The sequence below is a fragment of the Citrobacter sp. 506 genome (genome assembly GCF_050434985.1).
Taxonomy (GTDB): Bacteria; Pseudomonadota; Gammaproteobacteria; order Enterobacterales; family Enterobacteriaceae; genus Citrobacter; species Citrobacter braakii.
In genome coordinates, this window is record NZ_JBNDJN010000004.1 from 170778 (window position 1) to 228140 (window position 57363).

Genomic DNA, 57363 nt, shown 5'->3' on the forward strand with positions numbered 1-57363 from the left:
GCACGGAAGAAAATCGTGGTGTCTTTCTTCCCATCGGTCAGCGTATTTAATTCGCTAATCATGGTGTCATCCGTCACCTGATTGTTGCCAATAAACATACTCTTATCGGCTTTAACAGACAGGTAAACCGGTTTTTCCGGACGCGGCTGCGGCGTGCTGGTGGAAGCCGGGAGATTCACCTTCACATCCACCGTTGCCAACGGTGCGGCCACCATAAAGATGATCAATAAAACCAACATAACATCGATAAACGGCGTCACGTTGATTTCATGCATTTCACCGTTATCGTCCAGGTTTTCATTAAAGCTCATTGCCATGGAACATTATCCTACACGTAATTTCTGCGCAGCACGTACCGGATGGGCAGAAGCGCTAGCGTTCAGGTCCAGATCGCGACTTTGCAGCAACAGCACCTGTGCCGCGACATCGCCCAGCATCGCTTTATAGCTGCCAATCTGACGTGCGAAAATGTTGTAGATAACGACCGCAGGAATTGCCGCGACCAGACCGATCGCCGTCGCTAACAGTGCTTCTGCGATACCCGGCGCAACAACGGCCAGGTTGGTCGTTTGGGTTTGTGCAATCCCGATGAAGCTATTCATGATGCCCCATACAGTACCGAACAGACCCACAAATGGAGAGATAGCCCCGATGGTGGCCAGGTAGCCGTTACCACGTCCCATATGACGACCTACCGCCGCCACACGACGCTCCAGACGGAAGCCGGTACGCTCTTTAATACCTTCGTTGTCGTCGCTGCCTTCTGACAATTCCAGTTCGTTCTGCGCTTCGTAAATCAACTGTGCGCCCAGGCTTTTGCCATCAAATCCTGCAGCAATCTCATTTGCCTGGTCTAAAGAGCGGGCGTCCGCCAGCAGTTGCTGTTCACGCTTAAGGCGGCGTTTCTGAGTAAAGAACTCAAGGCTCTTACTAAAGAAGATAGCCCAGGTGACCACTGATGCCAAAATCAGCCCAATCATCACGCACTTAACCACGATATCGGCGTGCTGATACATACCCCAGACGGAAAGATCCGTCTGCATCAAATTATTACCCACTCTGTATCTCCAGGACGCAAATCACAAAATCTGAGCGTAATGATATCAAAACGACGTCGAATTGATAGTCGTTCTCATTACTATTTACATATTGCCGCACCTTTGGTTTCTTTTCCTTGCGCTTACGCAGTAAAAAAGTTACCAGAAGCATTTTGAGATTATTTTCTACTGTATGACCGTTCTGCAGGATGCGTCATCTTTGATTCATGGTAGTTTAGACATCCAGACGTATAAAAACAGGTAAGACGACATGGCAGATAAGCAACTTGAAACCAAACTCGTTCACGCAGGACGCAGTAAAAAGTACACGCTGGGCGCGGTAAATAGCGTGATCCAGCGCGCTTCTTCGCTAGTGTTTGACACCGTAGAGGCCAAAAAGCAGGCTACGCACAACCGTGCTAACGGTGCGCTTTTCTATGGACGTCGCGGAACCCTGACGCATTTTTCCCTGCAGGAGGCAATGTGTGAACTGGAAGGCGGCGCGGGTTGCGCGTTGTTCCCCTGCGGCGCGGCGGCCGTTGCCAACACTATCCTCGCCTTTGTGGAACAAGGGGATCATGTGCTGATGACCAACACCGCCTATGAACCCAGCCAGGATTTCTGCACCAAAATTCTCGGCAAACTCGGCGTGTCCACCGGATGGTTCGATCCGCTGGTTGGTGCCGATATTGTGAAGCACATACAGCCGAACACTAAAGTCGTATTTCTGGAATCTCCCGGCTCTGTCACCATGGAAGTACATGATGTTCCTGCTATTGTTGCCGCCGTCAGAAGCGTCGCGCCGGATGCGATCATCATAATTGATAACACCTGGGCTGCCGGGGTGTTGTTCAAAGCGCTGGATTTTGGCATCGATATTTCTATTCAGGCTGGCACCAAATATCTGATTGGCCATTCCGACGCCATGGTCGGCACTGCGGTGGCTAATGCCCGTTGCTGGGATCAACTGCGCGAAAATGCCTATCTGATGGGGCAAATGCTGGACGCCGATACCGCCTATATGACCAGCCGCGGACTGCGTACGCTAAGCGTTCGCCTGCGCCAACATCATGAAAGCAGCTTAAAGGTCGCAGAGTGGCTGGCCAGCCATCCGCAGGTCGCCCGCGTGAACCACCCCGCGCTGCCCGGCAGTAAAGGCCACGAATTCTGGAAGCGTGATTTCACCGGCAGCAGCGGTCTGTTCTCATTTGTATTGAATAAGAAACTAAATCATGAAGAGCTGGCCGCGTATCTGGACCACTTCAGCCTGTTCAGCATGGCCTACTCCTGGGGCGGTTTTGAGTCGCTGATTCTCGCTAATCAGCCGGAACACATTGCCGCAATCCGTCCGCAAGGCGAGGTGGACTTCAGTGGAACGCTCATCCGTTTGCATATCGGTTTAGAGAATGTTGACGATCTGATTGTCGATTTGGCCGCAGGATTTGCCCGAATCGAGTAAAATTGCCATAGATGGACATATATGCAGACACTTCTGGTGGAAAAGTCTGCAATTGTTGCGTCCGGGATCAAGGCATCCCGGACAATTCAGGAGTACAATCCACACATAAACGCTGTTCCACAGGAAAGTCCATGGTAGTCATTCAAGATATTGTCTCCGCGCTTTGGCAACACGATTTTGCCGCGTTGGCGGATCCGCACGTTGTGAGCGTGGTGTACTTCGTAATGTTCGCCACACTGTTTTTAGAAAATGGCCTGCTGCCTGCCTCCTTTTTACCCGGAGACAGCCTGTTATTGCTGGCAGGGGCGCTGATCGCTCAGGACGTGATGAGTTTTATACCTACCATAGCTATTCTGACTGCCGCAGCCAGTCTGGGTTGCTGGCTGAGCTACATTCAGGGACGCTGGCTGGGCAACACGCGGACGGTAAAAGGCTGGCTGGCGCAATTACCTGATAAATATCATCAGCGCGCTACCTGCATGTTTGACCAACACGGGCTGATGGCACTGCTGGCTGGGCGTTTCCTGGCATTCGTTCGTACCTTGCTGCCAACAATGGCGGGAATTTCGGGCCTGCCAAACCGTCGGTTCCAGTTTTTTAACTGGCTGAGCGGTCTGCTGTGGGTCACCGTCGTCACCGGCTTTGGCTATGCGCTGAGCATGATCCCGTTCGTCAAACGCCATGAAGATCAGGTGATGACCTTTTTAATGATCCTGCCGATTGCCCTGTTAACCGCGGGTCTGTTGGGTACCCTGTTTGTCGTGATTAAAAAAAAATACTGTAGCGCCTGAGTATTAACCGTAGGCCGGGGTTCCCCCGGCATTTTCGCCTGATGACGTTTCGCTTATCAGGCCAGCGCTGAGCAAGTTTAACTCCCCTGCATCATTCGAATTCTGGCCGCATCCTCCCCCGGCGTTACGCCAAAGAAACGTTTGAATTCCCGACTGAATTGCGATGCGCTCTCATAGCCGACGCGCATGGCAGCCGCACTGGCCTTCATCCCGTCGTGGATCATCATCATCCGTGCTTTATGCAGACGATAGCTCTTCAGGTATTGCAGCGGCGACGTGCTGGTCACCGCTTTAAAATTATGATGAAACGCCGACACGCTCATGTTCGCTTCTGCCGCCAGCTGTTCGACATTGAGATTTTCGGTGTATTTGGTTTCAATGCGCTTTAGCACACGGCTTATCAAACTGAAATGCGTCTGGCGGCTGACCAGCGCCAGTAATGCGCCGCCGCGCGGCCCGGTCAGCACATGGTAGAGGATCTCGCGAATAATCTGTTTCCCCAGAATACGCGCATCCAGCGGTCGCTCCATCACATCCAGCAGGCGCTCAGCGGCGCAAAGAATTTCGTCAGAGAGCGTCGCGGAGTTGATCCCGCTGGCCGCCATGGCGGGCTGGAACAGCTCATCTTCCCCAATGTCCATCAACAGCTCCTGCAATTGCAGAATATCGACATTCAGGTAGATACCGGCCAGGGGAACCTCCGGCGTTGCATACGTTTCACATTCAAAGGGTAACGGTACGGTTAGCAACAGGTATTCGTTGGCGTCATAACGAAATACACGTTCATTGATATAACCAATTTTATGTCCCGAAAAGAGAAATATGATTCCTGGCTGATACATTACCGGTGTACGCGCTGCCGGCTCAGTGCCGTGCAGCAGGCGGACATCTGGCAGCAGTTCGCTGAGTTTATTTTCATTGTTTTTCAGCTGCTTAATTTTTTCTGTCAGCAGAAGGCAGATCTCATCACGGTTCATAGAGCACCATTTCATCATCGGTTTGCAACCCTGACATAATGCGCAGATTTATCCGTTTTCTCCAGCAGTCTGTAGAAATGGGCAAGACATCGGCAGAAATGAGCATTGAGAGCAGCGCGGCTGACGCCCACAATGTTCATCATCCGGCGGACACTCTCCTGCCCTCTTTTTTTACCCACATAAGGGAACGAGCAATGAACAACTTTAATCTCCATACCCCAACCCGCATTCTGTTTGGTAAAGGTGCGATTGCTGAGCTGCGCGATCAAATCCCTCAGGATGCTCGCGTATTGGTTACCTATGGCGGCGGTAGCGTGAAAAAAACCGGTGTCCTGGCACAGGTTCAGGATGCGCTGAAAGGCCTGGACGTGCTGGAGTTTGGCGGTATTGAGCCGAACCCGTCTTATGAAACGCTGATGAACGCGGTAAAAATCGTGCGTGATGAGAAAGTGACGTTCCTGCTGGCGGTAGGCGGCGGTTCGGTGCTGGATGGCACCAAATTCATCGCGGCTGCGGCACAATACGCTGACGGCATCGATCCATGGCGTATTCTGGAAACCCACGGCAACGACGTAACAAGCGCTATCCCGATGGGCTCCGTATTAACCCTGCCAGCAACCGGCTCTGAATCTAACTCCGGCGCAGTCATTTCGCGTAAAACCACCGGCGATAAGCTGGCCTTTATGACCCCATTTGTGCAGCCGGTATTCGCCGTGCTGGATCCGGTTTACACCTATACCCTGCCGCCGCGTCAGGTTGCGAACGGCGTCGTAGATGCCTTCGTACATACCGTTGAGCAGTATGTGACTTATCCGGTAGACGGGAAAATTCAGGATCGCTTTGCTGAAGGTATTCTGCTTACGCTGGTAGAAGAAGGCCCGAAAGCATTGCAGGAGCCGGAAAATTACAACGTGCGTGCGAACGTTATGTGGGCGGCAACCCAGGCGCTGAACGGTCTGATTGGCGCAGGCGTACCACAAGACTGGGCAACGCATATGCTGGGCCACGAACTGACCGCAATGCACGGTCTGGATCATGCTCAAACATTGGCTATCGTTCTGCCAGCGCTGTGGAATGAAAAACGCGATACCAAACGTGCCAAACTGTTGCAATACGCAGAGCGTATCTGGAATATCACTGAAGGTTCCGATGACCAACGCATCGACGCCGCTATTGCCGCAACCCGCGCTTTCTTCGAACAAATGGGCGTACCGACTCGCCTGTCTGACTACGGTCTGGACGGTAGCTCCATCCCGGCGCTACTGGAAAAACTGCAAGCGCACGGCGGTACAAAACTGGGCGAACATCAGGACATTACGCTCGAGGTCAGCCGTCGGATTTACGAAGCTGCCCGCTAAGGTTTTTTCACCTCCGCCTTTCATTTTTGGGTATTTATATTCTAAATAATTCGAGTTGCATAAAGGCGGCAAAGGAGAGAATCCCCAGGAGCTTACATAAGTCAGTGACTGGGGGTGAAACGACAAACCTGCCGGGAGCAGATTTGAACGTTGCTTGCAGCGGACCTGAAAGGCCGAGGGTCATGGATGGGCCGCGTAATAAAGCCAACGCATATGCAGCTTGAAGTATGACGAGGATAGGCCAGACTTAAGTCACACCTAACTTACCGGGGCTTGCCTCGGTAAACTCAATTCAGGGGAGGAATTATGACCGGTCCAACCATTATTAAACTACAGGATGGTAACGTCATGCCGCAACTGGGCCTGGGGGTCTGGAAGGCAAGTAACGAAGAGGTCATCACTGCCATTCATAAAGCGCTGGAAGTGGGGTATCGCTCAATTGATACCGCTGCGGCGTACAAAAACGAAGAAGGTGTCGGCAAAGCAATACGCGATGCGGGCGTACCGCGGGAAGAGTTATTCATCACCACCAAGCTATGGAATGATGACCAGAAACGCCCTCGGGAAGCCTTGCTCGAAAGCATGGAGAAACTCCAGCTCGATTACCTCGATCTTTATCTGATGCACTGGCCAGTTCCGGCGATCGACCACTACGTTGAAGCGTGGGAAAGCATGATCGATCTGCAAAAAGAAGGGCTGATTAAGAGCATCGGCGTGTGTAACTTTCAGATCAATCATCTCCAGCGGCTGATGGATGAAACCGGCGTACCTCCGGTGATTAACCAGATAGAACTTCACCCGCTTATGCAACAGCGCCAACTGCACGCCTGGAACGCAACGCATAAAATCCAGACCGAATCCTGGAGCCCGCTGGCGCAGGGCGGCAAAGACGTTTTTGATCAAAAGATCATTCGCGATCTCGCAGAGAAATATGGCAAATCACCGGCGCAGATTGTCATCCGCTGGCATCTGGATAGCGGCCTGGTGGTTATTCCGAAATCAGTCACCCCTGCGCGTATCGCAGAAAACTTTAACGTCTGGGACTTCCGCCTGGATAAAGATGAATTAGGCGAAATCGCAAAGCTCGATCAGGGCAAACGTCTGGGACCAGACCCGGACCAGTTCGGCGGTTAACCCCTTCTCTCCTGCCCGACCTCTCGTCGGGCCTTTACTGATTTGAATTTCGGCGTAGACCACGTGCACAGCTAATTGAGTCCCATGCGATCTGCCCCACTGGAAGCCGATTGAATCGCAGCAGAACAAATTTTTCGAGCAGTATGAAGGATATCTGTCGTCACACTATCGTGAACGGGCGGATGATGCAAAACTGGCCGCATTAGCGGCCAGAATTCGTGAGGCATAAATGCTGAGCACTTCTGCCGGATGGCGGTACAAGCACCTTATCCGGCCGACGGTCTTTCAGGCCCGGTAAACATTTCACTCCCGGGCAAGACAGATTAGCGCCCTGCTACTTTCCCACGTTTTTTGTTCGCGGCGGTCGTCTGGCGCTGATGCGCCACAGGCGTGTGCTTGGTCAACGCCGGACGGGTATGACGGTTCTGGCGACGCGCTTCGCGCATCTCTTCCAGCGTAGGCGCCGGAACCAGACATTCGCGACGACCACCGATCAGATGCTTTTTACCCATATCTTCCAGCGCCTGGCGGATTAACGGCCAGTTGGCTGGGTCGTGGTAACGCAGCAGCGCTTTATGCAGACGACGCTGTTTATCACCTTTCGGCACCACCACGTCTTCACTCTTGTAACCAATTTTACCCAGCGGGTTTTTCCCGGTGTAATACATGGTTGTGGAGTTCGCCAATGGTGATGGATAGAAGTTCTGCACCTGATCCAGACGGAAACGACGTTGCTTCAGCCACAGCGCCAGATTCACCATATCCTCGTCACGCGTCCCAGGATGCGCAGAAATAAAGTACGGGATCAGGTACTGCTCTTTACCGGCCTGTTTAGAGTAAGTGTCAAACAATTCCTTAAAGCGATCGTAGCTGCCCATCCCCGGCTTCATCATCTTCGACAGCGGGCCTTCTTCAGTATGCTCTGGCGCAATCTTCAGATAGCCGCCCACGTGGTGGGTCGCCAGCTCTTTGATATAGCGCGGATCTTCGACCGCGATGTCATAGCGCACACCTGAAGCGATAAGGATCTTTTTAATGCCTTTCAAATCACGCGCACGGCGATAGAGGTTAATCGTCGGCTCGTGGTTGGTATCCATATGCGGACAGATATCCGGGTAGACGCATGACAAACGACGGCAGGTTTGCTCCGCACGTGGTGACTTACAGCGCAGCATATACATATTCGCCGTTGGGCCGCCGAGATCGGAAATCACGCCGGTAAAGCCCGGAACGGTGTCGCGAATAGCTTCGATTTCATTGATGATCGAGTCTTCAGAGCGGCTCTGGATGATGCGGCCTTCGTGCTCGGTGATCGAACAGAACGAGCAGCCGCCAAAACAGCCACGCATAATGTTGATCGAGAAACGGATCATCTCATAGGCCGGAATGCGGCTGTCGCCATACGCCGGATGCGGCACGCGCTTGTACGGCAGCGCAAAGACGCTGTCCATTTCTTCGGTAGAGAGCGGAATGGCTGGCGGGTTGATCCAGATGTAGCGATCGCCATGCTTTTGCATCAGCGCGCGCGCACAGCCTGGGTTGGTTTCGTGGTGCAGGATACGCGACGCATGTGCATACAGCACTTTATCGCCCTTCACTTTTTCGAAGGACGGCAGCAGCACGTAGGTTTTTTCCCACGGTTTCGGGCGCGGCGGCTGTACAGTTACCGCTTTCGCTTCCTGCTTTTTCGGTGCGACAGGTTTGTTGTCGGCACACGGCAAATCCTCGCCGTACGGATGCGGGATCGGGTCAATTTTGCCCGGCGTGTCGAGACGCGTGGAATCCACCCCACTCCAGCCCGGCAGCGCTTCTTTAACCATAATCGCGGTGTTACGCACGTCGCGGATCTGATCGATAGTTTCACCCATCGCCAGACGATGCGCCACTTCCACCAACGGACGTTCGCCGTTACCGAACATCAGCATGTCGGCTTTTGAATCCACCAGCACGGAGCGACGAACGGTATCAGACCAGTAGTCGTAGTGCGCGGTACGGCGCAGGCTGGCCTCAATACCGCCGAGAATAACCGGCACATCTTTCCATGCTTCCTTACAGCGCTGGGTATAGACCAGCGTCGCGCGGTCCGGGCGTTTGCCCGCCACGTTGTCTGGCGTATAAGCATCGTCATGGCGCAGTCGGCGATCGGCGGTATAACGGTTGATCATCGAATCCATGTTGCCCGCGGTTACACCAAAGAACAGGTTCGGTTTACCCAAACGCATAAAATCGTCTTTGTTGTTCCACTCCGGCTGGGCGATAATCCCAACACGAAAGCCCTGCGCTTCCAGCATACGGCCGCAAATTGCCATGCCAAAGCTGGGATGATCGACGTATGCATCGCCGGTAACCAGAATGATGTCGCAGCTATCCCAGCCAAGTTGGTCCATTTCGTCACGTGACATCGGCAAAAATGGTGCCGGGCCAAAACAGGCAGCCCAGTACTGCGGCCAGGAGAAAAGGTCTCTGTCCGGCTGGATCAGGGATATTGCGCTCATAGTGCTTCCAAAAATGGTAAAAAAATAATCAAAGGCCGGGGATTATACGCTGTATGTCGGCAAGAAATGAAGTGGAGTCTGAGTCAGACAAGTAGAAAGTGATTTAAATTGTTAAATTTTACGACGCCCATTTTTATCATTCATAATTAACACCATGCCGGCCAGCTGAGATAACTCTTTTTCGGCGGGGGATTTTTCATTGCGACTCAACGATTCACTGCATATTTCCCAGTTACGGGTAGTTGTTCACCTGTGCGGATTTCTGGTTCTTCTCTACAGCTTCTCCATGCTGCCGCCGATGACCATTGCTCTGTTAAATAAAGAGCGGAGCTTTTTCGCTTTTTTCAGCACATTTATGACGTTCTTTACCCTCGGCGGTGGAGCGTGGCTGGCAACCAAACATGCAGGAATTCAACTACGAACCCGGGATGGCTTCGTCATTATCGTCCTGTTCTGGCTGCTGTTTTCGTTTATCAGCGCCATGCCGATGTGGATGGACGATGGCTTAAATCTCTCCTTTGCCGATGCCCTGTTCGAAGGGGTTTCCGGGATAACCACCACTGGCGCTACGGTAATTGACGACGTCAGCGCCTTGCCGAAATCGTATCTGTACTATCGGGCTCAGCTCAATTTTATTGGCGGCCTGGGGGTTATTGTCCTTGCCGTAGCGGTATTACCCCTGCTGGGTATTGGTGGTATGAAGCTGTATCAGTCTGAAATGCCAGGTCCCTTTAAAGAAGAACGCCTCACGCCAAGGCTTGCTGATACCGCACGTACGCTGTGGCTGACCTACGTCATTCTCGGCCTTATTTGTACTCTGGCCTACTGGATTGCCGGGATGTCGTTTTTCGATGCCTTATGCCACGGGCTGTCGACGGTCTCTCTCGGCGGATTTTCCACCCGTAGCGAGAGCATCGGCTTTTATAACAGCCACGCTATTGAGTTAGTCGCCGGACTGTTTTCACTGCTGTCTGCGTTTAACTTCACCCTCTGGTACGTAGCTATTGTGAAACGTACCTTTAAGCCCTTTCGTCGTAATGCCGAGCTGCGTTTCTTTCTGCTTATTGCGCTGGTTGTCACCTTGATCGCCACCTGGCAGGTCTGGCGGGCGGGTATGTACGGGATAACGGACAGCCTGGTGCATGCCTTTTTTCTGGCCAGCTCCATGCTGACAGATAATGGCCTGTCGACGGCGGATTATGCGCAGTGGCCTTCGCACACGATATTCATGCTGCTCAGCGCCAGTTTCTTCGGCGGTTGTGTCGGCTCGACCTGCGGGGGGATTAAGGTGCTGCGTTTTTTGATTATGTTCAAGCAATGCCGTCAGGAGTTACATCAGCTCGCGCATCCTCGCGCCCTGCTGAATATCAAAGTGGGCAATAACGTGGTAAGCGACCGAGTAGTGCGTTCGGTATGGAGCTTTTTCTTTCTCTACGTTTTATTTACCAGCTTTTTTATCTGGGCGCTCAATCTGACGGGCTACGATCTCTTCTCCTCTTTCGCCACCGTTGCCGCCTGCATCAATAACATGGGGCTGGGATTTGGCATCACCGCAACGACGTTTGGCACCTTAAACGAGGAGGCAAAACTTCTGATGTGCGCGGCCATGATCATGGGGCGTCTGGAGATTTACCCCATTCTGATCCTGTTCTCGCGCATGTTCTGGCGGGCGTAACGGAAACTCCGGCGCATTACGGCGCCGGGTTCACCAACATCTGTCCGATCGAACCACGATCCGCCATTTCCAGCGTCTGACTGTTAAAGTAGAACGGGAAATGAGCCCAGGAAGGTTGTCCGTAGTAGACCAGTAATTCAACCTGGCCGTCGACCCAGACGGTATCTTTCCAGCCCCGGTCTTCCGGGAACGGCATTGCGCCATTCACATTACGGATCAGGAACGAGACGCCTTCGATATGGAAAGACTGAGGCATATCCGCTCGTACCGTCCAGCGCTCCCAGGAGCCCTGCTGAGCGGTAATATCCATGCGGTTGACGTCCCACAGCTGACCGTTGATGCCGGGATCGTCATCCAGACTGATATCACGGCTGCGAATCGGTGAACCACTGAGGATTTCCGTTGGCAGCAGGCGCATTGGCAGACTGTCGGTCACCAGCGGCAGGAGACCCGTCGGGCGCAGCGTCAATACCAGCGTGGAGATGAGAATACTGGAAGGCTCAAAGAATCCGCGGATCCTGTCGACAATGCTGGCCGCCTCACCACAGGTGATAGAGACCTCATTTCCGTTAGTCATATCCACCAGGATCTCACGGCGCTCGCCAGGCGCCAGCGAGAGCTGCTTCACCGAAACGGGCGCAGGTAAAAAGCCCTGATCGCTGGAAATCACATGCAGCGCGCGGCCATCGCTCATTTGCAACTGGTAACGACGCGAGTTTGAAGCGTTCAGCAAACGCAAACGCACCCAGCCGCGAGAGACTTCGACATACGGGCTTTGCGCCCCGTTGACCAGCAGGGTATCACCGACAAAACCACCGCTGCCGGGTTCGCTGTACTCCGGCGTACCAAAGTTGTCCAGACGCTTGTCCTGGATAATGATCGGAAAATCATCCACGCCGTAGTGGTTGGGAATAGACAGTGATTTACTCACTTCATCTTCAATCAGCCACATCCCGGCAAGACCGTTATAAACCTGCTGGGCAGTACGATTTGGCGTATTGGCGTGATACCACAGCGTAGCGGCATTCTGACGAATCGGCAGCACTGGTGCCCAGTCTGCATTAGGGGACATCATGCGCGCCGGGCCGCCCATCAGCGGGCCTGGCACCTGTAATCCAGCGACAGTCATCGACACATTTTCAGTCAGACGGTTGCTGTAGATAAGCTTGACGTCATCCCCTTTCCAGACGCGGATCGTCGGTCCCAGGTAGCGACCGTTAATCCCCCAGACAGGTGCGCGCGTGCCTTGCGTGAAGGACCAGTGGGCGCGTTGCAGCGTCATAAATAACGGCTGCCCCCGACGGGACTCCAGCAGCGGAGGTACGGGTAACGGTTGTTGCTGACCGGCAGCATTAGCCTTCAGCGGAACAGCACCTGCACACAGTGCGATCCCCGATGCCTGAATGAACTGACGCCGACTGAATGACATATAAACTCCATGAAAAACTGGCGATTAACACGCAGGAAATCTTTTCCTGTAACAAACCCGAATTGCGCGGATTAAACCTTACCGGCAGCTTCCCGCTCAGCAACTTCTTTATCGAGTTCTGCGATTTTTTGTTCCATCAGCGTACGGCAATGCGCTGCCAGTTCACGAACCTGATCTTTCCCAAAATGGCTAATATCTACCGGTGGCAACATCTCTACAATCGCCAGACCATTATTGAGTCGGTTGAGTTTTATCTTGTTCGAGGTAGTTGAAACGCACACCGGAATAACCGGGACACCCGCCGCAATCGCCGCATGAAACGCGCCGGTTTTAAACGGCAGCAGACCGCGACCACGGCTGCGCGTTCCTTCCGGGAACATCCAGATAGAAATACGACGTTTTTTGAAATGATTCACCACCGCCGCAATGGTGCTGTGCGCTTTGGTACGGTTGTTTCTGTCAATCAGCAGGTTGCCGGTTAACCAGTACAGCAGCCCGAAGAATGGGATCCACAACAGGCTTTTTTTACCTACCGTCACCGTCGGCGGCTGAACAATATTCGCAGCGGTAACCATGTCATAGTTGTTCTGATGATTACAAATATAGATAGCATTACCATAGTTCTGCGCGTCTGCCGGCATACGGCACTCAACCTTCAGGCCATAAAGGGGAGCCAGGCGGCCAAACATATGACCGAATGTTGCGACGTGTTTTGGATTTCGTGGGCTGAACAGACAGTATATGCAACCGAAAATACAGACCAGAACGCAGTAAATAACAGTAATGATTAAACGAAAAATATATAGCATAACAACCTCTGAGGCCTAAGAGCCTGGCATTTTACGTCACCTGATTCATCACGCAGTATCAGGTTAGGGCTTTGTTAAGGGCGGCTCTCTGGAAAAGCGTATTGTTAATCGCAACGCACGAATAAACAACGGTTTCACGGGAATTTTTAACGTTGGCTCTCCCCGGGCTAAAACAGGGAGAGCCGGACGGTAGCGTTATTCTTCGCTGTCGCCGTGACTGGCGCGTCGAGGCGAGTCAATGTCAATGCGATCGATACGCTGCAGACCACGCATTAGCGTACCGCGACGGCCACGCTCGCCGGTCACTTTCTGCAACTCTTCAGGACGCAGTTTAATTTTGCGCTTACCGACGTGGATAGTCAGCGTGCTTTGTGGCGGCAGCACGTAGAGCTGCGCCAGGCCATCTTCGCCTTTTGCCGCTTCCGCTGAAGGGATATTGATAATCTTGTTCCCTTTGCCTTTTGACAATTGCGGCAAATCGCTTACCGGGAACATCAACATGCGACCGGCCTGGGTGATTGCCAGCAGCATATCGGTTTCATCTTCAATCACAACCGGCGGCATAACGCGCGCATTTTCTGGCAGCGTAATCAATGCCTTACCCGCACGGTTACGAGCTACCAGGTCGTTAAAGGTGCAGACAAAACCGTAACCCGCATCGGATGCCATCAGCAGTTTCTGATCGTCGCCTTCCATCAGCATGTGCTCAACCGTCGCGCCCGGCGGCAGCGTGAGCTTCCCGGTCAGCGGTTCACCCTGTCCACGCGCCGACGGCAGCGTAATTGGATCGATGGCGTAGCTGCGTCCGGTCGAGTCCACGAACACCACCGGCTGGTTGCTCTTACCCTTCACCGCAGACTTAAAGCTGTCGCCCGCTTTATAGCTTAATCCCGGCGCATCAATGTCGTGGCCTTTCGCGCTACGCACCCAACCACTCTGAGACAGCACAATGGTCACTGGCTCTGACGGCAGCATGTCGTGCTCGCTCATCGCCTTCGCTTCTTCACGTTCCTGCAGCGGAGAGCGGCGTTCGTCGCCATAGGCCTCGGCATCAGCCTGCAGCTCTTTCTTCAGCAGGTTACTCATTTTACGCTCAGAAGCCAGAATGCCTTGCAGCTGATCGCGCTCTTTCGCCAGCTCATCCTGCTCGCCGCGGATTTTCATCTCTTCGAGTTTGGCAAGGTGGCGCAATTTCAGCTCAAGAATGGCTTCAGCCTGGGTTTCAGAAATGCCAAACCGCGACATCAGCTCGGGCTTAGGTTCATCCTCATGACGAATAATTTCGATTACTTCGTCAATGTTGAGGAACGCCACCAGCAAACCTTCAAGGATATGCAGGCGTTTAAGCACTTTTTCCAGACGATAGTTGAGGCGACGACGTACGGTATCGCGGCGGAACGCCAGCCATTCGGTGAGGATCTCCAGCAGATTTTTCACCGCCGGACGACCATCAAGACCGATCATATTCAGATTGATGCGGTAGCTTTTTTCCAGATCGGTGGTGGCAAACAGGTGGTTCATCACCTGCTCCATATCCACACGATTGGAGCGCGGGACAATCACCAGACGGGTCGGGTTTTCGTGATCCGATTCGTCGCGCAGGTCGTCTACCATCGGCAGCTTTTTATTGCGCATTTGAGCGGCGATCTGCTCCAGCACTTTTGCCCCGGAAACCTGATGCGGCAGTGCGGAAATCACCACCGCGCCGTCTTCTTTCGTCCATACCGCGCGCATACGTACGGAGCCACGTCCGTTTTCGTAAATCTTACGAATCTCTGCCCGCGAGGTAATGATCTCCGCTTCGGTCGGGTAATCCGGCCCCTGCACGATGTCCAGCAACTGATCCAACGTCGTTTTCGGTTGCTCAATCAGGGTAATCGCCGCTTTCGCCACTTCACGCAGGTTATGCGGCGGAATGTCCGTCGCCATACCAACGGCAATACCGGTCGTGCCGTTCAACAGAATATTTGGCAGACGCGCAGGCAGCATCTTCGGCTCCTGCATGGTGCCGTCGAAGTTTGGCACCCAGTCCGACGTTCCCTGGCCAAGTTCACCCAGCAGAACTTCCGCATATTTAGACAGGCGGGATTCGGTATAACGCATCGCCGCGAAGGATTTCGGATCGTCCGGCGCCCCCCAGTTCCCCTGCCCGTCAACCAGCGGATAGCGGTAAGAGAACGGCTGCGCCATCAGCACCATCGCTTCATAACAAGCGCTGTCGCCGTGTGGGTGGTATTTACCCAGTACGTCACCGACGGTACGGGCGGATTTTTTAAATTTGGCGCTGGCATTCAGCCCTAGTTCGGACATCGCGTACACGATGCGACGCTGAACGGGTTTCAAACCATCGCCAATAAACGGCAACGCCCTGTCCATGATGACGTACATGGAGTAGTTCAGATAGGCGGTTTCCGTGAATTCATGCAGCGCCAGGCGCTCTGCCATATCGCTCATTAATCGTGGTTCCTCAACTTTGTACCCCTCTATTGAAGGGCAATATTGCCGCAGATACTACCCTATCTGGCGTGTTGAGTCACAAAGAAAAGGGCCACGAGTGCGGCCCTGATGGGGATTATTTGGCAACTTTGGTAATCTGTTTCACGTCGATTTCAACGGAGTTCCAGTCTTTATCCACTTCACCCTGGATTTCAACCACATCCTGCGGTGTGACGGTTACGCCGTTCCAGCGCTTGTGGTCGATATCCACATTCACTGTGCCAGTCGCATCTTTAAACACATACAGGTCGTCGGAAATACGCTCAACGATGTTCCCGCGCAGGGTAACCCAAGTGTCATCACGCAGTGATTTGGCGCTTTCTACCGTCGCGCTGCTACCATTCGGGCCGACAAATCCGCCATTTTGGCTTTGCGTGGTGGTTGTCGGTCCAGAGAAACCGCCCTGCTGCGCTGCCAGAACAGGTGCGGAACACAGTGCCATTACGGCAACCATTGCAGCTAATTTTTTCATCGTCATGTCTCCCTTTCATTTTGGTTTACGACTATTAAATAAGTTAATCCTTAACAAGTTCTTAAGGCAAAAAAAGATACTTTTTTTGCTGTACAGAGGCTGTAGTCACAAGGTTTACTGACGCTAATGAGAGCGGCTGCAGGGAAGAACATATGCGTATTTTACTGATCGAAGATGACACATTGATCGGCGACGGCCTGAAAACAGGTCTGAGTAAAATGGGTTTCAGCATCGACTGGTTTACCGAGGGTCGCCAAGGGAAAGAAGCGCTCTACAGCGCCCCTTATGATGCGGTGATCCTCGACCTGACGCTGCCAGGCATCGACGGACGGGACATCTTGCGCGAATGGCGAGCCAACGGGAAGCAGGAGCCAGTGCTGATTCTGACCGCTCGCGACGCGCTGGCGGAACGCGTTGAGGGTCTGCGTCTCGGCGCGGATGACTATCTGTGCAAACCCTTTGCGCTGATCGAAGTTGCCGCCAGGCTGGAGGCGCTGGTGCGCCGTGCCAGCGGCCAGGCGAGCAACATATTGCGCCATGGTCAGGTGACGCTCGATCCCGGCGCGCTGGTTGCCACGTCGGCAGATGAGCCTTTGTCTCTCAAACCCAAAGAGTTCGCTCTACTGGAGCTGCTGATGCGCAATAAGGGTCGCGTCCTGCCCCGCAAACTGATTGAAGAAAAACTGTATACCTGGGACGAAACCGTCTCCAGCAATGCGATTGAGGTACACGTCCATCACTTACGCCGTAAGCTCGGCAGCGACTTTATCCGTACCGTGCATGGCATTGGCTACACCCTGGGTGACGCATGAAACTCACACAACGCCTCAGCCTGCGCGTCAGGCTAACGCTTATTTTTCTGATTCTGGCATCAGCGACCTGGGCCGTTTCGAGCTTTGTAGCCTGGAAGCAGACCACCGATAATGTCGATGAGCTGTTTGATACCCAACTGATGTTGTTCGCCAAGCGGCTTAGCACGTTGGATATCAGCGACGTCACCACCTCAAGCAATATGGCTCGCACGCCGAAGAAGCTCAAGCACGGCCATATTGATGACGACGCGCTGACGTTTGCCATCTTCACCCTCGACGGCAAAATGGTATTGCACGATGGCGACAACGGCCAGGACATTCCCTACAGCTACACCCACGAAGGCTTTACCGATGGCCAACTCAAGGGGGACAACGACGCATGGCGTTTTCTGTGGCTGAATTCCGCTGACGGCAAATACCGCATTGTGGTAGGCCAGGAGTGGGAGTATCGAGAGGATATGGCGCTGTCGATCGTCACCGCCCAGTTAACACCGTGGTTGATTGCGCTGCCGCTGATGTTGCTAATCCTGGTGGTCATGATTAGCCGTGAACTCAGGCCGCTAAAAAAACTGGCGCAAGCTCTGCGCTGGCGCTCACCGGAATCGGAGGAGCCGCTCGACCCGAAAGGTGTGCCAAGCGAAGTGCGCCCATTGGTTGAATCGCTCAATCAGTTGTTTACCCGCACCCATTCCATGATGGTCCGCGAACGGCGCTTCACTTCTGATGCTGCCCACGAGCTGCGCAGCCCATTGACCGCGCTGAAAGTACAAACGGAAGTGGTGCAACTGTCAGATGACGACCCGCAAACGCGGGAAAAAGCGCTGGTACAGTTGCATGCGGGAATTGAACGCGCCACCCGACTGGTCGATCAGTTACTGACGCTCTCACGCCTCGACTCCCTCGACAATCTTCAGGATGTGGCGGAAATCTCGCTGGAGGAGCTTTTGCAATCCGCGGTGATGGATATCTACCATCCAGCCCAGCAGGCGCACATCGACGTGCGTTTGCAGATTAACGCGCATAACATCATGCGCACAGGACAGCCGCTGTTACTGAGCCTGATGGTACGAAATCTGCTGGATAATGCGATCCGTTACAGCCCGCGGGGTAGCATTGTGGAAGTGACGCTCAACGCCCGGAATTTTAGCGTCAAGGATAATGGTCCTGGCGTTGCGCCAGAGGTCCTTATGCACATCGGGGAACGCTTTTATCGTCCACCGGGACAAAGCGTGACCGGCAGCGGTCTCGGCCTATCGATTGTCCGCCGTATCGCAATATTGCATGGAATGTCAGCCTCGTTTGGCAACGCTCCGCAAGGTGGCTTTGAAGCGAAGGTCAGTTGGTAATTGCGTTATTATTGCTCAAATAGCAAAAGACTTTGCACATTTTGCTAATTTCACCGCGTCGCTGGTAGGGGTAAAATCGTCTTCAAACGTATTTCCCTGAGGACACAAAATGAGCAACATTCTGATTATCAATGGTGCGAAAAAATTCGCCCACTCCAACGGTCAGTTAAACGACACCCTGACCGAGGTCGCGGATGGCCTTCTGCGCGACCTCGGGCATGATGTTAAAGTCGTGCGCGCCGACAGCGACTATGACATTCCTGATGAAGTACAGAACTTCGTCTGGGCCGATGTGGTTATCTGGCAAATGCCTGGCTGGTGGATGGGTGCGCCGTGGACCGTGAAAAAATACATTGATGACGTGTTTACCGAAGGTCACGGTACGCTGTACGCCAGCGATGGTCGCACGCGTTCAGATGCGTCTAAAAAATACGGCTCCGGTGGGCTGATTCAGGGCAAAAAATACATGCTGTCACTGACCTGGAACGCACCGATGGAAGCTTTCACTGAAAAAGATCAGTTCTTCCATGGCGTTGGCGTTGATGGCGTTTATCTCCCGTTCCATAAAGCAAACCAGTTCCTGGGAATGGAAGCGCTGCCGACCTTTATCACCAATGACGTGATTAAAATGCCGGACGTCCCGCGTTATATCGCAGAATATCGCAAGCATCTGAACGAAATTTTTGGTTAACTGGTAACCTGGAATTAGAAGGAGTTAACCATGCTTACCGTTATTGCAGAAATCCGTACACGTCCAGGTCAACATCACCGCCAGGCGGTACTGGATCAATTCGCTAAAATCGTTCCAACCGTATTGAAAGAAGAAGGCTGCCACGGCTACGCGCCGATGGTCGATCATGCTGCTGGCGTCAGTTTTCAGACCACAGCCCCGGACTCAATCGTGATGGTTGAACAGTGGGAAAGCATTGCGCATCTTGAAGCGCATTTGCAGACACCGCATATGAAAGCCTATAGCGAAGCCGTGAAAGGCGACGTGCTGGACATGAGTATTCGTATTCTGGAGTCTGGCATTTAAGATTGTCGATTTGCCGGATGAGGTGTTTTAGGCCACCATCCGGCATTCAACCGCAGCGCCACCGGGCACTCCTTACCAGTAGAGCTTCCAGCTCTGAGTGAAGCGCATTAACGCTTCAACGTAGAAATAATCCCCCCAACTTGCACACTCATCGACCCCTTTGTTGCTCGACAGGTGATACACCGAGTGTTTCAGTAGCCCGTTCCCCTGTTCATCTTTACCCATCAGATAATGCCTGGTCAGCGAAGACATGATCCCCATCGCCCACTGCTGGTAGCACTCGCGATCCGGATCGGTCACCGGCAGATGTTTAATCAGCTCCAGCAGACCACAGACGGCAATCGCCGCCGAAGATGAATCGCGCAGCGCATCGGTTCCGACTAATGCCAGATCCCAGTGGCAAACGGCATCTTCCGGCAGGCGATTAAGAAAGTAGTTGGCCAGCTTTTTCGACAGCTGCACCATTTGTGTATCGCCAGTGTAAATATAGCTCAGCAGAAAACCATAAATCCCCCATGCCTGCCCACGCGACCAGCAAGAATCATCAGCATATCCCTGCTGCGTATTACCGTAACGCGGTGCGCCGGTTTGCACGTCCATATAGTAGGTGTGGAAGGTCGACGCATCCTGGCGGATCAGATATTTGGCTGCCTGCGCAACGTGGGCCTTCGCCGCATTCGCAAAACGCGGATCGCCCGTTTGCTCGCTAGCCCAGTACAGCAGCGGCAGATTCATATTGCAGTCAATGATCATCCGTCCGGCCTGATCGGGATCGCGAAGATCGCCCCACGCCTGGATGATCTGCGCCTTTTCATGAAAACGCTCCAACAGCGCTTCTGCCGCCATCAGGGAAAAACATCGAGCATCGCGATTGCCCGTCAATCGCCAGGCCGCCACACAGGAAAGCGTGTAGAGGAATCCCAGGTCGTGGGTGTTGGTATCGTGGCGTCCGGCAATACGCATGCCAAACGAACGCACATGCTTCTCCGCCATCTCACGAAATTTGCTCTCACCACTCATTTCCCACGCCAGCCATAATTGCCCGGTCCAGAAGCTGGTCGTCCATTCCACATTCTCTGTCAGTGGGTAATAACCTTGCGCACAGGTTTCGGCAGGAAATTGTTCACCGAATTCCGTTAAATGACGGCTAATCAATTCGAGGACATCTTCTCGGGCGCAACTTATTTGATCCTGAAAACTGCCGGGATTAACCGGACTGCCAGGAAATGCGCGCAACGATTCCTCAACGATATGATTTAACATATTTCGGCTCCTTATGACGTAAATTATTTTGCAGGGTTATTTTCAGCAATATCGAGAGCGATATTTTTGCCACGTTTGCTCTGACAGGCAGATAAAGTAAATGCCGATATCAATGTAAAAGTCAGCGCCACAATGCCCATAATGATATATGTCTTCTCAAAGCCTATCCGGTCGTACATTAATCCGGCAGGAGAGGAAACCACCACGTTACCGACATACAGCATCGCCTGATAACCCAGTAAATACATGGTCGCATTGACACGTTTATCAAAATGCTCGGCAATATATTTGAAGACGGAAACCAGTAATAAACAGATCTCCAGACCGTATAGCGGCTTCAGCACAGAAATTAATAAATGAGAGTCACATAGCCCAGATATCACCAATCGCGCGCCCACCAGCGCCCCAACAATCAGCAGACCACGCTTCGCGCCAATATAATTGACGAATAGCGGAATGACCATGTACATGACAAATTCCATTCCCGACTGCACGGTGCCCAGATAACCAAAGACGGCGTTCCCTTCATGTACATCGGCAAAGAAAGTGACGAAGTAGCGGGAGAACTGCTGCTCCGCGATAAACATCATCCACGCCACGCCCGCAACGTACAGGCAGAATGCCCAAAATTTGCGATTACGCAGCAGGGCGTAAACATCCGTCGGGGAGATTTTCTCTTTAGTTATCACCTCCGAGGCGTTGGCCGCATTGATATTGACTTTCAGACTCACCAGAACAACCAGCATCACCACTGACGTCAGGCTGCCGAGCATAAAGTTATAGGCCGGTGAGAGGTTAAACAGCAGGCCAGAGAACGATGACGCCACCGCCCAGCCAAGCGACCCCCACATACGGATCTGCCCAAACTCCATGCCGTTCAGACGGCTGTAGCGGTCAGAATAAGATTCACAGGCCGCCACCCCGGCATACCACGCAAAGCTCAAGTAAATCGCGCCAACTATAATACCCAGCATGGTATTGGAGAGTAATAATGGCTGATAGACATAAATAAAAAACGGTGCCATTAACGCTGACATCACTACGACGAAATAGAGCAGATATTTGCTCATACCTATTTTATCGAGGATATAGCCATAAATAGGTTTCAGAATAACCGAGAAAATACCGTTCACAGCAAATACGGTGCCGATCACCGTACCGCTCAACTGCGCTTTTTGCCCCAACCAGATAGCCAACAAACCAATACTTGCGGACCAAGTAAAGAAATAAAGGAATATAAAACTGCTTATTTTATAATATTCAGTCCGATTTCCCGTTGAATTATTTTTCATACCACCCTCGCTATAAAAAGAACGACAACTGGCGTGCATTTTCAGGTTGCTGAATAACAACCTGGTTATTGTTGATAGATAGCTGCGGAACGGCAGAGTACTGTCTTTGCTGCCCGCTGGCACTCACGGCGCAGCAAAGCCAGCTTTCGCCCTGCGGGATTTCGCTGGTCAACACAGGAATCGACGCACATCCAGGGAACATGATGCTACTGTTCGGCGGCGTGACCACGCTGTCTGGCTGGCGAACTATGGACGGCGACAGATCAACGATAACGCTGGTTCCGTTGCATGCCGCAAGGAGGCATCCACGCTCACATAACCGAGGCTCGGCTTTCATCACCGCAAATCCCCCTTCCACCGTTTGCAGCGTTCGCGCACTGTTAATACGGTGCAGGCGAAGATGCCATTCGCCAAACGGGACAAGCCAGGTCTCAACCATTACGTTATGCCAGGGAGACCAGCGGGACCAGATAAAATTCTCATCGACCCGAACCTCGTCGCACTGACGACGGCCACGATAGTAGCTATCGCCGTCCGCCAACAGCAGCATAGAGTCACAGGCCGCATGTTTGATGCCGTAACGGCCGCGCTCAATGGTGAAACCAAAGCGGCTGGAGTAGGCAAATTTGGTGTATTTGGCTTCGGTATTAACGTAGTTGTTCAGTTCAAGCTGGCCTGAGGTCAACATCATGACATGCTCAGAATGCTCACTATGCTGCAGGATCTGCGCAGCATGGGGGATAACGCGTTTTTCAACGAGTTGCGGTAGCGCCAGCTCTTCAGCCTGCCAGAATGGATGATCCTCCGGCAGTGCAAGAATCAAAAAAACCTTCAATGCCCAATAAGGCGATCCCGGCGAGTTGTAGTCTTCACACATCGCCAGATTCGGGTAGGCAAACCCCAGCGTCAGAATGCCATCACGATCGAAAATCGGCTGCTTCTGCCACCAGCGCAAATGACGCAGGATCACCCCTTTGATTATGCCTGGCGAAAGAACATCCAGTTCGGCAAACGCCACCGCGCTCCAGAAGGCAACCATGGCAAAGCGGTAGGTCAGGCTGCGGCCAAACGGCACCAATGCGCCGTCAGCGGCGGACAGGTAAATAAAATCTTCGGCAAACAAGCGCGAACGTTCACGCAGAACGACAGCGCGTTCGGTGTCATCCGGGCTGAGGGTGGCATACAACAGGCCGTAGAAGTGAAAAGCCATTGAGATGTAGTAATCTTTCGGTCGACCGGCACCATCGGAATACCAACCGTCACCAAGATAGTAGGCTTCCATCAGCTCAAAGCGGCGATCGATAGCCGCCTGATCGTAAGGCAGAGCCGCACGCTTGAAACCAAGCTGAACGATAATCGCAAAGTAGTTCCAGTTGCTGTCCGGCATTTGCGAGTCGGTTATCTGATTCAGCCAGCGGTGCAGATTCTCGCGTTCGCTCAGGGAGAAATGCTCCGTTAATTGCGTCTGTAACAATGCCAGACCCAGGCCATAAGCAGCCATCTCAACCAGACGCTGATCGTAAGGACCGGTGTCTCCCCAGTAATGTGGGCTTTGTGGGTCAGTACCGAGTTTTATCGCCTGAATGTACTTTTCGGCAAACGGCACTTTAGCCCCGCCTGCCATCAGAGGAAATAGCCCCCACAACGCCCGGGAAAGCCCTTCCATACAGGCAATATCCGCGCTGTAGTGAGCACAGGTATTGCCAAGAGAAAACTGAGCCTGTCCCGCCGGAAACTGCCGATCCAGCGCACATAAAATGGCGTTAACCGCACACGTTACGTCTTCGCGTGATGACAATGGATTTGATTTTTCTTCAGTTGCTGACCACATAATCTGCCCCTCTGAATTAAGTGGCTAAAGAATAGTGAATCGCAGAGCAGCAGAAATGTTACGTCAATCACACCGCCGGCATTAAAATAAAACAGCGATTGAGGAAATTTAAAAATAGAGTTTATAAATTACTATTCGCCGGCAAAAATTTAAATTTATTGCACTATGACACTATCCTCACCGCAAGAACATCTGGAACTGATCGCCCTCAACGATGCGATTGCGTCGTTCAGCCGTTTATTCGCCAATACGGTGCGTTATCACCACTGGCATCAGTGTCTGGAAGTGCTGTATGTGGAAGAAGGCTTTGGCGTGGTCACGGTTGACCATAAGCAATACACCATGAGACCGGGACGGATGTTCTTTTTCCCGCCGTTTACCCTACACAAGATCTGGGTCGATGAGCAGGCGCGGGATGGTTATCGACGTACCATTATTCATCTCGATCAACATGCGGTACTGAAGGTGCTCCGCGACTTGCCGCATACTCAACAGCATCTGCAAAATCTGAGCATTCGCGGCAGTGAAGCATGGGTCGTCGACGCGGCGGATGTTCATCCGCATGTTGATTTTCTCTTCAGCCGTTATGAAAAAATGGCAGCTCAAAAACCGCTGAGCACTGAGCAGGTTGCCTGTCTGTTAGTCAATTTATTCAGCCTGTTACCCGACGATAATGGTAATATGCCGGAAATTAGCAGCGGAATCGCCAGTCAGGTGATGTTCTGGCTGGATGAGCATTACACTCACAAATTTAGTCTGGCAGCGCTGGCGCAGGAGCTGAATAAATCAAAAAGCTATGTATCCCGCCGCTTCCAGATGGAAACGGGCGAGAGCATTTTCGACTATCTCAATACACTGCGGTTACGCAAAGCCTGTGAAGCGCTGTTACACAGTGAAATCAGCGTGCGGGAGATTGCTCAAAAGGTGGGATTTTCAGAGGTAACGTACTTCATCAGCGCCTTCGGCAAAGGCATTGGCGAGACGCCGTTGCAGTATCGCAAGCGGCATAAAAAATAGCGCCGGAAAGCACGTTGCTTTTCCGGCATTCACGGTCAATTACCCTTCGAGATCCGCCAGGTCGCCTTTCTCCTGCAACCAGTTACGGCGATCTTCAGAACGCTTCTTGGCCAGCAGCATATCCATCATTGCGTTGGTACGCTGATCGTCTTCGTCATCGATGATGAGCTGCACCAGGCGGCGGGTGTTCGGATCCAGCGTGGTTTCACGCAGCTGCATCGGGTTCATTTCACCCAGACCTTTAAAGCGCTGCACGTTCGGCTTGCCTTTCTTGCGTTTTAACTGCTCCAGCACGCCCGCTTTCTCTTCTTCCGTCAGCGCGTAATACACCTCTTTACCGAGGTCGATACGGTATAACGGCGGCAGCGCCACATAGACGTGACCGTGTTTCACCAGCGTACGGAAGTGTTTCACAAACAGCGCGCACAGCAGCGTGGCGATATGCAAACCATCGGAGTCCGCATCCGCCAGAATACAGATCTTACCGTAGCGCAGCTGGCTCAGATCATCACTGTCCGGATCGATGCCGATCGCCACCGAAATATCGTGAACTTCCTGCGAGGCCAACACTTCATCGGAAGAGACTTCCCAGGTGTTGAGGATCTTACCTTTCAGCGGCATGATCGCCTGATATTCACGATCGCGCGCCTGTTTCGCCGATCCGCCCGCCGAGTCACCTTCGACGAGGAACAGTTCGGTGCGATTAAGATCCTGTGCGGTACAGTCCGCCAGTTTCCCCGGCAACGCCGGACCGCTGGTCAACTTCTTACGCACCACTTTTTTCGCCGCACGCAGACGACGCTGGGCGCTGGAAATCGCCATCTCAGCCAGCAGTTCGGCTGATTGCACGTTCTGGTTCAGCCACAGGCTGAAAGCATCTTTCACCACGCCAGAGACGAATGCCGCGCACTGCCGCGAAGAGAGGCGCTCTTTGGTTTGTCCGGCAAACTGCGGATCCTGCATTTTTACCGACAGCACGTAAGCACAGCGATCCCAGATATCTTCCGCCGACAGCTTCACGCCGCGCGGCAGAATATTGCGGTATTCGCAGAACTCGCGCATTGCATCCAGCAGACCCTGGCGCAGGCCGTTAACGTGCGTACCGCCCTGCATGGTTGGGATCAGGTTCACATAGCTTTCAGTCAGCAGCTCGCCGCCTTCCGGCAGCCAGAGCAGCGCCCAGTCCACAGTTTCTGTTTCACCGCTGAAATTACCGATAAACGGTTTTTCCGGCAGCGTCGGCAGGCCATTTACCGCTTCGCTCAGATAGTCATTCAGGCCATCCTGGTAGCACCAGCGCTGTTCACTGTTATTGACCTCATCCTTAAAGGTGATCTCAACACCAGGGCACAGCACAGCTTTGGCTTTCAGTACGTGCGTTAAGCGCGAAACGGAAAAACGCGGGCTGTCAAAGAAGCTTTCATCCGGCCAGAAGTGCACGCTGGTTCCGGTATTGCGTTTACCGCAGGTACCGACAACCTGTAAATCTTGCACCTTATCGCCGTTCTCAAACGCGATGTTGTACACCTGCCCGTCGCGGCGCACGTTCACTTCCACACGCTTCGACAGGGCGTTGACCACGGAGATCCCCACCCCATGTAAACCACCAGAGAACTGATAGTTTTTGTTGGAGAACTTACCGCCCGCGTGCAGACGACAGAGGATCAGCTCTACCGCCGGAACGCCCTCTTCAGGGTGAATGTCTACCGGCATGCCGCGGCCATCATCAATAACTTCCAGAGACTGGTCGGCATGTAAAATCACGTCCACGCGTTTTGCGTGGCCCGCCAGTGCTTCATCCACACTGTTATCAATCACTTCCTGTCCAAGATGGTTCGGACGGGTTGTATCGGTGTACATCCCCGGGCGACGGCGTACCGGCTCAAGCCCAGTGAGTACCTCAATGGCATCAGCGTTATAAGTTTGCGTCATGGTTTAAATAAGCAATTCGAATTGATCGTCAGAAACTGTGCAGTCCAAGGAAATCGACAATCGGGTTGAAATAATCTTCGAAGCCCGTGAATGCGTGGTTTCCGCCCTCAATAACTGTCTGGCGGCAGGAGGCGTAATACGCCACCGCCTGGCGGTAGTCCAACACTTCATCGCCCGTTTGTTGAAGCAGCCAGATCAAATCCGGCGCTTCCAGCGGGTCAATCTGCATGACTTTAAGATCGTAAATATGGCGTGACTCTAGCACATATTGCTGCCCCGTGTAGGGGTTCTCGTTTTGACCGAGATAGTCGACCAGCAGTTCATAAGGTCGAACAGCAGGGTTCACCACCACCGCGGGCAGCATAAAACATTGCGACAGCCAGGTGGCGTAATAGCCTCCTAGCGAGGAACCGACAATTCCCAGCGACTCTCCGCCATGTTCGAGAATGATCGATTCCAGCATCTCTGCGGCCTGGGCCGGATACGGTGGCAACTGGGGTACGATCATCTCAACGTGCGGATGATGCTCCGCCAGCCAGTTTTTCAGCAAACATGCCTTCGCCGAACGAGGAGAACTATTAAATCCGTGAAGATAAAGAAGCGTAGACATCAGTAGCCTTCTGAAGCGGTATCAGGGTGGAACCGATTACCCTGCAGACGGCGTACCTGAGTCTGCAACGTCCCGTCAGCAAAAAGCTCCAGCGTCCGCCAGCCGGGGCTGATGGTATCTAACGTGAAGTTGGAACAGTGTGGCTTAAACTGCACACAGGTCGACGGCGTCGCCAGCAGGCGGCGTCCGTTCCAGTCCAAATCCAGTTCCTGATGAATATGCCCACACAACAAATACTTGGCACGAGGATAATTCACCAGCACGTTATCCAGCTCTGCGGCATTACGCAGGCTATGCTGATCGAGCCAGCTACAGCCTGCCGGCAGAGGATGATGATGCAGAAGCAGCAAAGTATTGCGCTCAGGCGCATCGGCAAGTTTACGTTCCAGCCATTCGAGCTGAAATTCGCTTAATTCACCGTGGGGAACGCCGAACACCTGGCTGTCCAGCAACAGGATTTGCCACTGTTCACCAATAAAGACGCGTTTAGCGGGTGAGATCCCCGCGTCCTGTAGCGCGCTGTACATTGCCGGCTGAAAATCGTGATTGCCCGGTAGCCAAACGCAGGGCGCACGAAAGCTTGCGATGCCCTCAGCAAAATGCTGATAGGCCGCAGCGGATTGGTCCTGCGCCAAATCACCAGTCGCGACGATCAGATCGTATTCAGGCGACTCTGCATGTATTGCATCCAGTACGGATTGATAGCTGTCCCAGGTGTTTACACCCAGCAGCGTTTCATGCTTTTCGGCAAACAGGTGAGTGTCTGTAATTTGTAAGATCCTGACTCTGGCCTCACCAGCCAAAGGAAGGGTTAACAGGCTTTCCAAATGGTGTCCTTAGGTTTCACGACGCTAATAAACCGGAATCGCCATCGCTCCATGTGCTAAACAGTACCGTAACCAGTCGGCCAGAAACTGATTAATTTGATGCTTTTCGTCGCGTTGATGCAACTTTTTATTTGGATAATCATACCGCGCTTTGAAGCGAAAGATCTGCTGACTCGAACACACTTCGGCCACCCTCGCGTCATGATACAGGCGGACTGTCAATGACGGCAGGCTCCAGTAAGTGACCGCGGGTGCCGTTTGTTCGATCGCGACAAGCGTAGTGTATCGGGTCGATTCAACGATCGTTAACCGATATTGTGCGTTTGCGACCTGATAGCTCACTGTTTCACCGGCTGCATCATTACGTGGCAGCAGGCGGCGCAATTGCGAATAGTTGGTTTCGCACAGGCGCATCATTTCAGGGAAGTCAGGTGTGTAACGCTTCATTTTTTCCACTCAGTTTTTAACTCTTGATAGTGCAGCTGTAACCATTGCAAGGCGATGACAGAAGCCGCGTTGTCGATTTTCCCCTCTTCAACCCATTGATAAGCCTGCTCCCGGCTCACCACATGAACACGAATATCTTCGTTTTCATCAGCCAGACCGTGGATCCCGCTCGCGGTCGTGGCGTCCACTTCGCCAACTAAAATAGACAGGCGCTCACTGGTGCCGCCAGGGCTTGCCAGATAGCTCAGAACGGGCTTGGTACGTTTAACTTCCAGCCCAGCCTCCTCCATCGCTTCACGACGAGCAACATCCTCAACGGTTTCGCCCTCTTCAATCATTCCGGCCACCATTTCCAGGAGCCACGGGCTTTCGCTGGTATCAAACGCCGCGATACGGATCTGCTCGACCAGAACAACTTCGTCCCGCTCAGGGTCAAAGGGTAGCAAGACTGCCGCGTGTCCGCGCTCAAAAATTTCGCGCTTTACCTCACCGCTCATACCACCGTTAAACAGGCGATGGCGGAACCGATAAAGATCCAGTGAAAAAAAACCGCGGTATAGCGTTTCTCGTGCAATAATTTCTACATCATTTTTAGTGAAAGTCATTGGCAAGTTGTCTGGTTTACGCATTGTGCTGTCCTGAAACCAATAGTGATTAAAATGTGAATTTCAAGGTCGTTTGACTGATGTTTGAACGCCCTTGTGTTAAATTGATGCAAATTAACGCCGTATGGCACGTAACGCCAACTTTTTGAAGTGGCGGATTCTGCTAGAATCAGCAAATATTTTTACAATTTGATCAGCGCTAAATACTGCTTCACAACAAGGAATGCAAATGAAGAAATTGCTCCCCATCCTTATCGGCCTGAGCCTGTCGGGGTTCACTACTTTGAGCCAGGCAGAAAACCTGATGCAGGTTTATCAGCAAGCACGCCTGAGCAACCCGGAATTGCGTAAATCCGCCGCCGATCGCGATGCTGCATTCGAAAAAATTAACGAAGCGCGTAGCCCATTACTGCCGCAACTAGGTTTAGGTGCCGATTACACCTACAGCAATGGCTACCGTGATGCAAATGGCGTCAACTCCAACGCAACCAGCGCGTCATTACAATTGACTCAGACGTTGTTCGACATGTCTAAATGGCGTGCCCTGACGCTGCAAGAAAAATCAGCAGGCATCCAGGACGTAACGTATCAGACCGATCAGCAAACGCTGATCCTGAATACCGCTACCGCTTATTTTAACGTACTGAACGCGATTGACGTGCTGTCTTACACTCAGGCACAGAAAGATGCGGTCTATCGTCAGTTAGATCAGACCACACAGCGTTTTAACGTGGGCCTGGTCGCCATCACTGACGTACAGAACGCCCGTTCACAATACGATACCGTGCTGGCGAACGAAGTTACCGCGCGTAACAATCTCGACAACGCGGTAGAACAGCTGCGCCAGGTGACCGGTAACTACTACCCGGAACTGGCTTCGCTGAACGTTGATGGCTTTAAAACCAACAAACCGCAGGCGGTGAACGCGCTGCTGAAAGAAGCAGAAAACCGCAACCTCTCATTATTGCAGGCGCGTTTGAGCCAGGATCTGGCGCGTGAACAGATTCGTCTGGCGCAGGATGGTCACTTACCGACGCTGGGTTTGACCGCCTCTACCGGCGTTTCTGACACCTCCTACAACGGGTCGAAAACCAACACCTCCCAGTATGACGACAGCAACATGGGCCAGAACAAAATCGGTCTGAACTTCTCGCTGCCGCTGTACCAGGGCGGGATGGTTAACTCGCAGGTGAAACAAGCGCAGTACAACTTTGTTGGCGCGAGCGAACAACTGGAAAGCGCGCACCGCAGCGTGGTGCAAACCGTGCGTTCTTCGTTCAACAACATTAATGCTTCTATCAGTAGCATTAACGCGTACAAACAAGCGGTTGTCTCTGCCCAAAGCTCTTTAGATGCGATGGAAGCAGGCTATTCCGTAGGTACCCGTACCATCGTGGATGTGTTGGATGCCACCACCACGCTGTACAACGCCAAGCAGCAACTGGCGAATGCGCGTTATACCTATCTTATCAACCAGCTTAACGTCAAATCTGCGCTCGGTACGCTGAACGAGCAGGATCTGGTGGCGCTGAATAATACGCTGGGTAAACCGATCCCGACTTCTCCGGATAACGTAGCGCCGCAAAATCCGCAGCAAGATGCCGCGGTGAATGACTTTAACAGCAACGGCAATATGCCTGCGGCTCAACCAACGGCTGCACGTTCAACCAGCAGCAACGGTAACAACCCGTTCCGTAACTGATGCTGATGACGGGGCTTCGGCCCCGTCTGAACGTAAGGCAACGTAAAGATCCACCCCTTCTTCCGCATTCTCGCCTCTTCCCGCTTCAATTTCGACCAGTCATCCTCTATTCTGAGCAGAGTTACCACTGGGTCCTGGAAGACATAAATGAAACGGACAAAATCTATACATCACGCCTCGTTCCGCAAAAGCTGGAGCGCGCGCCACCTGACTCCTGTCGCTCTGGCAGTTACCGCTGTTTTTATGCTCGCGGGCTGTGAAAAGAGTGACGAAACGGTTTCGCTTTATCAGAACGCGGACGACTGCTCTGCAGCTAATCCGGGTAAAAGCGCCGAATGTACCACCGCGTTTAACAATGCGCTGAAAGAAGCTGAACGCACCGCGCCAAAATACGCCACTCGCGAAGACTGTATCGCTGAATTCGGCGAAGGCCAGTGCCAACAGGCACCTGCACAAGCGGGCATGGCGCCGACCGGTGAAGGCCAGGCTCAGGCGCAGAATCAAAGCAGCGGCAGCTTCTGGATGCCGCTGATGGCAGGCTATATGATGGGCCGCATGATGGGTGGCGGTATGGGCGCTCAGCAGCCGCTGTTCAGCTCGAAAAATCCGGCCAGCCCGGCATACGGCAAATATACGGATGCCGGCGGCAAAAACTACGGCGCCGCAACGCCGGGTCGCACCATGACCGTACCGAAAACCGCCATGGCGCCGAAACCGGCTACCACCTCTACCGTAACCCGCGGTGGATTTGGCGAATCTGTGGCTAAACAGAGCACCATGCAGCGTAGCGCAAGCGGTACTATCACTCGTTCAATGGGCGGCTGATCGTCATGGAAAGAGTCAGTATTGTTGAGCGCCCGGACTGGCGCGATAAAGCCACCGAATACGGTTTCAACTTTCACACTATGTACGGCGAGCCGTACTGGTGTGAGGATGCGTATTATAAGCTCACGCTTGCTCAGGTAGAAAAGCTGGAAGAGGTCACCGCAGAGCTGCATCAAATGTGCCTCAAAGTGGTGGAAAGGGTCATCGCCAGCGATGAGCTGATGACCAAGTTTCGCATTCCGAAGCATACCTGGGGCTTTGTCCGCCAGTCCTGGCAGACACAGCAACCGTCGCTCTATTCGCGTCTCGATCTGGCGTGGGACGGCACGGGCGAGCCTAAGCTGTTAGAAAACAACGCCGATACGCCAACCTCTCTGTACGAAGCTGCGTTTTTCCAGTGGATCTGGCTGGAAGACCAACTCAATGCAGGCAACCTGCCGGAAGGCAGCGATCAATTCAACAGTCTGCAGGAAAAGCTGATCGAGCGTTTCGCCGAGCTGCGTGAGCAGTATGGTTTTCAGTTGCTACATCTGACCTGTTGTCGCGATACGGTGGAAGACCGCGGAACGATCCAGTATCTGCAGGATTGCGCTGCCGAAGCTGAAATCGCCACTGAATTCCTCTATGTCGAAGATATTGGTCTTGGTGAAAAGGGTCAGTTCACGGATATGCAAGATCAGGTCATAGCTAACCTGTTCAAGCTCTATCCGTGGGAATTCATGCTGCGCGAAATGTTCTCCACCAAGCTGGAAGACGCTGGCGTTCGCTGGCTGGAACCAGCCTGGAAGAGCATCATCTCCAACAAAGCGTTATTACCGCTGTTGTGGGAAATGTTCCCGGATCATCCGAATCTGCTGCCTGCGTATTTCGCCGAAGATGACTATCCTCAGATGGATAAATTCGTCGTAAAGCCTATCTTCTCACGTGAAGGCGCGAACGTTTCCATTATCGAAAACGGTAAAACGATCGAAGCAGTGGAAGGGCCGTACGGCGAAGAAGGTATGATCGTGCAGCAATTCCATCAGCTACCGAAGTTTGGCGACAGCTATATGTTGATCGGCAGCTGGCTAATCAACGATCAACCAGCTGGCATCGGCATTCGCGAAGACCGCGCGTTGATCACGCAGGATCTCTCGCGTTTCTATCCGCATATTTTTGTCGAATGACTGAGAGTGCCGGGTGGTGGCTGCGTCTTACCCGGCCTACAGCACGAACTGTAGGCTCGATAAGCGCAGCGCCATCGGGCGCATTTATCATCCGACCTGCACCGACAACATACTCAAACTTCCCATCTCAATCCCGTCAACAGGAATAGTCACCGGCTCTTTGCCGTCCCAGGCACCTAATACATACAGCAGCGGCAGATAGTGATCCGGTGTCGGGTTCGATAACGATCCCCCTTCATGATCGAGATAGTTCACCAGCGGGTGCTGTTCAACCGGTCCCTGCCATGTCAGGTTTGCTTTAACATAATCGTTGAATGAGGTCGCCCACGGATATGGCGTGTTCTCACCGTGCCAACGCGCAGTGCGCAGGTTATGCACCACGTTGCCGCTGGCTACCAGCATAATGCCCTCATCACGCAGTGCCGCCAGCTTGCGGCCAATTTCAAAATGCCAGGCCGCAGGTTTGGTACTGTCAATGCTCAACTGCACCATCGGAATATCCGCATGCGGGTACATCTTGATCAGCACGCCCCATGAACCGTGGTCAAAACCCCACGCCTCTTTGTCTAAGGTAACGGGCACTGGGGCCAGCAAGTCAACCAGATGCTGCGCCAGTTCCGGTGATCCAGGAGCCGGGTAATGGGTGTCATACAGCGCCTGCGGAAAACCGCCAAAATCGTGGATTGTTTTAGGCGCTTCCATCGCCGTCACGCCCGTGCCACGAGTGAACCAATGCGCCGAGACCACCACAATGGCTTTCGGGCGCGGCAACGTTTCCCCCAGTTGCTGCCAGGCGCGGGTATAAACGTTATCTTCCAGAACATTCATCGGGCTACCGTGACCCAAAAACAATGCTGGCATACGAGTTGAAGACATGATGATATCCTTACTGAGGGAGTCATTTTGATACCACCACAATACGCTTATTCGGCTGATGAAGAACTCAGATAACCATGATGAAGATCATCAGTTATTTTGACGATCCGACCCGGACAGCAGATTGATAAGGAGTTTTATTTGTCGATGTCAGTACCTTTACTTCTGACTTTACTGGCAGGTGCCGCCACGTTTATCGGCGCATTTCTCGGCGTGTTAGGGCAAAAACCCTCCAACCGCGTACTCGCCTTTTCGTTAGGCTTCGCCGCAGGGATTATGTTACTGATCTCACTGATGGAGATGCTCCCAGCCGCACTGGCTGCTGAAGGCATGTCGCCGGTATTGGGCTACGGAATGTTTATCGTTGGCTTACTGGGATACTTTGGCCTGGACCGCCTATTGCCGCACGCGCACCCTCAGGATCTGGTACAGAAAACCACGCGGCCTCTGCCCGGCTCCATTAAACGTACCGCGATTTTATTAACGCTCGGCATTAGCCTGCACAACTTCCCGGAAGGGATAGCGACGTTTGTTACCGCCAGCAGCAACCTCGAGCTGGGCTTTGGTATTGCCCTTGCCGTCGCATTACACAATATTCCTGAAGGATTAGCCGTTGCGGGTCCAGTCTATGCAGCCACGGGCTCCAAACGGACGGCGATATTCTGGGCCGGAATCTCGGGCATGGCGGAAATCCTGGGCGGCGTACTGGCGTGGTTAATTCTGGGGAGCCTGATCTCACCGGTAGTGATGGCGGCAATAATGGCAGCAGTCGCAGGAATTATGGTGGCGCTGTCCGTCGATGAGCTAATGCCGTTGGCAAAAGAGATCGACCCGAATAATAATCCCAGCTATGGGGTACTTTGTGGAATGTCGGTGATGGGGTTAAGTCTTGTCATCCTCCAGTCCATGGGGATCGGCTAATTCAGAGGGCGGATGCCACCCTGCTAATTTACAGCATCCGCTCATCCATAGCAGAACGTGAAGGACTATTCCTGTTCCTTAACCGCGCTGTTATCTTCGCCAGAATGACGAAAGAGTTTGTTTCGCGCCTCGAGTAATGCATCCCGGTCTTGCCGAAATGCCCGACAATAACGCTTCATATGGCAATAATAACCAACTGCAACGAGTGCAATTAATACAATCCAGTACCAGGCGATAAACATTCTTTTACCCTTAAAATTTAACATCATTAAACATTTAACGTTAAAATTTTACACAACCTTATTCTGACATACTCCTATAGTGGCATATTCCAGAAACAAATATATGATTTCGATCATATAAACCAGCAGCTATGCAAATAGTTAACACCGTTATAAAAAATAAAACAATGTCGACAAGATCACACTGCGCAATAATAAATATTGCCCTTAAAATAACGCACTCATACCATCCAAAAAATAATAAAAATTAGCACCTGCAAAATAATACATTTCATCAATATTAATATATTCACCATAAAAGTAGCATCAGCAATACCATTTTTTATTATATTCACATCGTAAAAACATAATATATTCAGCACTGTTATATTTAAAGATAATATAAGGAGATATATCCATGTTTACACAGTACCGAAAAACACTTCTAGCCGGAACGCTTGCACTGACGTTTGGCTTTGCCGCAGGGAATTCATTTGCCGCAGGTTTCCAACCAGCCCAGCCCGCAGGAAAATTGGGTGCGATAGTCGTTGACCCATACGGAAACGCCCCTCTTACCGCACTGGTTGAATTAGATAGTCACGTTATTTCGGATGTTAAAGTTACCGTTCATGGTAAAGGTGAAAAAGGAGTCCCAATTACCTATACCGTCGGCAAAGAATCCCTCGCCACCTACGATGGGGTTCCTATTTTTGGCCTTTATCAAAAGTTCGCTAATAAGGTCACTGTTGAATATAAAGAAAATGGCAAGGCCATCAAGGACGATTACGTGGTGCAAACATCTGCCATCGTTAATCACTACATGGATAACCGTTCTATTTCCGATTTACAGCAAACAAACGTTATTAAGGTCGCACCTGGCTTTGAAGACCGTCTCTATCTGGTGAATACCCACACCTTTACCGCACAGGGCGCAGAATTCCACTGGCATGATGAAAAAGATAAAAATGCCGGTATCCTGGATGCTGGTCCGGCCGGTGGCGCATTACCCTTTGATATCGCACCCTTTACCTTTGTCGTTGATACGGAAGGCGAATATCGTTGGTGGCTGGATCAGGACACTTTCTATGACGGTCATGACATGGATATCAACAAGCGCGGTTACCTGATGGGCATACGGGAGACACCGCGCGGCACCTTCACCGCCGTACAGGGCCAGCACTGGTATGAGTTCGATATGATGGGCCAGATTCTGGCCGACCATAAGCTGCCGCGCGGATTCCTCGACGCATCGCATGAGTCCGTCGAAACGGTGAACGGCACCGTACTGCTTCGCGTGGGTAAACGCGACTATCGCAAGGAAGATGGCATTCACGTACAAACTATTCGCGACCAGATTATTGAAGTCGACAAATCCGGTCGTGTTGTCGACGTGTGGGATCTGACAAAAATTCTCGATCCGATGCGTGATGCACTGCTGGGTGCGTTGGATGCGGGCGCGGTATGCGTCAACGTGGACCTCGCTCATGCCGGCCAGCAGGCAAAACTGGAGCCAGATACCCCCTACGGTGATGCCCTCGGAGTGGGTGCAGGTCGTAACTGGGCGCACGTTAACTCTATCGCCTTTGATGCCAAAGATGACGCCATCATTATCTCTTCCCGCCATCAGGGGGTTGTCAAAATCGGTCGCGATAAACAGGTTAAGTGGATCCTTGCACCGTCTAAAGGCTGGAATAAGGCGCTGGCAAGCAAGCTGTTAAAACCGGTTGATGATAAAGGCAACGCACTGAAATGTGATGAAAATGGCAAGTGCGAGAATACCGATTTCGATTTTACCTACACTCAACACACCGCATGGCTCTCCAGCAAAGGAACGCTTACCATTTTTGACAACGGCGATGGCCGCGGACTCGAACAACCAGCGTTACCAACGATGAAATACTCCCGTTTCGTCGAATATAAAATTGACGAGAAAAAAGGGACCGTCCAGCAAATTTGGGAATACGGAAAAGAGCGCGGTTATGATTTTTATAGCCCTATCACCTCGGTTATCGAATATCAAAAGGATCGCGACACCATGTTTGGCTTTGGTGGTTCGATTAATTTATTTGACGTTGGACAGCCAACCATCGGCAAAATCAACGAAATTGACTACAAAACAAAAGAAGTCAAAGTCGAAATTAATGTCCTGTCCGATAAGCCAAATCAAACTCACTACCGTGCATTGCTGGTTCATCCACGCCAAATGTTTAAATAATTACATTAGATTAAGGATTAATTATGTCATCTAAATGGATCACTTCATTATTTAAAAGCGTGGTATTAACCGCCGCGCTGGCCTCACCGTTTGCAGCATCAGCGTTTACTGAAGGCACTGACTATATGGTTCTGGAAAAACCAATTCCCAATGCTGATAAGACGTTAATCAAAGTATTCAGTTACGCCTGCCCATTTTGCTACAAATATGATAAAGCCGTGACAGGGCCCGTGTCAGACAAAGTCTCCGATGTCGTTACTTTCACTCCGTTTCATCTGGAAACCAAAGGGGAATACGGTAAGCAGGCCAGTGAAATCTTTGCCGTAATGATTGCCAGGGACATGGCTGCAGGTATTTCATTGTTTGACGCCAAATCACAGTTTAAAAAAGCCAAGTTTGCTTATTACGCCGCCTACCACGATAAGAAAGAGCGCTGGTCAGAGGGTAAAGATCCCGCCTCATTCATCAAAACAGGGTTGGATGCAGCGGGCATGAGCCAGGCTGATTTTGACGCGGCATTGAAGGATCCTGCCGTCCAGCAAACGCTGGAGAAATGGAAAGCAGCATATGATGTCGCCAAAATCCAGGGCGTTCCGGCTTACGTCGTCAATGGTAAATACCTGATCTACACCAAAAATATCAAATCTATTGATTCCATGGCTGAGCTTGTCAGAGAGCTCGCGAAAAAATAAACAGGGACCCGGCTATGGCTTTCATAAAAGGATCGTGGCGAGACTTACGCAATACACCGGTTGATACCCTGGTGAGATGGCAGGAACAGCGCTTTCTGTGGCTGTTGATGGCTTGCGCAATGGGTGGATTGATTATTCTGGCGCACTCGTTCTTCCAAATCTATCTCTACATGGCCCCCTGCGAGCAATGTGTCTACATTCGCTTTGCCATGCTGGTGATGGTTTTTGGCGGATTGATTGCGGCAATCAACCCCAAAAATGTTGTTCTGAAGCTCATCGGTTGTATCGCGGCATTTTACGGCAGCATCATGGGCATTAAGTTCTCCATCAAACTTAACGGCATTCATTATGCTGTACATAACCCGGACCCGGATTCGCTGTTTGGCGTACAGGGATGTTCCACCGATCCGACATTCCCTTTTAATTTGCCTCTGGCAAACTGGGCTCCGGAGTGGTTTAAACCCACAGGAGATTGCGGCTATGACGCTCCCATCGTTCCCGACGGCGTGGCGCTCAGCAGTACGCAAAAGTGGTTTGTCGATCTGTACCAGCAGTCAGAAGGCTGGTATCTGATCCCGCCTTGGCATTTTATGAACATGGCGCAGGCCTGTTTGTTGGCCTTTAGTTTGTGCTTACTGTTGCTCGTCATTATGAGCGGCGCATGGGCATTAAAGCGGGTGAGAACCAAATAATCGGAGCAAGAAACAAAAAAACCGAAGCCTGGAAGATGGCTTCGGTTTTTTATACTTACCGCGACTAACGTGGTAATTTGCGATTAGCTGGCTTTGCGCTCATGCGCCTGACGGTAAGCCACCAGGTCTTCGATAGTAACTACCGCCATATTATGCTTGCCGGCAAATTCGATACATTCTGGCGCACGCGCCATGGTGCCATCGTCATTGGTCAGTTCGCACAGCACGCCTGCCGGTTTAAATCCTGCCAGCGTCATCAGGTCGATGGTTGCTTCAGTGTGACCACCGCGGGTCAACACGCCACCTGCCTGAGCACGCAGCGGGAAAACGTGCCCCGGACGGTTAAGATCGGAAGGTTTAGCGCCATCCTGAATTGCCGCACGCACCGTAGTAACACGGTCCGCAGCGGAAACGCCGGTGGTCACGCCTTCTGCGGCTTCAATGGTCACGGTAAAACCGGTACCGTAAGCGCTGGTGTTATTTTCCACCATCATTGGCAGATCGAGCTGTTTGCGTCGGTCTTCAGTGATGCACAGGCATACAATACCGCTGCCGTGACGAATGGTCAGAGCCATCTGTTCAACGGTCATGGTTTCTGCCGGGAAAATCATATCGCCTTCGTTTTCACGATCTTCGTCGTCAAGCACCATCACACCGCGTCCTTCACGCAGCGCAGACAGCGCAAGTTCAACACGTTCGAAAGGCGTACCAAAAGAGGAAAGTAGCGTCTGATTCATGGTAAAAAAACCTCACTAAAATTATGGTTACCAGAATCAGGGCAGTCTTAGGAGTACCGTCTAAGCGGCAAAAAAATAACGTGAGCGGGTCCATGCCCGACTGGATCGTTACTCTCTCCCATCCGGACTCTAACCGTCGGCCCCGGAATTACACCGGATCTGCTGACCTTTGAGTTTGCACCCAAAGCGCTCGCGGGCTTTCAACCTGAGTTGATTTACCGCCGGTGGGGAATTTCGCCCCGCCCTGAGAATAAGCGGGTTAACTATAACGCTATTGATTACCTTCATCAACGCCTTTACTCGTCTTAGCTTCACACAATTCTGGTTTATGCCTGTGCCAGTTCGCACTACAATAGGCAACAACACGTACCAGTTCAGGGAAACCACAATGATTGACCCGAAAAAAATTGAGCAGATTGCTCGTCAGGTTCACGAGTCGATGCCGAAAGGGATCCGCGAGTTTGGCGAAGACGTCGAGAAGAAAATTCGTCAAACGCTGCAGTCACAGCTGACCCGTCTGGATCTGGTAAGCCGTGAAGAGTTTGATGTACAGACTCAGGTTTTGCTGCGTACCCGTGAAAAGCTGGCGCTACTTGAGCAACGTCTGACTGAGCTGGAATCGCGTGAAAAAACGGCAGAAGTTAAGCCTGCTCCCGCGATCCCGTCAGTCGATCCGCAAGAGTAAAAACGACAACGGGCCGCAAGGCCCGTTTTTTCTGTTAGTGTTCCAGCTCTAGCTTCCTGGCCTCCGTCGCCTGCTGGCAGTACAGCGCATAGCGTTTGCAAAACCAGCTACGATGTTCTTCATCCATATTCCCAGTTATCGCCTGGATATCTACGGGATGGCCCTCAGCTTGCATCCTGGCAAAACTACGGGCCAGGAAATCGAAATTGTTCATTGAATACATATTGCTGTTCATGAGCATACCCTCCAGTTATTGAATATCTGTTAAGGCCATATGCTTTTTCTAATTTCAGTATTTCCCTGGATGCGAAGTTATTCTGTACATATTGTGCGCAAAACCACTGCGCTGGTTCACAGTTTCCCACGAAATCTAAGAGGGGTCGGATTTAAGGTCAGCGTGACGCGCGCTGATTGTAACGTCATGTAAAAGTAAATCGGGGGGAGAAATCCCTTCTCCCCTTATTCCTTTACTTTAGGTTGAAGAAAACAGCAGCATCAATAGCAAGAAACGTATCGAATCCAAAAGTTCGATACGTTTCCAGCATTTGTTATTTATCGCTGTCTTTTTGGATCTTCTTGATGATATTGGTCGTTGAGCAGCCATCTTCAAAGTTCAGCACCAGCACTTCACCGCCGTTCGCCCACACTTCTTTGCTGCCGGCAATATCTTCCGGCTTATAGTCGCCGCCTTTTACCAGCAGATCCGGCAGGATCCCGGCAATCAGACGCTGTGGTGTGTCTTCTTCAAAAGAGACCACCCAGTCGACGGCTTCCAGCGCGCCCAGCACGATCATGCGCTGTTCCAGCGGGTTGACCGGACGCGTTTCGCCTTTCAGACGTTTGGTCGAAGCATCGCTGTTTACCGCCACGATCAGACGATCGCCCAGCTTGCGCGCATTCGCCAGATAGGAAACGTGGCCCGCATGCAGGATGTCGAACACGCCGTTGGTCATCACCACTTTCTCACCGCGCTTGCGGGCGCTGGCTACGGCCTGTTTCAGCTCAGACTCGCTCATCACGCCAAAGCCAGTGTCGGCCCGACCGCGCACGGCGTTTTCCAGTTCAATCGGGGAAACGGTTGAAGTCCCCAGTTTACCGACGACAACACCCGCTGCGGCATTAGCAAAATAGCACGCCTCTTCCAGAGTGTTCCCCGCCGCCAGCGTCGCAGCCAGCACGCCGATCACCGTATCGCCCGCCCCCGTCACGTCATACACTTCCTGCGCCTGCGTCGGCATATGCAGTGGCGATTTGCCCGGTTGCAGCAGCGTCATACCCTGTTCGGAACGCGTGATCAGCAGCGCGGAAAGGTCGAAATCTGCAATCACTTTCATGCCGCGCTCAACCAGTTCATCTTCGCTTTTGCACTTACCGGCCACCGCTTCAAATTCAGACAAATTCGGCGTCAGCAGCGTTGCGCCACGATAGCGTTCAAAATCGGTCCCTTTCGGATCGATAAGCACCGGCACCCCAGCCTTACGCGCCAGAGCAATCATCTGCTGCACGCTTGCCAGCGCGCCTTTGGCGTAATCGGAGAGCACCAAAGCGCCAATGGAGCCCAGAGCCTGGTTAATACGCTCATGCAGTGGCTGCGGATCCACGCCTTCAAAACCTTCTTCGAAATCCAGGCGAATCAGTTGCTGGTTGCGGGAAAGCACGCGCAGTTTGGTGATCGTCGGATGAGTTGGCACAGAAACGAAGTCACATTTTACGTTCACATCCGCCAGCGTTTTGCTCAGCGCACGCGCCGCGTCGTCAATCCCAGTCAGGCCCACCAGACGCGAATTCGCTCCCAGAGAGGCAATGTTCATCGCCACGTTTGCTGCGCCACCGGGACGTTCTTCAATGGTATCAACCTTCACCACCGGAACCGGCGCTTCAGGTGAAATACGGCTGGTAGGACCGTACCAGTAGCGATCTAGCATCACATCACCGACAACCATGACTCCTGCACGTTCAAACTCTGGCAGCGTTACTTTCATTCCTGTCTCCTGAGAGATTCTCTGAGGGTCTTAAAATTTGCGCGCGATAATAGCACACTTCACTCGGCAACCAGCCACTTCTGCCAGCTGTCACGCACCAGCGTACGTTCAGCGTCGAAGTGCTCCGGTGCCACATGGCCCGGAAGTTCCTGCAATGCAAGATGATGAAGTTCATCGCGCAGCGTCGTATAAGCACGGGTAAGCGCCAGCGCTTCCTGCTCATCCATAATGTCGTTTTGCGCCAGTAACTCCAGAATGCGCACGTTATCCGACCAGCGCGTCAGCTTCGGTTTTTCATGCGCATAGCGCAGCACCAGGTATTGCGTAATAAACTCAATGTCGGTGATGCCGCCTTCATCCGCTTTGATATCAAAACGATCGCGATGCTTATTGCCCAAATGGGCCCGCATTTTCTCACGCATTTCGCGCACATCGGTCTGCAAGGTTTTCGCATCGCGGACGAGGGTCATGATATCGCGACGAATCGCATCAAACTGAGAGGTCAACCGTGGGTCGCCGTACACCACTCGAGCGCGCACCAGCGCCTGATGCTCCCACGTCCAGGCTTCGTTGCGCTGGTAATCAGCGAAAGCCTCGGTTGATGTCACCAGCATTCCCGCCGCGCCGGACGGACGCAACCGCGCATCCACTTCATACAAAATACCGGATGAGGTGCGGGTGCTGAAAAGGTGCATAATGCGCTGCGACAGACGCAAATAGAACTGTCGCCCGTCAATCTCACGCTCACCATCCGTCATCACGTCCATAGGACAGTCATGCAGGAAGATCAAATCAAGATCCGAACTGTAGCCCAGCTCCCAGCCGCCCAGTTTGCCATACCCGACGACGGCAAAACCGCGCCCCTCGCGCCCGTCAAGATGAGTGGGTTGCCCGTAGCGAGCGACCATCTGCATCCACGCCTGCTGGACTACCGCATCAATAATAGCTTCCGCCAGCCAGGTTAAGTGGTCGCTCACCTTCATCACCGGCAGCGTACCAGCGATATCTGCCGCGGCAATGCGCAGCAACTGCGTTTGCTTAAACTGACGCAGCGCTTCCAACTGCTGCTCTTCGTCATCTTCCGGCACGCGCAGCAAATACTGACGCAGTTCATCACGGTAGGCATCCGTCGCAGTGGGTTGATACAAGGTGTTCGGATCCAGCAGTTCATCGAGCAACAGCGGATACCGCGCCAGCTGGCTGGCGATCATCGGCGAAGCGGCACATAACGAAATCAGATGCTTAAGCGCTCCGGGGAATTCGCTCAGCAGCTCCAGATAGGTCGTACGGGTCACAATGCCTACCAGCAGCGGTGTGATGCGCGACAGTGGGACTGAGGCGTCGTCACGCGAACAGACATCGCTCAGCAGATGTGGCATTAAGTGATCCAGCACCTGGCGTCCGCGTGGGCCAATGGTGCGTTTATCCAGCTCTTTGCGAAAATCGGCAATCAGAGACAGCACGCGCCGGCGATCGTCATCCGCCAGATGCGTCAACACCGGCGTGGTGTCATCTTCCTGTAATGCGTCCTGCCACAGTTCACGCCACTGTTCTGAGAGCGACTCTTCCTGGGTTTCTGCTTCGTCATCGCCAATCAACTCGTTAAACACCCGGCGCACGTTGTCCATATGACTGGCCAGCACATCGGTTAGCTGCTGCCAGTCATCGACGTTCATCCCCCACGCCAGCCGCGCGCGGTTCAGTTCATCGCCTGGCAACGTCTGGGTCTGCTCATCATTGATACTTTGCAGCAGGTTCTCCAGACGACGTAAATAGAGATAGGCTGCGCGCAGTTGTTCCGCGTCGGTATCTGACAGCAGGTGCAACGCATTGATGGCGCTGAGCGTGGGTAACAGCGAGCGGGATTGCAATGACGGCTCGCGCCCACCGCGAATAAGCTGGAATACCTGCACGATAAATTCGATTTCACGAATACCGCCCGCGCCCAACTTAATGTTGTCTTTCAGACCACGGCGGCGCACTTCGCGGGCAATCATTCCTTTCATGTTACGCAGAGACTGGATCACGCTGAAATCAATATAGCGGCGGAAGACAAAAGGCCGCAGCATAGCGCGAAGCTCACTGACGTAAGTACCGTCGCAATCGCCCATAATGCGGGCCTTGACCATCGCATAGCGTTCCCAGTCGCGCCCTTGTTCCTGGTAATAATCCTCCAGCGCGGAGAAGCTCAGCACCAGCGGGCCGCTGTCGCCAAACGGGCGTAAACGCATATCCACCCGATAGACAAATCCATCCATTGTGGGTTGATCCAGCACTTTGATGAGCCGCTGGCCCATACGGGTAAAGAACTGCGCGTTATCCAGCTCGCGACGTCCGCCCTGCGTACTACCGTGCTCCGGCCAGGCAAAAATCAGATCGATATCAGAGGAAAAATTCAGTTCGCCGCCGCCCAGTTTCCCCATGCCTAAAATCAGCAGCGGTTGCGCAACACCTTGTGGATTACAGGGCGTACCCCATTCACGACAGCAGGCGGCGTATAACCAGTCACGCGCGGCGACGATCAACGTTTCAGCCAAATGGCTTAGCTGCTGCAAGATACTCTCTTCCGTCACCAGCGACAGCGTCTGCGCCCAGGCGATACGCACCATGATGCGACGGCGAAACAGGCGCAGCTCACGCATCAGCGTGTTTTCGTCGCTAACGTCGACCAATGCTTGCTGTAACCAATCAGCATAGTGTTGCCATTCATCCGCCCCGGGTGGCGTGCTTTCCAGTTCGACCAGCCATTCGGGATGGGCAATAATGCTGTCGCGAAAAAAATCACTGAATGTAAGCACTGACTTCGCCTGAATGCTAAGCGAGGACTCAGATATTGCTGCTGGCAGCCGCTCAACAACGGTCGGCCAGTACTGCTGTAACGGTGAAGAGAGCTGCTTCATTTATGGATTATCCTTTGAATAGTACCGGGCAGCGGCATGTTGCCTTATCCAGCCTGCATGACGCTTCCGCCCATCGCGTAGGCCTGATAAGCGCAGCGCCATCAGGCATCCCGGCCTCACCCTGATTATCGTTTTCCGCTGTGCAGCCAGAACGGTTCCAAAGCAATCGCCTCGTTGCGGAAGTGTTCAATTTCAATGTATTGGTTAGCCGCAATGGCGTGACGTAAACCCTGCCAGGTGGCGATCCATTCCGATGCGACATTTTCGTCGTAGTATCCCGCCAGCATCAGCATGCTATCAATATTGCGCGTCAGGCGCGGAAGTTGATCGGCGTACTGATCGCCCAGCGGCTGAGCAAAAGCTGTTTTCAATTCAGCGGCATGGCGCGAGAGATGGGTATCCGAGAAACGCTTAAAGGAGTCGGCTATTTTAGCCTGCGCCTTCGCATCAAGGAACGGCTGCCACCCTTTGGTCACCAGCCATTCGGTCAGCGCCAGCTTGGCCATCGCCGTTTGCGTGCTGTAAACCGCGGAAACGGCAGAAACGTCAGACGCAATGATCGCTTCCGACTGGGTCAGCAAATCACGTAAGTGAGCACTCGCTTTTCGCGGCACATTACCGCCAAACAGCATCAGAATGTGACGCACCAGGGCCATCGCAGCCAGCACCTCGGCTTTCGCCCCTTTGACGCCGCGCACCCACAGCTCTTCATGGTACTGCCACTGTGATAATGCCAGCTCCAGCGCCGCTTCCAACCCTTGCTCAATACTCGCTTTTGCCGGAACCTTCAAAATGCGCGTCGGTTTGAGTTCACGCGGTGCATTCCCCTGAGCCAGATGATAGCCGCGCGCCGCTTTACTCAGGCTGCCCTGGCGTAAACCGGTTTGCGATACCAGCTGGTTTGCCAGCTTCAATACCGCACGGGTATCGCCGCTTAACAGCTCCAGTTCAAGCTCACAGATAGGTTCAGCCAACTCGCCCGCTTTCACTTCCCCGAGATCGAGGGCCATTTCAATGCGGCTACCGTCGATATCAAGGTGCCATTTCTCACGGTAAAAATCGGTGCTGAAGAGCGGCTGTACCTGAGAGGCAAGTTCAGCGGGCAGTTCGCCATCAGGCCAGACTTCCGTTGGGAACAGGGAGAGATCCAACTCTGGCGCGTTCAGCGCAACGTTAAACTCCGGCCGCTGATGCAGGCCGCCCGTCACTCGTCCGGCAATTTTCATGGTCATTTCGTAATGACCGTTCTCACCGCGAATACGCAGCCCCATATCGTGACCACGCAGCCACGCATCGGGCGTTTCGTAGTAGATATTCAGCAACTGGCTGGGCGCATGATGCTCTCCCCCCAGCGTATTCAGACGTTCACGTAGCGCATCTACGGCGTCACTATTGACGATAAATTTTAATTCGATTTCCTGGGCCATGGTCTTGTACTTATGGGTTATGTCACAGTTGAGAAAACTGACTGCGAACTAAGCTCGTTCTTTATGGTCAGTAGATAGTATTTTGCGCCAAATTGCCATGCAACGAGCAATTTGACGGGCGTAAAAGTTTCGAGTGGTGGCAAAAAGGACACAGATGATTCCGATTGATGTCGAATGCTTTGCGTAGAGACACTGATGCCACTACTATCGTTCCACTTTCTATGACAATAACGACAGCCTGATGCCAAAATTACGCCTGATTGGATTAACTTTACTCGCACTTAGCGCCACTGCAGTCTCTCATGCCGAAGAAAAGCGCTATGTTTCTGACGAACTGAACACCTGGGTCCGCAGCGGTCCGGGAGATAATTATCGCCTCGTGGGTACGGTTAACGCCGGCGAGGAAGTTACGCTATTACAGACCGATGCCAACACCAACTACGCCCAGGTGAAAGACAGCACCGGACGTACCGCCTGGATCCCACTGAAAGAGCTGAACAGTACGCCGAGCCTGCGTACCCGCGTTCCCGATCTGGAAAACCAGGTCAAGACCTTGACCGATAAGCTCAATAATATCGACACCACGTGGAATCAGCGCACCGCCGATATGCAGCAAAAAGTGTCGCAAAGCGACAGCGTAATCGACGGGCTGAAACAAGAAAACCAGAAGCTGAGGAACGAGCTTATCGTGGCGCAAAAGAAGGTCAGCGCAGCCAACCTTCAGCTTGATGACAAACAGCGCACCATCATCATGCAGTGGTTTATGTACGGCGGCGGCGTGCTGGGTCTTGGTTTGCTGCTCGGCCTGGTTCTGCCACACATGATCCCCAGCCGTAAACGCAAAGATCGCTGGATGAACTGAATCGCCTTCTCCGCCACACTGACATATGATTAAGGGATCATAATTTCAAAAGGAAAGTGGCGTGAAGATTTATCTGGTCGGTGGTGCTGTTCGGGATGCGTTATTAGGGCTACCGATTAAAGATAAAGATTGGGTTGTTGTCGGCGCCACACCGCAAGAGATGCTCGACGCGGGCTACCAGCAGGTAGGCCGCGATTTTCCCGTGTTTCTGCATCCGCAAACCCGGGAAGAGTATGCGCTGGCGCGTACCGAACGCAAATCAGGCTCGGGGTATACCGGATTCACCTGTTACGCCGCGCCGGATGTGACGCTGGAGGCTGATCTTCAGCGTCGCGATCTGACCATCAACGCAATGGCCCGCGATGACGACGGCGAGATTATCGATCCGTATAACGGACGCGACGATCTGGAAAACCGTCTGCTACGCCATGTGTCCCCCGCCTTTAGCGAAGATCCATTGCGCGTGCTGCGCGTGGCGCGCTTTGCTGCCCGCTATGCGCACCTCGGTTTTCGTATCGCTGAAGAAACCATGACGCTGATGCGCGATATGAACGCCGCAGGGGAACTGGAGCACCTGACGCCAGAGCGGGTGTGGAAAGAAACAGAAGGTGCTTTAACCACCCGTAACCCACAGGTATTTTTTCAGGTCCTGCGCGACTGCGGCGCACTGCACGTCCTGTTTCCGGAAGTAGATGCCCTGTTTGGCGTTCCCGCGCCCGCGCAATGGCACCCGGAAATTGATACCGGTATTCACACGCTGATGACGCTGTCGATGGCGGCCATGTTAAGTCCGGAGGTCGACGTGCGTTTCGCCACGCTGTGCCACGATCTTGGCAAGGCATTGACGCCAAAAGCGCTGTGGCCACGCCACCACGGTCACGGTCCGGCTGGCGTGAAGCTGGTCGAGCAACTGTGCCAACGCCTGCGCGTGCCGAATGACATCCGTGATTTAGCCAAACTGGTAGCCGAGTTCCACGACCTCATTCATACCTTCCCGATCCTGCAGCCGAAAACCATCGTTAAGCTGTTTGATTCCATCGATGCCTGGCGCAAACCGCAGCGCGTGGAGCAAATCGCCCTGACCAGCGAGGCCGACGTGCGTGGGCGAACCGGTTTTGAAGCGGCGGATTATCCACAAGGCAGGCTGTTGCGTGAAGCCTGGCAGGTTGCGCAGGCGGTACCAACGAAAGACGTCGTTGAGGCTGGATTCAAAGGTCAGGCTATTCGCGAGGAACTGACCCGGCGTCGGATCGCGGCGGTGGCCGACTGGAAAGAACAACGTTGCCCGAAAGCGTAGACAGAGCATTGCCGGATCAGCGTTAACGCCGCTATCCGGCAAGCTAGTAAAATCAGAAGAACACGACGTAAACGGCAGCCGCCACAATAAAGCGGTAAATCGCAAACGGAATAAACGAGATGCGCTTAATCAGCTGCAGGAAGGTTTTGATCGCCACCAACGCCACGATAAACGCCGTCACGAAACCAACTGCAAACATCGGAATATCTGATGCGCTGAGGAACGTCCAGCTTTTGTAGAGATCCAGCGCCGTTGCGCCCATCATCATCGGCACGGCCAGCAGGAAGGAGAATTCGGAGGCCGCGTAACGGCTTACTCCCATCAGCATACCGCCAGAAATCGTCGCCCCGGAACGAGAAAAACCCGGCCACAGCGCCAGACACTGGAAACAGCCAATCATAAACGCCTGGCGATAGGTCATATCATCCAGACCCGGCGCACGCGGCTCTTTCGGCTTCAGGCATTCTGCGGCAATCAGCAGCACGCCCCCTACCACCAGCGCATACATGACGTTGATCGGGTTAAACAACGATTTGATGATGTCGTGGAAAATCAGTCCCAGTACGACGGCAGGAACCATCCCCAACAGGATATGGCCCAGCGTCAGCCGACCTTTGCCAGTGCCTTCATGTGGGACCTTACCGAAGTGAATGCCAATCAGGCCAAACAGGCGTCGCCAGAACATCACCACGACCGCCAGGATAGAGCCCAACTGGATAACCACCTCAAATGTTTTTGCGGTATCACCCTCAAAACCCAACAAGTGACCAACAATAATCATATGGCCGGTACTGGAAACGGGTAAAAACTCCGTCAATCCTTCGACCACACCCAAAATTGCCGCCACCAGCAGCGAGTGCATATCACTCATTAATGAACCTCTAGATAGATAAACCACGGCGAAAACGAGCCGACATAAAGACCCTTTTATACCCGTTTGGTTTAGATATTATTAATTTAATTATTTTCTTTCAGATTATTGCCACGCTCAATGATAACCCCGACGTTGGCCGCACGGGCTACCGCGCCAGGTTTACTGAGTTTGATCCGCACCCATGGAGAATTAAAACGGCTAAGCAGCAGATCCGCCACCTCTTCCGCCACGCGTTCGACCAGCGCAAAGCGCCCGCCTTCCACATGATTAACAATCGTTTGAGCAATATCAGCATAGCTCAGGCAATCAGCCACATCATCGCTTTTAGCCGATTTACGGTTGTCCCACGCCATTTCGATATCGAACACCAACTGTTGTTCGATCGTTTGTTCCCAGTCGTAAACACCAATAGTGGTGATTACAGAAAGTTGCTCTATAAATACAATATCCATCACGACCTGCCTGCTTTTTGGCTAACCCGGATACCACTTCCGGCGAAATATGCGTATTATCCACAGAAGTAGCGTCTTACACGACATTTTCAAAACGGAACAGCTTATGAGTGCAATCGCGCCTGGAATGATTATCTTCGCGTACCTCTGTGGCTCAATTTCCAGTGCTATTCTGGTATGCCGCCTTGCTGGATTACCGGACCCGCGTGACAGCGGATCTGGGAATCCGGGCGCGACAAACGTATTGCGCATCGGTGGCAAAGGAGCCGCCGTCGCGGTGCTGATTTTCGACGTCCTGAAAGGTATGTTACCCGTCTGGGGTGCCTATGCGCTAGGCATTAGCCCCTTCTGGCTGGGATTGATCGCGATCGCCGCCTGTCTGGGTCACATTTGGCCGGTCTTCTTCGGCTTTAAAGGTGGGAAAGGCGTTGCCACCGCCTTTGGCGCAATTGCGCCGATTGGTTGGGATTTAACCGGCGTGATGGCCGGAACCTGGCTGCTGACCGTCTTATTAAGCGGCTATTCATCATTAGGCGCTATCGTCAGCGCGCTGATCGCCCCCTTTTACGTCTGGTGGTTCAATCCCCAGTTCACTTTCCCGGTGTCCATGCTGTCGTGCTTAATTCTGTTACGCCACCATGACAACATTCAGCGTCTGTGGCGTCGTCAGGAGCCAAAGATCTGGACCAAGCTGAAGAAAAAACGCGAAAGAGACCCAGAGTGATTTTAATGTCGGATAGCGACGCAACAGCGTCTTATCCGGCGTGGGGAATGTGATACCCCTCTACCGGTTTGCCTAATCTGTGCTGGCACCACGTCGCCAGAAACTCCACGCACACCCGAAGCTTCACGCTGCGGTACAGCGGCTCCTGATAAACCGCCCAGATATTGGCGCTTTGCGCATAGTCCGGCAGCACGCGCACCAGTTCACCGCTTGCCAGAAATGGCTGCAGGTCCCATTCGGAACGCAGCATAATCCCTTTTCCCTGTAGCGCCCACTGCAACACAATCTCGCCGCTGTTAGAGGAGAGATGTCCCGCCACCTTGACCGACTTTTTCTCCTGGCCGTTATCCAGCTCCCACACCCCGTGCGTCATATCGCGTTCTTTAGTGACCAGGCAATCATGACGACTTAATTCCTGCAGCGTTGTCGGCTCACCGTATTTTTGTAAATACGTCGGCGCTGCACATAATATTCTTCTATTTTTCGTTAACAAATGCGCAATATAATAATCCGGAATCTCGTCATTAATACGAATATCCAAATCGATATTATCCTGCGCCAAATCAATTTGCCGATCGTAAAGTTCAAAATGCACCTGTAATTCAGGATAGCTATGCATCAGTTCGGTAATAGCCGGTGCAATATAACTGCGCCCAAAGCCAAAGCTACAGCCGATACGAATCATCCCTGCCGGGCGTGTTTTGAGTTGCGTGACGTCATCAACCAGATGCTGATAGCCCGCAAGAATAGCCTGCGCATGTTCATAACAACGTTGACCACTCTCCGTGAGTGTCACGCCGCGCGCGGAGCGGCTTAGCAGCGTCGTCCCCAGCGTGGACTCAAGGATCTGAATGCGTTTCGTCACAAACGCGGGCGTTTGGCCCAGCGCCGCGGCGGCGGCACTGAAACTGCCGCTATGAACAATTTCAACCAGGACCTGCAGGTCTTTCGCGAGGGGATACGTGTTCAGCATGATCGGTATATCCGTAAAGTTGTTAACCGCAGTGTAATTCCCTCATGCGTATTAAACCCTGCCTTTGCGCAATTTTTATTGCTTATCTGAACATCATTCACGATCTGTTAATTGGATATTCACAGTGGCAAATAATATAAAACCACATTTTTAGTGGTAGTTTGTGGCGGAGAATTTATTTCCAGATAAATAAAAGAACTGGAGTTAACAAGATGAGCAATCAAAATAACCAAAATGCGATAACTACGCTGACAAACATTGTCGCCGATTTTACCGCCATGATTTCGACCCGCATGCCTGACGACGTCGTAGATAAATTAAAACAGCTGCGTGAAGGCGAAACTTCGCCGATGGGTAAAATCATCTACCACACCATGTTTGACAACATGCAGAAAGCTATCGACCTGAACCGTCCGGCCTGTCAGGACACCGGCGAGATTATGTTCTTTGTGAAGGTCGGCTCCCGTTTTCCGCTGCTGGGCGAACTGCAAAGCATCCTGAAGCAGGCCGTTGAAGACGCCACGGTAAAAGCGCCGCTGCGCCATAACGCGGTCGAGATTTTTGACGAAGTGAATACCGGCAAAAATACCGGTACCGGTGTGCCGTGGGTCACCTGGGACATCATCCCTGATAACGACGACGCGGAAATCGAAGTCTACATGGCAGGCGGCGGTTGTACGCTGCCGGGACGTTCGAAAGTGTTAATGCCTTCTGAAGGCTACGAGGGCGTGGTGAAATTTGTCTTCGAAAATATCTCCACGTTGGCAGTCAACGCTTGCCCGCCGGTGCTGGTGGGCGTAGGTATTGCCACCTCCGTGGAAACCGCCGCCGTCCTTTCTCGTAAAGCAGTACTACGTCCTATCGGATCACGTCATCCGAATCCAAAAGCGGCCGAACTGGAACTGCGTCTGGAAGAAGGGCTGAACCGTCTGGGCATTGGCCCGCAAGGGTTGACCGGGAATAGCTCGGTGATGGGCGTGCATATCGAATCCGCCGCACGCCATCCGTCGACTATCGGCGTTGCCGTTTCTACCGGCTGCTGGGCACACCGTCGCGGCACGCTGTTGGTTCATGCTGACCTCTCCTTCGAAAACCTGTCTCACACCCGGAGCGCGTTATGAAAAAGATCCTCACAACCCCGATCAAAGCCGAAGATCTGGCCGACATTCGCGTTGGCGATGTCATCTACCTGACCGGTACGCTGGTGACCTGCCGTGACGTGTGTCACCGCCGCCTGATCGAACTGAAGCGCCCGATTCCTTATGACCTGAACGGCAAAGCCATTTTCCACGCGGGGCCCATCGTACGTAAGAACAGTGAAAAATGGGAGATGGTCTCCGTTGGCCCAACCACCAGCATGCGTATGGAAGCGTTTGAGAAAGACTTTATCGAGCAGACGGGCGTCAAACTGGTGGTCGGCAAGGGCGGCATGGGACCGCTAACGGAAGCAGGCTGCAAGCAGTTTAAAGCGCTGCACGTAATCTTCCCGGCAGGTTGTGCGGTCGTGGCGGCAACCCAGGTTGAAGAGATCGAAGAGGTACACTGGACCGAACTTGGCATGCCGGAATCCCTGTGGGTATGTCGGGTTAAAGAGTTCGGCCCGCTGATCGTTTCCATCGATACCCACGGCAATAACCTGATCGCCGAAAACAAAAAGCTGTTCGCTGAACGTCGCGATCCTATCGTCGATGAAATCTGCGAGCACGTGCACTACATCAAATAACCCTCCCGGAGAGGCGCTGCGCCTCTCCCTTTTCGTAGGGATACAACAATGGCACCTTTAGCTGGTTGGTGGCGATACCTGGCTCCGCTGGTGGTCATCGCCATTATTGCTGTACTGCCCGTCCCCAACGGCCTTGAGAGCCACACCTGGCTCTATTTTGCCGTTTTTACCGGTGTGATTGTGGGGCTTATTCTGGAACCTGTACCGGGCGCGGTGGTGGCGATGATTGGCATTTCGATCATCGCCGTCCTTTCACCGTGGCTGCTGTTCAGCCCGGAGCAACTCGCGCAGGACGGTTTTAAATTTACCGCCAAATCGCTGTCATGGGCGGTATCAGGTTTTTCAAACTCGGTAATCTGGCTTATCTTCGCGGCCTTTATGTTTGGTACCGGCTATGAGAAAACCGGGCTCGGTCGACGTATCGCGCTGATGCTGGTGAAAAAGATGGGGCACCGGACGCTGTTTCTCGGCTATGCGGTGATGTTCTCTGAACTTATCCTCGCTCCCGTCACGCCGTCCAACTCCGCGCGCGGGGCCGGAATAATCTACCCGATAATCCGCAACCTGCCGCCGCTGTATAACTCGCAGCCCAATAGCGCCAGTTCTCGCTCCATTGGCTCGTACATTATGTGGATGGGCATTGTCGCCGACTGCGTCACCAGCGCCATTTTCTTAACGGCGATGGCGCCGAACCTGCTGTTAATCGGCCTGATGAAAGGCGCGTCCCACACGGCGCTGAGCTGGGGCGACTGGTTCTTAGGCATGCTGCCGCTGAGTATTTTACTGGTGCTGATTGTGCCCTGGCTGGCGTACGTGTTGTATCCACCGGTGCTGAAATCCGGCGATCAGGTTCCGCGCTGGGCGGATACAGAGCTAAAAGCAATGGGACCGCTCTGCGCACGCGAGAAAAAGATGTTGGTGCTGATGGTCGGCGCACTGGTGCTGTGGATCTTCGGCGGCGATTACATTGACGCTGCGATGGTCGGATACAGCGTAGTAGCGTTGATGCTGGTACTGCGCATCATTAGCTGGGATGACATCGTCAGTAATAAAGCCGCGTGGAACGTCTTTTTCTGGCTGGCCTCGCTGATAACGCTGGCGACCGGGCTCAATAACACCGGTTTTATTACCTGGTTCGGCAAGCTGCTGGCAAACGGGTTGAGCGGCTATTCGCCGATGATGGTGATGGTGGCGCTCATTGTGGTGTTCTATCTGCTGCGCTACTTCTTTGCCAGCGCCACGGCGTATACCTCCGCCCTGGCACCGATGATGATTGCCGCCGCGCTGGCGATGCCGGAAATCCCACTCCCGGTCTTCTGCCTGATGGTCGGCGCAGCCATTGGTCTCGGCAGCATTCTGACCCCGTATGCCACCGGTCCTAGCCCTATCTACTACGGCAGCGGCTATTTGCCGACGGTAGATTACTGGCGACTCGGTGCTATTTTTGGCCTGATTTTCCTTGTGCTGCTGGTGATTACCGGTCTGGTCTGGATGCCCCTCGTTTTACTGTAAAACCCCATTGGGGCGGCATATTGTCGCCCCTTCATCCATAAGCTTCTCATATGATCGATTTCCCGATGTGCTGAGGCATACTTTTTTGTATGCAAACACCCTCATGCTGATAAGGGAAACGCTCTGGACACGGTTGCGCACGAGACACTCACACGGGGCTGGCAGGCCGAACTGGATCTGCATTTCACCCGCACTGGGCACAACACGGTGCTCGCCTCGGCGCGTCATCATGGTCCATTGACGGTTCAGCGCCCGTTTTACCCGGAAGAGGACGTCTGCCACCTCTATTTGCTTCATCCACCCGCGGGGATCGTCGGCGGGGATGAACTACACATTGCCGTAACTCTCAACGAAAACAGTCATGCGTTAATCACCCAGCCCGGCGCGGGAAAGTTTTATCGCAGCGGTGGGCCGCAGGCGTTGCAGCGCCAACATTTCACGCTCGCGCCGCACGCCACGCTGGAGTGGCTCCCCCAGGATACGATCCTCTTTCCTGGCGCCAACGCCACTATCCAGTCCGTCTTTCACATCGCGTCGGAGAGTCGACTGCTGGCCTGGGATCTGCTGTGCCTCGGGCGACCGGTTATGCAGGAGTCCTTCAGCCACGGCACGCTGCAAAACCGTCTGGAAGTGTGGCGAAATGGGCAGCCGCTGCTGATAGAGCGCTTGCAGTTGCAGAAGGGGGAGCTGAGCGGCGTCGCGCACCATCCCTGGGTCGGCACGTTGCTGTGTTATCCGGCCACTGAAAACATGCTGGAAGGCACGCGCGAGCGGCTGACGCCGCTTGGCGATTACGCCGGGGCAACGCTTAACGACTCACTGCTGACGATCCGCTTTCTTGCCGACGACAACCTGATTGTTCAGCGCGTTATGCGTGACATTTGGCAATTTCTGCGCCCGCTTTTGACACACAAACCGCCCGTACTACCGCGAATCTGGCAAACCTAAGAGACCCCGTATGGAACTGACCCCCAGAGAAAAAGACAAGCTGTTGCTGTTTACCGCCGCGCTGGTGGCAGAACGTCGCCTGGCCCGCGGGCTGAAGCTGAACTATCCGGAATCGGTGGCGCTAATTAGCGCTTTCATCATGGAAGGGGCACGCGATGGTCAAACCGTGGCCTCGCTGATGGAAGACGGGCGTCACGTCCTGCGCCGCGATCAGGTGATGGAAGGCGTTCCGGAGATGATCCCAGATATTCAGGTTGAAGCAACGTTTCCGGACGGATCAAAGCTGGTCACCGTCCACAACCCGATCGTTTAAGGAGCGGCAATGATCCCAGGTGAATATCAGATAGCCAAAGGCAATATCGCGCTCAATCAGGGGCGGGAAACCTGTACGATCGTGGTGGAAAATCATGGCGACAGACCCATCCAGGTGGGATCGCACTATCACTTTTCCGAGGTGAACCCGGCGCTGCGCTTTGACAGGCGGGCTGCACGCGGCTTTCGTCTAAACATTCCTGCGGGCACGGCGGTACGTTTTGAGCCGGGACAAAAACGCGAAGTCGAACTGGTGCGCGTCGCTGGCGCACAAAGGATCGTGGGTTTTCGCAGCGAAGTGATGGGCGCGCTGGAGGCAAATGATGAGTGAAATTTCACGGCAGGCTTACGCCGACATGTTTGGCCCAACCACCGGCGATAAGGTACGCCTGGCGGATACCGACCTGTGGATTGAGGTGGAAAAAGACTTCACCACCTACGGCGAAGAGGTCAAATTCGGCGGCGGGAAAGTGATCCGCGACGGCATGGGCCAGGGACAAATGCGCGCGCAAGCGTGTGTGGATCTGGTGATAACCAACGCGCTGATCGTCGATCACTGGGGGATCGTGAAAGCGGATATCGGCATCAAGGACGCCAGGATCTTCGCCATCGGTAAAGCGGGTAATCCCGATATTCAGCCCGACGTCACGATCCCGATAGGCGTGGGAACTGAAGTCATCGCCGGGGAAGGCAAGATCGTCACCGCGGGCGGCGTGGATACGCATATTCACTGGATCTGCCCACAGCAGGCACAGGAGGCGCTGGTCTCCGGCGTAACGACGATGATCGGCGGCGGTACCGGCCCGGCAGCAGGAACTAACGCCACCACCTGCACGCCGGGTCCGTGGTACATCGCGCGCATGCTGCAGGCGGCAGACGCCTTGCCGGTTAACATCGGTTTGCTGGGTAAAGGCAACGGCTCAAACCCTGACGCCCTGCGCGAGCAAATCACCGCGGGCGCCATTGGCCTGAAAATCCATGAAGATTGGGGCGCCACGCCAGCCACCATCAACTGTTCCCTGGAAGTGGCAGAGGAGATGGATATCCAGGTGGCGCTGCACAGCGATACGCTCAATGAGTCCGGTTTCGTTGAAGATACGCTGGCGGCGATTGGCGATCGCACCATTCATACCTTCCACACCGAAGGCGCGGGCGGCGGCCATGCGCCAGATATCATCACCGCCTGCGCGCATCCGAATATTCTGCCCTCCTCCACTAACCCGACGCTGCCCTATACCGTCAACACCATCGACGAGCATCTCGACATGCTGATGGTTTGCCACCACCTCGATCCGGATATCGCCGAAGACGTGGCCTTTGCCGAATCACGCATTCGCCGGGAAACGATCGCTGCCGAAGATGTGCTGCATGACATTGGCGCGTTTTCCCTGACCTCGTCCGATTCACAGGCGATGGGGCGCGTGGGCGAAGTGATCCTGCGCACCTGGCAGGTGGCGCACCGCATGAAGGTTCAGCGTGGTCCGCTGGCAGAAGA

General features: G+C 53.2%; 54 protein-coding genes, 1 pseudogene and 1 riboswitch (2 of these 56 running past the window's edge). Of the genes and pseudogenes, 29 read left to right on the forward strand and 26 right to left on the reverse strand.

The features are described 5' to 3' along the window. Both exbD and exbB read right to left on the reverse strand, forming a co-directional pair. On the reverse strand, positions 1 to 317 hold the 5' portion of the coding sequence (gene exbD / locus ABIE10_RS16350) for a TonB system transport protein ExbD (RefSeq protein WP_016154501.1). It extends 109 nt beyond the left edge of the window; the window shows 317 of its 426 coding nt (coding positions 1–317); its start codon is at positions 315 to 317; its stop codon lies beyond the left edge, outside the window. Between the two features lie 6 nt (positions 318 to 323). Next, positions 324 to 1058 carry a tol-pal system-associated acyl-CoA thioesterase gene (exbB, locus tag ABIE10_RS16355; protein ID WP_016154502.1) on the reverse strand — a complete coding sequence of 245 codons (735 nt, stop codon included), beginning with the start codon at positions 1056 to 1058 and terminating at the stop codon, positions 324 to 326. Positions 1059 to 1308: 250 nt separating this feature from the next. Here exbB and metC point away from each other — a divergent pair, with 250 nt between their 5' ends. Continuing rightward, the gene (metC, locus tag ABIE10_RS16360) at positions 1309 to 2496 is read left to right on the forward strand and encodes a cystathionine beta-lyase (protein ID WP_049283271.1); all 1188 of its coding nucleotides are present in this window, start codon (positions 1309 to 1311) and stop codon (positions 2494 to 2496) included. A 131-nt stretch (positions 2497 to 2627) separates the two neighbouring features. Further along, positions 2628 to 3287, forward strand: a complete 660-nt coding sequence (yghB, locus tag ABIE10_RS16365) for a DedA family general envelope maintenance protein YghB (RefSeq protein ID WP_016154504.1) — start codon at positions 2628 to 2630, stop codon at positions 3285 to 3287. 77 nt (positions 3288 to 3364) lie between these two features. Here the strand turns inward: yghB and ABIE10_RS16370 are convergent, their stop codons facing one another. Next, positions 3365 to 4264, reverse strand: a complete 900-nt coding sequence (locus tag ABIE10_RS16370; protein WP_139081516.1) for an AraC family transcriptional regulator — start codon at positions 4262 to 4264, stop codon at positions 3365 to 3367. A gap of 194 nt (positions 4265 to 4458) precedes the next feature. Between ABIE10_RS16370 and yqhD the strand changes: the two genes are divergently transcribed. From yqhD to ABIE10_RS16385, 3 genes and pseudogenes are all read left to right on the forward strand, one after another. Further along, positions 4459 to 5622: an alcohol dehydrogenase gene (yqhD, locus tag ABIE10_RS16375; protein ID WP_003838168.1), complete on the forward strand. Its 1164-nt coding sequence runs from the start codon at positions 4459 to 4461 to the stop codon at positions 5620 to 5622. A 306-nt stretch (positions 5623 to 5928) separates the two neighbouring features. Beyond that, on the forward strand, positions 5929 to 6756 hold the full coding sequence (gene dkgA / locus ABIE10_RS16380; RefSeq protein ID WP_016154506.1) for a 2,5-didehydrogluconate reductase DkgA: 828 nt from the start codon (positions 5929 to 5931) through the stop codon (positions 6754 to 6756). A 48-nt stretch (positions 6757 to 6804) separates the two neighbouring features. Continuing rightward, positions 6805 to 6985: pseudogene (locus ABIE10_RS16385) on the forward strand (hypothetical protein); the annotation flags it as partial. A 94-nt stretch (positions 6986 to 7079) separates the two neighbouring features. Here the strand turns inward: ABIE10_RS16385 and ABIE10_RS16390 are convergent. Next, a complete protein-coding gene (locus tag ABIE10_RS16390; RefSeq protein ID WP_137379609.1) occupies positions 7080 to 9251 on the reverse strand; it encodes a YgiQ family radical SAM protein in 2172 nt (723 codons plus the stop codon). 199 nt (positions 9252 to 9450) lie between these two features. On the opposite strand from ABIE10_RS16390, the gene ABIE10_RS16395 reads away from it, so the two are divergent. Then, positions 9451 to 10926 (forward strand): TrkH family potassium uptake protein, encoded by a 1476-nt coding sequence (locus ABIE10_RS16395; RefSeq protein WP_429156317.1) that lies wholly within the window; start codon positions 9451 to 9453, stop codon positions 10924 to 10926. Between the two features lie 16 nt (positions 10927 to 10942). Here the strand turns inward: ABIE10_RS16395 and ftsP are convergent, their stop codons facing one another. The 4 genes from ftsP to ABIE10_RS16415 form a co-directional block, all read right to left on the reverse strand. Next, on the reverse strand, positions 10943 to 12355 hold the full coding sequence (ftsP, locus tag ABIE10_RS16400; protein WP_016154508.1) for a cell division protein FtsP: 1413 nt from the start codon (positions 12353 to 12355) through the stop codon (positions 10943 to 10945). Positions 12356 to 12426: 71 nt separating this feature from the next. Beyond that, a complete protein-coding gene (plsC, locus tag ABIE10_RS16405) occupies positions 12427 to 13164 on the reverse strand; it encodes a 1-acylglycerol-3-phosphate O-acyltransferase (protein ID WP_016154509.1) in 738 nt (245 codons plus the stop codon). A gap of 195 nt (positions 13165 to 13359) precedes the next feature. Further along, positions 13360 to 15618, reverse strand: coding sequence for a DNA topoisomerase IV subunit A (gene parC / locus ABIE10_RS16410; protein WP_049283274.1), 2259 nt, complete (start codon positions 15616 to 15618; stop codon positions 13360 to 13362). Positions 15619 to 15736: 118 nt separating this feature from the next. Beyond that, complete coding sequence (locus tag ABIE10_RS16415) at positions 15737 to 16132, reverse strand: YgiW/YdeI family stress tolerance OB fold protein (RefSeq protein WP_016154511.1); 396 nt, start codon at positions 16130 to 16132, stop codon at positions 15737 to 15739. 152 nt (positions 16133 to 16284) lie between these two features. Between ABIE10_RS16415 and qseB the strand changes: the two genes are divergently transcribed. The 4 genes from qseB to ABIE10_RS16435 all read left to right on the forward strand — a co-directional run bounded on the left by qseB (position 16285) and on the right by ABIE10_RS16435 (position 19326). Then, positions 16285 to 16944: a quorum sensing response regulator transcription factor QseB gene (gene qseB, locus ABIE10_RS16420; RefSeq protein ID WP_049283275.1), complete on the forward strand. Its 660-nt coding sequence runs from the start codon at positions 16285 to 16287 to the stop codon at positions 16942 to 16944. Beyond that, a complete protein-coding gene (qseC, locus tag ABIE10_RS16425; RefSeq protein ID WP_425135258.1) occupies positions 16941 to 18290 on the forward strand; it encodes a quorum sensing histidine kinase QseC in 1350 nt (449 codons plus the stop codon). The genes qseB and qseC overlap by 4 nt, the downstream gene beginning before the upstream one ends. A gap of 109 nt (positions 18291 to 18399) precedes the next feature. Continuing rightward, positions 18400 to 18981: an NAD(P)H-dependent oxidoreductase gene (locus ABIE10_RS16430; RefSeq protein ID WP_425135259.1), complete on the forward strand. Its 582-nt coding sequence runs from the start codon at positions 18400 to 18402 to the stop codon at positions 18979 to 18981. A 30-nt stretch (positions 18982 to 19011) separates the two neighbouring features. After that, positions 19012 to 19326 (forward strand): putative quinol monooxygenase, encoded by a 315-nt coding sequence (locus ABIE10_RS16435; protein WP_016154515.1) that lies wholly within the window; start codon positions 19012 to 19014, stop codon positions 19324 to 19326. Between the two features lie 72 nt (positions 19327 to 19398). Here ABIE10_RS16435 and ABIE10_RS16440 read toward each other — a convergent pair whose 3' ends face one another. From ABIE10_RS16440 to ABIE10_RS16450, 3 genes are read right to left on the reverse strand one after another with little or no spacing between them, the layout of a single operon-like run. Next, a complete protein-coding gene (locus ABIE10_RS16440; protein ID WP_103767104.1) occupies positions 19399 to 20589 on the reverse strand; it encodes a glycoside hydrolase family 88 protein in 1191 nt (396 codons plus the stop codon). A gap of 23 nt (positions 20590 to 20612) precedes the next feature. Further along, a complete protein-coding gene (locus ABIE10_RS16445) occupies positions 20613 to 21881 on the reverse strand; it encodes an oligosaccharide MFS transporter (protein ID WP_103767163.1) in 1269 nt (422 codons plus the stop codon). A 10-nt stretch (positions 21882 to 21891) separates the two neighbouring features. Further along, positions 21892 to 23712, reverse strand: a complete 1821-nt coding sequence (locus ABIE10_RS16450; RefSeq protein WP_429156321.1) for a DUF2264 domain-containing protein — start codon at positions 23710 to 23712, stop codon at positions 21892 to 21894. 165 nt (positions 23713 to 23877) lie between these two features. On the opposite strand from ABIE10_RS16450, the gene ABIE10_RS16455 reads away from it, so the two are divergent. Beyond that, entirely contained in the window at positions 23878 to 24729 is an 852-nt protein-coding gene (locus tag ABIE10_RS16455) for an AraC family transcriptional regulator (RefSeq protein WP_429156323.1), read from the forward strand. Positions 24730 to 24768: 39 nt separating this feature from the next. On the opposite strand, the gene parE is transcribed toward ABIE10_RS16455, so the two are convergent. The 5 genes from parE to nudF are packed head-to-tail and all read right to left on the reverse strand — an operon-like array spanning position 24769 to position 29174. Next, on the reverse strand, positions 24769 to 26661 hold the full coding sequence (gene parE, locus ABIE10_RS16460) for a DNA topoisomerase IV subunit B (protein WP_003024571.1): 1893 nt from the start codon (positions 26659 to 26661) through the stop codon (positions 24769 to 24771). A gap of 28 nt (positions 26662 to 26689) precedes the next feature. Continuing rightward, the gene (yqiA, locus tag ABIE10_RS16465; protein WP_003024575.1) at positions 26690 to 27271 is read right to left on the reverse strand and encodes an esterase YqiA; all 582 of its coding nucleotides are present in this window, start codon (positions 27269 to 27271) and stop codon (positions 26690 to 26692) included. Then, positions 27271 to 28098 (reverse strand): 3',5'-cyclic-AMP phosphodiesterase, encoded by an 828-nt coding sequence (gene cpdA / locus ABIE10_RS16470; protein WP_016154517.1) that lies wholly within the window; start codon positions 28096 to 28098, stop codon positions 27271 to 27273. The genes yqiA and cpdA overlap by 1 nt, the downstream gene beginning before the upstream one ends. Positions 28099 to 28122: 24 nt before the next feature. Further along, on the reverse strand, positions 28123 to 28545 hold the full coding sequence (locus ABIE10_RS16475; RefSeq protein WP_003024582.1) for a DUF1249 family protein: 423 nt from the start codon (positions 28543 to 28545) through the stop codon (positions 28123 to 28125). Continuing rightward, complete coding sequence (gene nudF, locus ABIE10_RS16480) at positions 28542 to 29174, reverse strand: ADP-ribose diphosphatase (RefSeq protein ID WP_016154519.1); 633 nt, start codon at positions 29172 to 29174, stop codon at positions 28542 to 28544. The genes ABIE10_RS16475 and nudF overlap by 4 nt, the downstream gene beginning before the upstream one ends. 199 nt (positions 29175 to 29373) lie before the next feature. On the opposite strand from nudF, the gene tolC reads away from it, so the two are divergent. The 3 genes from tolC to ABIE10_RS16495 all read left to right on the forward strand — a co-directional run bounded on the left by tolC (position 29374) and on the right by ABIE10_RS16495 (position 32843). After that, positions 29374 to 30852, forward strand: coding sequence for an outer membrane channel protein TolC (gene tolC, locus ABIE10_RS16485; protein ID WP_100250039.1), 1479 nt, complete (start codon positions 29374 to 29376; stop codon positions 30850 to 30852). 147 nt (positions 30853 to 30999) lie between these two features. Continuing rightward, on the forward strand, positions 31000 to 31677 hold the full coding sequence (locus tag ABIE10_RS16490; protein WP_429156327.1) for a DUF1190 family protein: 678 nt from the start codon (positions 31000 to 31002) through the stop codon (positions 31675 to 31677). Positions 31678 to 31682: 5 nt separating this feature from the next. Next, positions 31683 to 32843 carry a glutathionylspermidine synthase family protein gene (locus tag ABIE10_RS16495; protein WP_016154522.1) on the forward strand — a complete coding sequence of 387 codons (1161 nt, stop codon included), beginning with the start codon at positions 31683 to 31685 and terminating at the stop codon, positions 32841 to 32843. 87 nt (positions 32844 to 32930) lie between these two features. On the opposite strand, the gene ygiD is transcribed toward ABIE10_RS16495, so the two are convergent. Continuing rightward, on the reverse strand, positions 32931 to 33719 hold the full coding sequence (ygiD, locus tag ABIE10_RS16500) for a 4,5-DOPA dioxygenase extradiol (protein ID WP_046276167.1): 789 nt from the start codon (positions 33717 to 33719) through the stop codon (positions 32931 to 32933). Positions 33720 to 33866: 147 nt separating this feature from the next. Here ygiD and zupT point away from each other — a divergent pair, with 147 nt between their 5' ends. Then, on the forward strand, positions 33867 to 34640 hold the full coding sequence (gene zupT / locus ABIE10_RS16505; protein WP_016157488.1) for a zinc transporter ZupT: 774 nt from the start codon (positions 33867 to 33869) through the stop codon (positions 34638 to 34640). 65 nt (positions 34641 to 34705) lie between these two features. On the opposite strand, the gene ABIE10_RS16510 is transcribed toward zupT, so the two are convergent. Continuing rightward, positions 34706 to 34882, reverse strand: a complete 177-nt coding sequence (locus ABIE10_RS16510) for a hypothetical protein (protein WP_072033368.1) — start codon at positions 34880 to 34882, stop codon at positions 34706 to 34708. Positions 34883 to 35279: 397 nt separating this feature from the next. Here ABIE10_RS16510 and ABIE10_RS16515 point away from each other — a divergent pair, with 397 nt between their 5' ends. Genes ABIE10_RS16515 through dsbI form a run of 3 tightly spaced genes read left to right on the forward strand, consistent with a single transcriptional unit; the run spans position 35280 to position 38460 of the window. Next, the gene (locus ABIE10_RS16515; RefSeq protein WP_429156330.1) at positions 35280 to 37076 is read left to right on the forward strand and encodes an aryl-sulfate sulfotransferase; all 1797 of its coding nucleotides are present in this window, start codon (positions 35280 to 35282) and stop codon (positions 37074 to 37076) included. A gap of 23 nt (positions 37077 to 37099) precedes the next feature. After that, a complete protein-coding gene (locus ABIE10_RS16520) occupies positions 37100 to 37768 on the forward strand; it encodes a thiol:disulfide interchange protein DsbA/DsbL (RefSeq protein WP_049283280.1) in 669 nt (222 codons plus the stop codon). A 14-nt stretch (positions 37769 to 37782) separates the two neighbouring features. Next, positions 37783 to 38460 (forward strand): protein-disulfide oxidoreductase DsbI, encoded by a 678-nt coding sequence (dsbI, locus tag ABIE10_RS16525; protein ID WP_049041403.1) that lies wholly within the window; start codon positions 37783 to 37785, stop codon positions 38458 to 38460. Positions 38461 to 38543: 83 nt separating this feature from the next. On the opposite strand, the gene ribB is transcribed toward dsbI, so the two are convergent. Beyond that, a complete protein-coding gene (gene ribB, locus ABIE10_RS16530) occupies positions 38544 to 39197 on the reverse strand; it encodes a 3,4-dihydroxy-2-butanone-4-phosphate synthase (RefSeq protein ID WP_016154529.1) in 654 nt (217 codons plus the stop codon). A gap of 106 nt (positions 39198 to 39303) precedes the next feature. Continuing rightward, positions 39304 to 39453, reverse strand: a riboswitch (FMN riboswitch). 132 nt (positions 39454 to 39585) lie between these two features. Between ribB and ubiK the strand changes: the two genes are divergently transcribed. Then, entirely contained in the window at positions 39586 to 39882 is a 297-nt protein-coding gene (ubiK, locus tag ABIE10_RS16535; RefSeq protein WP_003024618.1) for a ubiquinone biosynthesis accessory factor UbiK, read from the forward strand. A gap of 34 nt (positions 39883 to 39916) precedes the next feature. Here the strand turns inward: ubiK and glgS are convergent, their stop codons facing one another. The 4 genes from glgS to ABIE10_RS16555 form a co-directional block, all read right to left on the reverse strand. Beyond that, the gene (gene glgS / locus ABIE10_RS16540) at positions 39917 to 40123 is read right to left on the reverse strand and encodes a cell surface composition regulator GlgS (protein ID WP_019077704.1); all 207 of its coding nucleotides are present in this window, start codon (positions 40121 to 40123) and stop codon (positions 39917 to 39919) included. A 307-nt stretch (positions 40124 to 40430) separates the two neighbouring features. After that, complete coding sequence (gene hldE, locus ABIE10_RS16545) at positions 40431 to 41864, reverse strand: bifunctional D-glycero-beta-D-manno-heptose-7-phosphate kinase/D-glycero-beta-D-manno-heptose 1-phosphate adenylyltransferase HldE (protein ID WP_016154530.1); 1434 nt, start codon at positions 41862 to 41864, stop codon at positions 40431 to 40433. Positions 41865 to 41923: 59 nt separating this feature from the next. Then, positions 41924 to 44764 carry a bifunctional [glutamate--ammonia ligase]-adenylyl-L-tyrosine phosphorylase/[glutamate--ammonia-ligase] adenylyltransferase gene (glnE, locus tag ABIE10_RS16550; protein ID WP_019077705.1) on the reverse strand — a complete coding sequence of 947 codons (2841 nt, stop codon included), beginning with the start codon at positions 44762 to 44764 and terminating at the stop codon, positions 41924 to 41926. A 125-nt stretch (positions 44765 to 44889) separates the two neighbouring features. Next, a complete protein-coding gene (locus ABIE10_RS16555) occupies positions 44890 to 46191 on the reverse strand; it encodes an inorganic triphosphatase (RefSeq protein WP_429156335.1) in 1302 nt (433 codons plus the stop codon). A gap of 241 nt (positions 46192 to 46432) precedes the next feature. Here ABIE10_RS16555 and ABIE10_RS16560 point away from each other — a divergent pair, with 241 nt between their 5' ends. Then, positions 46433 to 47053 (forward strand): TIGR04211 family SH3 domain-containing protein, encoded by a 621-nt coding sequence (locus tag ABIE10_RS16560; RefSeq protein ID WP_016154533.1) that lies wholly within the window; start codon positions 46433 to 46435, stop codon positions 47051 to 47053. Between the two features lie 61 nt (positions 47054 to 47114). Continuing rightward, positions 47115 to 48350, forward strand: a complete 1236-nt coding sequence (locus ABIE10_RS16565) for a multifunctional CCA addition/repair protein (protein WP_047358654.1) — start codon at positions 47115 to 47117, stop codon at positions 48348 to 48350. Positions 48351 to 48402: 52 nt separating this feature from the next. On the opposite strand, the gene bacA is transcribed toward ABIE10_RS16565, so the two are convergent. After that, positions 48403 to 49221: an undecaprenyl-diphosphate phosphatase gene (gene bacA, locus ABIE10_RS16570; protein WP_016154535.1), complete on the reverse strand. Its 819-nt coding sequence runs from the start codon at positions 49219 to 49221 to the stop codon at positions 48403 to 48405. Between the two features lie 86 nt (positions 49222 to 49307). Further along, on the reverse strand, positions 49308 to 49676 hold the full coding sequence (gene folB, locus ABIE10_RS16575) for a bifunctional dihydroneopterin aldolase/7,8-dihydroneopterin epimerase (protein WP_429156337.1): 369 nt from the start codon (positions 49674 to 49676) through the stop codon (positions 49308 to 49310). Positions 49677 to 49782: 106 nt separating this feature from the next. Here folB and plsY point away from each other — a divergent pair, with 106 nt between their 5' ends. Next, entirely contained in the window at positions 49783 to 50400 is a 618-nt protein-coding gene (gene plsY, locus ABIE10_RS16580) for a glycerol-3-phosphate 1-O-acyltransferase PlsY (RefSeq protein WP_016154536.1), read from the forward strand. A 31-nt stretch (positions 50401 to 50431) separates the two neighbouring features. Here plsY and ttdR read toward each other — a convergent pair whose 3' ends face one another. Beyond that, positions 50432 to 51373, reverse strand: coding sequence for an L-tartrate utilization transcriptional activator TtdR (ttdR, locus tag ABIE10_RS16585; protein ID WP_016154537.1), 942 nt, complete (start codon positions 51371 to 51373; stop codon positions 50432 to 50434). A gap of 212 nt (positions 51374 to 51585) precedes the next feature. Here ttdR and ttdA point away from each other — a divergent pair, with 212 nt between their 5' ends. The 7 genes from ttdA to ureC all read left to right on the forward strand — a co-directional run. Continuing rightward, entirely contained in the window at positions 51586 to 52494 is a 909-nt protein-coding gene (gene ttdA, locus ABIE10_RS16590; protein WP_016154538.1) for a L(+)-tartrate dehydratase subunit alpha, read from the forward strand. Beyond that, the gene (gene ttdB, locus ABIE10_RS16595) at positions 52491 to 53096 is read left to right on the forward strand and encodes a L(+)-tartrate dehydratase subunit beta (protein ID WP_047499219.1); all 606 of its coding nucleotides are present in this window, start codon (positions 52491 to 52493) and stop codon (positions 53094 to 53096) included. Before ttdA ends, ttdB begins: the two co-directional genes overlap by 4 nt. Positions 53097 to 53144: 48 nt before the next feature. Continuing rightward, entirely contained in the window at positions 53145 to 54608 is a 1464-nt protein-coding gene (locus ABIE10_RS16600; RefSeq protein ID WP_049283285.1) for an anion permease, read from the forward strand. Positions 54609 to 54731: 123 nt separating this feature from the next. Then, a complete protein-coding gene (locus ABIE10_RS16605; protein ID WP_429156448.1) occupies positions 54732 to 55556 on the forward strand; it encodes an urease accessory protein UreD in 825 nt (274 codons plus the stop codon). Positions 55557 to 55566: 10 nt separating this feature from the next. After that, positions 55567 to 55869 (forward strand): urease subunit gamma, encoded by a 303-nt coding sequence (locus ABIE10_RS16610; protein WP_016154542.1) that lies wholly within the window; start codon positions 55567 to 55569, stop codon positions 55867 to 55869. 9 nt (positions 55870 to 55878) lie between these two features. Further along, positions 55879 to 56199: an urease subunit beta gene (locus tag ABIE10_RS16615; protein ID WP_016154543.1), complete on the forward strand. Its 321-nt coding sequence runs from the start codon at positions 55879 to 55881 to the stop codon at positions 56197 to 56199. Beyond that, positions 56192 to 57363, forward strand: partial view of an urease subunit alpha gene (gene ureC, locus ABIE10_RS16620; protein ID WP_016154544.1) — the 5' portion only. 532 nt of this gene lie beyond the right edge of the window; only the first 1172 of its 1704 coding nucleotides appear in the window; the start codon lies at positions 56192 to 56194; its stop codon lies beyond the right edge, outside the window. Before ABIE10_RS16615 ends, ureC begins: the two co-directional genes overlap by 8 nt.

Excerpts from the sequence above, each read along its gene's own strand:
- metC (WP_049283271.1), top strand. The coding sequence starts at position 1,309 with ATGGCAGATAAGCAACTTGAAACCAAACTCGTTCACGCAGGACGCAGT.
- folB (WP_429156337.1), bottom strand. The coding sequence starts at position 49,676 with ATGGATATTGTATTTATAGAGCAACTTTCTGTAATCACCACTATTGGT.
- ABIE10_RS16370 (WP_139081516.1), bottom strand. The coding sequence starts at position 4,264 with ATGAACCGTGATGAGATCTGCCTTCTGCTGACAGAAAAAATTAAGCAG.
- ABIE10_RS16435 (WP_016154515.1), top strand. The coding sequence starts at position 19,012 with ATGCTTACCGTTATTGCAGAAATCCGTACACGTCCAGGTCAACATCAC.
- plsC (WP_016154509.1), bottom strand. The coding sequence starts at position 13,164 with ATGCTATATATTTTTCGTTTAATCATTACTGTTATTTACTGCGTTCTG.
- ABIE10_RS16495 (WP_016154522.1), top strand. The coding sequence starts at position 31,683 with ATGGAAAGAGTCAGTATTGTTGAGCGCCCGGACTGGCGCGATAAAGCC.
- ABIE10_RS16555 (WP_429156335.1), bottom strand. The coding sequence starts at position 46,191 with ATGGCCCAGGAAATCGAATTAAAATTTATCGTCAATAGTGACGCCGTA.
- ygiD (WP_046276167.1), bottom strand. The coding sequence starts at position 33,719 with ATGTCTTCAACTCGTATGCCAGCATTGTTTTTGGGTCACGGTAGCCCG.
- ABIE10_RS16440 (WP_103767104.1), bottom strand. The coding sequence starts at position 20,589 with ATGTTAAATCATATCGTTGAGGAATCGTTGCGCGCATTTCCTGGCAGT.
- ttdA (WP_016154538.1), top strand. The coding sequence starts at position 51,586 with ATGAGCAATCAAAATAACCAAAATGCGATAACTACGCTGACAAACATT.
- qseC (WP_425135258.1), top strand. The coding sequence starts at position 16,941 with ATGAAACTCACACAACGCCTCAGCCTGCGCGTCAGGCTAACGCTTATT.
- ABIE10_RS16490 (WP_429156327.1), top strand. The coding sequence starts at position 31,000 with ATGAAACGGACAAAATCTATACATCACGCCTCGTTCCGCAAAAGCTGG.
- zupT (WP_016157488.1), top strand. The coding sequence starts at position 33,867 with ATGTCAGTACCTTTACTTCTGACTTTACTGGCAGGTGCCGCCACGTTT.
- ttdR (WP_016154537.1), bottom strand. The coding sequence starts at position 51,373 with ATGCTGAACACGTATCCCCTCGCGAAAGACCTGCAGGTCCTGGTTGAA.
- tolC (WP_100250039.1), top strand. The coding sequence starts at position 29,374 with ATGCAAATGAAGAAATTGCTCCCCATCCTTATCGGCCTGAGCCTGTCG.
- ABIE10_RS16415 (WP_016154511.1), bottom strand. The coding sequence starts at position 16,132 with ATGAAAAAATTAGCTGCAATGGTTGCCGTAATGGCACTGTGTTCCGCA.
- ubiK (WP_003024618.1), top strand. The coding sequence starts at position 39,586 with ATGATTGACCCGAAAAAAATTGAGCAGATTGCTCGTCAGGTTCACGAG.
- ABIE10_RS16615 (WP_016154543.1), top strand. The coding sequence starts at position 55,879 with ATGATCCCAGGTGAATATCAGATAGCCAAAGGCAATATCGCGCTCAAT.
- ABIE10_RS16450 (WP_429156321.1), bottom strand. The coding sequence starts at position 23,712 with ATGTGGTCAGCAACTGAAGAAAAATCAAATCCATTGTCATCACGCGAA.
- ABIE10_RS16475 (WP_003024582.1), bottom strand. The coding sequence starts at position 28,545 with ATGAAGCGTTACACACCTGACTTCCCTGAAATGATGCGCCTGTGCGAA.
- plsY (WP_016154536.1), top strand. The coding sequence starts at position 49,783 with ATGAGTGCAATCGCGCCTGGAATGATTATCTTCGCGTACCTCTGTGGC.
- ABIE10_RS16430 (WP_425135259.1), top strand. The coding sequence starts at position 18,400 with ATGAGCAACATTCTGATTATCAATGGTGCGAAAAAATTCGCCCACTCC.
- ftsP (WP_016154508.1), bottom strand. The coding sequence starts at position 12,355 with ATGTCATTCAGTCGGCGTCAGTTCATTCAGGCATCGGGGATCGCACTG.
- dkgA (WP_016154506.1), top strand. The coding sequence starts at position 5,929 with ATGACCGGTCCAACCATTATTAAACTACAGGATGGTAACGTCATGCCG.
- ttdB (WP_047499219.1), top strand. The coding sequence starts at position 52,491 with ATGAAAAAGATCCTCACAACCCCGATCAAAGCCGAAGATCTGGCCGAC.
- ABIE10_RS16520 (WP_049283280.1), top strand. The coding sequence starts at position 37,100 with ATGTCATCTAAATGGATCACTTCATTATTTAAAAGCGTGGTATTAACC.
- ABIE10_RS16445 (WP_103767163.1), bottom strand. The coding sequence starts at position 21,881 with ATGAAAAATAATTCAACGGGAAATCGGACTGAATATTATAAAATAAGC.
- parC (WP_049283274.1), bottom strand. The coding sequence starts at position 15,618 with ATGAGCGATATGGCAGAGCGCCTGGCGCTGCATGAATTCACGGAAACC.
- ABIE10_RS16455 (WP_429156323.1), top strand. The coding sequence starts at position 23,878 with ATGACACTATCCTCACCGCAAGAACATCTGGAACTGATCGCCCTCAAC.
- ABIE10_RS16515 (WP_429156330.1), top strand. The coding sequence starts at position 35,280 with ATGTTTACACAGTACCGAAAAACACTTCTAGCCGGAACGCTTGCACTG.
- ABIE10_RS16510 (WP_072033368.1), bottom strand. The coding sequence starts at position 34,882 with ATGTTTATCGCCTGGTACTGGATTGTATTAATTGCACTCGTTGCAGTT.
- hldE (WP_016154530.1), bottom strand. The coding sequence starts at position 41,864 with ATGAAAGTAACGCTGCCAGAGTTTGAACGTGCAGGAGTCATGGTTGTC.
- yqiA (WP_003024575.1), bottom strand. The coding sequence starts at position 27,271 with ATGTCTACGCTTCTTTATCTTCACGGATTTAATAGTTCTCCTCGTTCG.
- ABIE10_RS16390 (WP_137379609.1), bottom strand. The coding sequence starts at position 9,251 with ATGAGCGCAATATCCCTGATCCAGCCGGACAGAGACCTTTTCTCCTGG.
- glnE (WP_019077705.1), bottom strand. The coding sequence starts at position 44,764 with ATGAAGCAGCTCTCTTCACCGTTACAGCAGTACTGGCCGACCGTTGTT.
- ribB (WP_016154529.1), bottom strand. The coding sequence starts at position 39,197 with ATGAATCAGACGCTACTTTCCTCTTTTGGTACGCCTTTCGAACGTGTT.
- ABIE10_RS16600 (WP_049283285.1), top strand. The coding sequence starts at position 53,145 with ATGGCACCTTTAGCTGGTTGGTGGCGATACCTGGCTCCGCTGGTGGTC.
- parE (WP_003024571.1), bottom strand. The coding sequence starts at position 26,661 with ATGACGCAAACTTATAACGCTGATGCCATTGAGGTACTCACTGGGCTT.
- glgS (WP_019077704.1), bottom strand. The coding sequence starts at position 40,123 with ATGCTCATGAACAGCAATATGTATTCAATGAACAATTTCGATTTCCTG.
- ABIE10_RS16610 (WP_016154542.1), top strand. The coding sequence starts at position 55,567 with ATGGAACTGACCCCCAGAGAAAAAGACAAGCTGTTGCTGTTTACCGCC.
- dsbI (WP_049041403.1), top strand. The coding sequence starts at position 37,783 with ATGGCTTTCATAAAAGGATCGTGGCGAGACTTACGCAATACACCGGTT.
- bacA (WP_016154535.1), bottom strand. The coding sequence starts at position 49,221 with ATGAGTGATATGCACTCGCTGCTGGTGGCGGCAATTTTGGGTGTGGTC.
- nudF (WP_016154519.1), bottom strand. The coding sequence starts at position 29,174 with ATGCGTAAACCAGACAACTTGCCAATGACTTTCACTAAAAATGATGTA.
- qseB (WP_049283275.1), top strand. The coding sequence starts at position 16,285 with ATGCGTATTTTACTGATCGAAGATGACACATTGATCGGCGACGGCCTG.
- yqhD (WP_003838168.1), top strand. The coding sequence starts at position 4,459 with ATGAACAACTTTAATCTCCATACCCCAACCCGCATTCTGTTTGGTAAA.
- yghB (WP_016154504.1), top strand. The coding sequence starts at position 2,628 with ATGGTAGTCATTCAAGATATTGTCTCCGCGCTTTGGCAACACGATTTT.
- ABIE10_RS16560 (WP_016154533.1), top strand. The coding sequence starts at position 46,433 with ATGCCAAAATTACGCCTGATTGGATTAACTTTACTCGCACTTAGCGCC.